The 56,412-nt window shown below is 62.8% G+C and carries 55 protein-coding genes, 2 pseudogenes and 1 riboswitch (1 of these 58 only partly in view); of the genes and pseudogenes, 23 read left to right on the top strand and 34 right to left on the bottom strand.

From position 1 onward, the window contains the following. The 4 genes from X756_RS148395 to X756_RS148410 form a co-directional block, all read left to right on the top strand. Window positions 1-670 carry the 3' portion of a maleylacetate reductase gene (locus X756_RS148395; RefSeq protein WP_023730355.1) on the top strand. The gene continues 392 nt to the left of window position 1, outside the view, so 670 of the gene's 1,062 nt are visible here — the last part of the coding sequence; its start codon lies off the left edge, out of view; its stop codon occupies window positions 668-670. Window positions 671-972: 302 nt separating this feature from the next. Next, on the top strand, window positions 973-1,854 hold the full coding sequence (locus X756_RS148400; protein ID WP_031195142.1) for a zinc ABC transporter substrate-binding protein: 882 nt from the start codon (window positions 973-975) through the stop codon (window positions 1,852-1,854). Between the two features lie 26 nt (window positions 1,855-1,880). Further along, on the top strand, window positions 1,881-2,675 hold the full coding sequence (locus X756_RS148405) for an ABC transporter ATP-binding protein (RefSeq protein ID WP_023688992.1): 795 nt from the start codon (window positions 1,881-1,883) through the stop codon (window positions 2,673-2,675). Next, window positions 2,659-3,486: a metal ABC transporter permease gene (locus tag X756_RS148410; RefSeq protein WP_196814115.1), complete on the top strand. Its 828-nt coding sequence runs from the start codon at window positions 2,659-2,661 to the stop codon at window positions 3,484-3,486. The genes X756_RS148405 and X756_RS148410 overlap by 17 nt, the downstream gene beginning before the upstream one ends. A gap of 716 nt (window positions 3,487-4,202) precedes the next feature. Here X756_RS148410 and X756_RS148415 read toward each other — a convergent pair. Next, complete coding sequence (locus X756_RS148415) at window positions 4,203-4,556, bottom strand: cupin domain-containing protein (protein ID WP_023672492.1); 354 nt, start codon at window positions 4,554-4,556, stop codon at window positions 4,203-4,205. 540 nt (window positions 4,557-5,096) lie between these two features. Here X756_RS148415 and X756_RS148420 point away from each other — a divergent pair. Then, entirely contained in the window at window positions 5,097-7,052 is a 1,956-nt protein-coding gene (locus X756_RS148420) for an acyltransferase family protein (protein ID WP_023727022.1), read from the top strand. A 50-nt stretch (window positions 7,053-7,102) separates the two neighbouring features. Here the strand turns inward: X756_RS148420 and X756_RS148425 are convergent, their stop codons facing one another. Continuing rightward, entirely contained in the window at window positions 7,103-8,095 is a 993-nt protein-coding gene (locus X756_RS148425; RefSeq protein ID WP_023730353.1) for an HNH endonuclease signature motif containing protein, read from the bottom strand. A gap of 243 nt (window positions 8,096-8,338) precedes the next feature. Between X756_RS148425 and X756_RS148430 the strand changes: the two genes are divergently transcribed. Beyond that, window positions 8,339-9,613, top strand: a complete 1,275-nt coding sequence (locus X756_RS148430; RefSeq protein ID WP_023730352.1) for a DUF763 domain-containing protein — start codon at window positions 8,339-8,341, stop codon at window positions 9,611-9,613. 147 nt (window positions 9,614-9,760) lie between these two features. Further along, window positions 9,761-10,528, top strand: coding sequence for a hypothetical protein (locus X756_RS01000000165665; protein ID WP_156941388.1), 768 nt, complete (start codon window positions 9,761-9,763; stop codon window positions 10,526-10,528). 57 nt (window positions 10,529-10,585) lie between these two features. On the opposite strand, the gene X756_RS148435 is transcribed toward X756_RS01000000165665, so the two are convergent. Beyond that, window positions 10,586-11,470 carry an NmrA family NAD(P)-binding protein gene (locus X756_RS148435; RefSeq protein ID WP_023730350.1) on the bottom strand — a complete coding sequence of 295 codons (885 nt, stop codon included), beginning with the start codon at window positions 11,468-11,470 and terminating at the stop codon, window positions 10,586-10,588. Window positions 11,471-11,673: 203 nt separating this feature from the next. On the opposite strand from X756_RS148435, the gene X756_RS148440 reads away from it, so the two are divergent. Beyond that, window positions 11,674-11,982, top strand: a complete 309-nt coding sequence (locus tag X756_RS148440; protein ID WP_023693854.1) for a hypothetical protein — start codon at window positions 11,674-11,676, stop codon at window positions 11,980-11,982. A gap of 65 nt (window positions 11,983-12,047) precedes the next feature. Here the strand turns inward: X756_RS148440 and X756_RS148445 are convergent, their stop codons facing one another. The 3 genes from X756_RS148445 to X756_RS148455 form a co-directional block, all read right to left on the bottom strand. After that, the gene (locus X756_RS148445; protein ID WP_023730349.1) at window positions 12,048-12,647 is read right to left on the bottom strand and encodes a DUF6456 domain-containing protein; all 600 of its coding nucleotides are present in this window, start codon (window positions 12,645-12,647) and stop codon (window positions 12,048-12,050) included. Between the two features lie 272 nt (window positions 12,648-12,919). Beyond that, window positions 12,920-13,612: a GcrA cell cycle regulator gene (locus tag X756_RS148450; RefSeq protein ID WP_023693856.1), complete on the bottom strand. Its 693-nt coding sequence runs from the start codon at window positions 13,610-13,612 to the stop codon at window positions 12,920-12,922. 86 nt (window positions 13,613-13,698) lie between these two features. Next, window positions 13,699-14,073: a hypothetical protein gene (locus tag X756_RS148455; RefSeq protein ID WP_023689007.1), complete on the bottom strand. Its 375-nt coding sequence runs from the start codon at window positions 14,071-14,073 to the stop codon at window positions 13,699-13,701. Between the two features lie 80 nt (window positions 14,074-14,153). Here X756_RS148455 and X756_RS148460 point away from each other — a divergent pair, with 80 nt between their 5' ends. Next, window positions 14,154-14,816, top strand: a complete 663-nt coding sequence (locus X756_RS148460) for a S24 family peptidase (protein WP_023672482.1) — start codon at window positions 14,154-14,156, stop codon at window positions 14,814-14,816. Between the two features lie 172 nt (window positions 14,817-14,988). Here the strand turns inward: X756_RS148460 and X756_RS148465 are convergent, their stop codons facing one another. The 4 genes from X756_RS148465 to X756_RS148480 form a co-directional block, all read right to left on the bottom strand. Further along, window positions 14,989-15,996 carry an ABC transporter substrate-binding protein gene (locus X756_RS148465; protein WP_023730348.1) on the bottom strand — a complete coding sequence of 336 codons (1,008 nt, stop codon included), beginning with the start codon at window positions 15,994-15,996 and terminating at the stop codon, window positions 14,989-14,991. Next, a complete protein-coding gene (locus X756_RS148470; RefSeq protein WP_023730347.1) occupies window positions 15,993-16,775 on the bottom strand; it encodes an ABC transporter ATP-binding protein in 783 nt (260 codons plus the stop codon). Before X756_RS148470 ends, X756_RS148465 begins: the two co-directional genes overlap by 4 nt. Continuing rightward, window positions 16,772-17,614, bottom strand: a complete 843-nt coding sequence (locus X756_RS148475; protein WP_023730346.1) for an ABC transporter permease — start codon at window positions 17,612-17,614, stop codon at window positions 16,772-16,774. The genes X756_RS148470 and X756_RS148475 overlap by 4 nt, the downstream gene beginning before the upstream one ends. Before the next feature lie 255 nt (window positions 17,615-17,869). Then, window positions 17,870-18,478, bottom strand: coding sequence for a YkoF family thiamine/hydroxymethylpyrimidine-binding protein (locus X756_RS148480; RefSeq protein WP_023730345.1), 609 nt, complete (start codon window positions 18,476-18,478; stop codon window positions 17,870-17,872). Continuing rightward, window positions 18,469-18,581: riboswitch (TPP riboswitch) on the bottom strand. Its footprint overlaps the gene before it by 10 nt. A 211-nt stretch (window positions 18,582-18,792) precedes the next feature. On the opposite strand from X756_RS148480, the pseudogene X756_RS148485 reads away from it, so the two are divergent. Next, a pseudogene (locus X756_RS148485) lies at window positions 18,793-19,182 on the top strand (GSU2403 family nucleotidyltransferase fold protein); the annotation flags it as partial. A gap of 265 nt (window positions 19,183-19,447) precedes the next feature. Continuing rightward, the gene (locus X756_RS148490; RefSeq protein ID WP_023684826.1) at window positions 19,448-19,699 is read left to right on the top strand and encodes a hypothetical protein; all 252 of its coding nucleotides are present in this window, start codon (window positions 19,448-19,450) and stop codon (window positions 19,697-19,699) included. A 154-nt stretch (window positions 19,700-19,853) separates the two neighbouring features. Here X756_RS148490 and X756_RS148495 read toward each other — a convergent pair whose 3' ends face one another. From X756_RS148495 to X756_RS148510, 4 genes are all read right to left on the bottom strand, one after another. Continuing rightward, complete coding sequence (locus X756_RS148495; protein WP_023684825.1) at window positions 19,854-20,093, bottom strand: DUF2934 domain-containing protein; 240 nt, start codon at window positions 20,091-20,093, stop codon at window positions 19,854-19,856. Window positions 20,094-20,186: 93 nt separating this feature from the next. Next, the gene (locus X756_RS148500) at window positions 20,187-20,402 is read right to left on the bottom strand and encodes a hypothetical protein (RefSeq protein WP_023670360.1); all 216 of its coding nucleotides are present in this window, start codon (window positions 20,400-20,402) and stop codon (window positions 20,187-20,189) included. A 97-nt stretch (window positions 20,403-20,499) separates the two neighbouring features. Continuing rightward, window positions 20,500-20,829, bottom strand: a complete 330-nt coding sequence (locus X756_RS148505) for a DUF1236 domain-containing protein (protein ID WP_023730343.1) — start codon at window positions 20,827-20,829, stop codon at window positions 20,500-20,502. Between the two features lie 341 nt (window positions 20,830-21,170). Then, the gene (locus tag X756_RS148510; RefSeq protein WP_023730342.1) at window positions 21,171-21,473 is read right to left on the bottom strand and encodes a hypothetical protein; all 303 of its coding nucleotides are present in this window, start codon (window positions 21,471-21,473) and stop codon (window positions 21,171-21,173) included. Between the two features lie 161 nt (window positions 21,474-21,634). Between X756_RS148510 and X756_RS0134660 the strand changes: the two genes are divergently transcribed. The 3 genes and pseudogenes from X756_RS0134660 (at window position 21,635) to X756_RS1000000169395 (ending at window position 22,332) form a co-directional block, all read left to right on the top strand. Continuing rightward, window positions 21,635-21,961, top strand: coding sequence for a hypothetical protein (locus X756_RS0134660; RefSeq protein WP_023730341.1), 327 nt, complete (start codon window positions 21,635-21,637; stop codon window positions 21,959-21,961). Window positions 21,962-21,974: 13 nt separating this feature from the next. Next, window positions 21,975-22,055, top strand: a pseudogene (locus X756_RS1000000170570) (PRC-barrel domain containing protein); the annotation flags it as partial. A gap of 46 nt (window positions 22,056-22,101) precedes the next feature. Continuing rightward, window positions 22,102-22,332: a hypothetical protein gene (locus X756_RS1000000169395; RefSeq protein ID WP_023702926.1), complete on the top strand. Its 231-nt coding sequence runs from the start codon at window positions 22,102-22,104 to the stop codon at window positions 22,330-22,332. A gap of 20 nt (window positions 22,333-22,352) precedes the next feature. Here X756_RS1000000169395 and X756_RS148515 read toward each other — a convergent pair whose 3' ends face one another. The 3 genes from X756_RS148515 to X756_RS148525 form a co-directional block, all read right to left on the bottom strand. Next, window positions 22,353-22,574 (bottom strand): hypothetical protein, encoded by a 222-nt coding sequence (locus X756_RS148515; RefSeq protein WP_023693867.1) that lies wholly within the window; start codon window positions 22,572-22,574, stop codon window positions 22,353-22,355. 266 nt (window positions 22,575-22,840) lie between these two features. Next, window positions 22,841-23,248: a hypothetical protein gene (locus X756_RS148520; RefSeq protein ID WP_023695509.1), complete on the bottom strand. Its 408-nt coding sequence runs from the start codon at window positions 23,246-23,248 to the stop codon at window positions 22,841-22,843. 153 nt (window positions 23,249-23,401) lie between these two features. Further along, entirely contained in the window at window positions 23,402-23,638 is a 237-nt protein-coding gene (locus X756_RS148525; RefSeq protein WP_023670353.1) for a hypothetical protein, read from the bottom strand. 233 nt (window positions 23,639-23,871) lie between these two features. Here X756_RS148525 and X756_RS148530 point away from each other — a divergent pair, with 233 nt between their 5' ends. The 3 genes from X756_RS148530 (at window position 23,872) to X756_RS1000000167660 (ending at window position 25,729) form a co-directional block, all read left to right on the top strand. Continuing rightward, complete coding sequence (locus X756_RS148530; RefSeq protein WP_023730340.1) at window positions 23,872-25,188, top strand: hypothetical protein; 1,317 nt, start codon at window positions 23,872-23,874, stop codon at window positions 25,186-25,188. A gap of 285 nt (window positions 25,189-25,473) precedes the next feature. Next, window positions 25,474-25,572 carry a hypothetical protein gene (locus tag X756_RS1000000167665; protein WP_023670351.1) on the top strand — a complete coding sequence of 33 codons (99 nt, stop codon included), beginning with the start codon at window positions 25,474-25,476 and terminating at the stop codon, window positions 25,570-25,572. 58 nt (window positions 25,573-25,630) lie between these two features. Continuing rightward, window positions 25,631-25,729, top strand: a complete 99-nt coding sequence (locus X756_RS1000000167660; RefSeq protein ID WP_023670350.1) for a hypothetical protein — start codon at window positions 25,631-25,633, stop codon at window positions 25,727-25,729. 191 nt (window positions 25,730-25,920) lie between these two features. On the opposite strand, the gene X756_RS148535 is transcribed toward X756_RS1000000167660, so the two are convergent. The 15 genes from X756_RS148535 to X756_RS148600 all read right to left on the bottom strand — a co-directional run bounded on the left by X756_RS148535 (window position 25,921) and on the right by X756_RS148600 (window position 45,292). Continuing rightward, window positions 25,921-27,096, bottom strand: coding sequence for a hypothetical protein (locus tag X756_RS148535; RefSeq protein WP_023730339.1), 1,176 nt, complete (start codon window positions 27,094-27,096; stop codon window positions 25,921-25,923). A 145-nt stretch (window positions 27,097-27,241) separates the two neighbouring features. Further along, window positions 27,242-28,123, bottom strand: a complete 882-nt coding sequence (locus X756_RS148540) for a DMT family transporter (RefSeq protein ID WP_023730338.1) — start codon at window positions 28,121-28,123, stop codon at window positions 27,242-27,244. A gap of 584 nt (window positions 28,124-28,707) precedes the next feature. Next, window positions 28,708-29,289, bottom strand: coding sequence for a dihydrofolate reductase family protein (locus tag X756_RS148545; RefSeq protein WP_023730337.1), 582 nt, complete (start codon window positions 29,287-29,289; stop codon window positions 28,708-28,710). Between the two features lie 165 nt (window positions 29,290-29,454). Then, entirely contained in the window at window positions 29,455-29,991 is a 537-nt protein-coding gene (locus tag X756_RS148550; protein ID WP_023684811.1) for an SRPBCC family protein, read from the bottom strand. Further along, complete coding sequence (locus X756_RS12400) at window positions 29,988-30,434, bottom strand: metalloregulator ArsR/SmtB family transcription factor (protein WP_023730336.1); 447 nt, start codon at window positions 30,432-30,434, stop codon at window positions 29,988-29,990. Before X756_RS12400 ends, X756_RS148550 begins: the two co-directional genes overlap by 4 nt. Window positions 30,435-30,771: 337 nt before the next feature. Further along, window positions 30,772-31,044 carry a cell division topological specificity factor MinE gene (gene minE / locus X756_RS148555; protein WP_023684809.1) on the bottom strand — a complete coding sequence of 91 codons (273 nt, stop codon included), beginning with the start codon at window positions 31,042-31,044 and terminating at the stop codon, window positions 30,772-30,774. Continuing rightward, entirely contained in the window at window positions 31,041-31,856 is an 816-nt protein-coding gene (gene minD, locus X756_RS148560; RefSeq protein ID WP_023670342.1) for a septum site-determining protein MinD, read from the bottom strand. Before minD ends, minE begins: the two co-directional genes overlap by 4 nt. Before the next feature lie 49 nt (window positions 31,857-31,905). After that, window positions 31,906-32,736 (bottom strand): septum site-determining protein MinC, encoded by an 831-nt coding sequence (gene minC, locus X756_RS148565; protein WP_023730335.1) that lies wholly within the window; start codon window positions 32,734-32,736, stop codon window positions 31,906-31,908. 162 nt (window positions 32,737-32,898) lie between these two features. Then, complete coding sequence (locus X756_RS148570; protein ID WP_031238773.1) at window positions 32,899-34,761, bottom strand: hypothetical protein; 1,863 nt, start codon at window positions 34,759-34,761, stop codon at window positions 32,899-32,901. Continuing rightward, the gene (locus tag X756_RS148575; RefSeq protein ID WP_198020034.1) at window positions 34,751-37,180 is read right to left on the bottom strand and encodes an ATP-binding protein; all 2,430 of its coding nucleotides are present in this window, start codon (window positions 37,178-37,180) and stop codon (window positions 34,751-34,753) included. The genes X756_RS148570 and X756_RS148575 overlap by 11 nt, the downstream gene beginning before the upstream one ends. A gap of 65 nt (window positions 37,181-37,245) precedes the next feature. Further along, complete coding sequence (locus X756_RS148580) at window positions 37,246-38,631, bottom strand: hypothetical protein (RefSeq protein ID WP_156941387.1); 1,386 nt, start codon at window positions 38,629-38,631, stop codon at window positions 37,246-37,248. 408 nt (window positions 38,632-39,039) lie between these two features. Further along, window positions 39,040-39,348, bottom strand: a complete 309-nt coding sequence (locus tag X756_RS148585) for a DUF2934 domain-containing protein (RefSeq protein WP_023730331.1) — start codon at window positions 39,346-39,348, stop codon at window positions 39,040-39,042. 87 nt (window positions 39,349-39,435) lie between these two features. After that, window positions 39,436-40,026: a BA14K family protein gene (locus tag X756_RS148590; protein ID WP_023730330.1), complete on the bottom strand. Its 591-nt coding sequence runs from the start codon at window positions 40,024-40,026 to the stop codon at window positions 39,436-39,438. Window positions 40,027-40,216: 190 nt separating this feature from the next. Beyond that, the gene (gene metH, locus X756_RS148595) at window positions 40,217-44,023 is read right to left on the bottom strand and encodes a methionine synthase (RefSeq protein ID WP_023730329.1); all 3,807 of its coding nucleotides are present in this window, start codon (window positions 44,021-44,023) and stop codon (window positions 40,217-40,219) included. 147 nt (window positions 44,024-44,170) lie between these two features. Beyond that, window positions 44,171-45,292: a KamA family radical SAM protein gene (locus X756_RS148600; RefSeq protein WP_031238769.1), complete on the bottom strand. Its 1,122-nt coding sequence runs from the start codon at window positions 45,290-45,292 to the stop codon at window positions 44,171-44,173. Window positions 45,293-45,493: 201 nt separating this feature from the next. Between X756_RS148600 and X756_RS148605 the strand changes: the two genes are divergently transcribed. The 3 genes from X756_RS148605 (at window position 45,494) to X756_RS148615 (ending at window position 51,163) form a co-directional block, all read left to right on the top strand. Beyond that, window positions 45,494-47,140 carry an acyl-CoA synthetase gene (locus tag X756_RS148605; protein ID WP_023730327.1) on the top strand — a complete coding sequence of 549 codons (1,647 nt, stop codon included), beginning with the start codon at window positions 45,494-45,496 and terminating at the stop codon, window positions 47,138-47,140. Window positions 47,141-47,385: 245 nt separating this feature from the next. Continuing rightward, window positions 47,386-48,279, top strand: coding sequence for a hypothetical protein (locus X756_RS148610; protein ID WP_023730326.1), 894 nt, complete (start codon window positions 47,386-47,388; stop codon window positions 48,277-48,279). A 262-nt stretch (window positions 48,280-48,541) separates the two neighbouring features. Beyond that, window positions 48,542-51,163: an EAL domain-containing protein gene (locus X756_RS148615; protein WP_031238768.1), complete on the top strand. Its 2,622-nt coding sequence runs from the start codon at window positions 48,542-48,544 to the stop codon at window positions 51,161-51,163. A gap of 45 nt (window positions 51,164-51,208) precedes the next feature. Here X756_RS148615 and X756_RS148620 read toward each other — a convergent pair whose 3' ends face one another. Next, window positions 51,209-52,831: an ABC-F family ATP-binding cassette domain-containing protein gene (locus X756_RS148620; protein ID WP_023730324.1), complete on the bottom strand. Its 1,623-nt coding sequence runs from the start codon at window positions 52,829-52,831 to the stop codon at window positions 51,209-51,211. Window positions 52,832-53,096: 265 nt separating this feature from the next. Here X756_RS148620 and X756_RS0134640 point away from each other — a divergent pair, with 265 nt between their 5' ends. Genes X756_RS0134640 through X756_RS148630 form a run of 3 tightly spaced genes read left to right on the top strand, consistent with a single transcriptional unit; the run spans window position 53,097 to window position 55,411 of the window. Next, entirely contained in the window at window positions 53,097-53,528 is a 432-nt protein-coding gene (locus X756_RS0134640; RefSeq protein WP_031238765.1) for a hypothetical protein, read from the top strand. 39 nt (window positions 53,529-53,567) lie between these two features. Then, a complete protein-coding gene (locus X756_RS1000000169390; RefSeq protein WP_198020033.1) occupies window positions 53,568-54,473 on the top strand; it encodes a hypothetical protein in 906 nt (301 codons plus the stop codon). Continuing rightward, window positions 54,470-55,411: a sugar ABC transporter substrate-binding protein gene (locus X756_RS148630; protein WP_196813740.1), complete on the top strand. Its 942-nt coding sequence runs from the start codon at window positions 54,470-54,472 to the stop codon at window positions 55,409-55,411. Before X756_RS1000000169390 ends, X756_RS148630 begins: the two co-directional genes overlap by 4 nt. A 33-nt stretch (window positions 55,412-55,444) precedes the next feature. Here the strand turns inward: X756_RS148630 and X756_RS148635 are convergent, their stop codons facing one another. After that, entirely contained in the window at window positions 55,445-56,188 is a 744-nt protein-coding gene (locus X756_RS148635) for a 2OG-Fe(II) oxygenase (protein WP_023730320.1), read from the bottom strand. Window positions 56,189-56,412: the final 224 nt, after the last annotated feature.

The following is a 56,412-nucleotide window of genomic DNA, read 5'->3' as shown; positions in this document are numbered from 1 at the left end:
GACCGAGAACGGCGAAAAAACCACAATGCGTGACGCAAGGATCCTGCCGGAAGTGGTGATCTACGATCCAGAGCTGACCGTCGGCCTGCCGATAGCGATGAGCGTCGCGTCAGGACTCAACGCCATGGCGCACGCGGCCGAAGCGCTTTACGCGCAGGATCGCAATCCGATTTCCACCCTGATGGCGAAAGAAGGATTGCGCGCCATGAAGGCGGCGCTGCCGGTGTTGACCAAGGAGCCTGGAAATATCGATGCACGCGGCGATGCGCTTTACGGCGCCTGGCTGTGCGGTACGGTGCTCGGCGCCGTCGGCATGGCGCTGCATCACAAGATCTGTCACACGCTGGGCGGCTCTTTCGACATGCCGCATGCCGAGACGCATGCGGTGATGTTGCCGCACACGATCGGCTTCAACGCCGTCGCGGTGCCCGACTTGTTGAAGCCGGTCGCCGACTTGTTTGGCGGCAGCGCCGGTAGCGGTCTCCACGATTTCGCCAGGGCGGTCGGCGCGCCCCTTACATTGAAAGAACTCGGCCTCATGCAGGCCGATCTCGACCGCGCCGCTGAGATCGCGACCAGGAACCCATACTGGAATCCGCGGCCTTTCGACCGCGCCGCAATCCGCGCCCTGTTGCAGGACGCGTGGGAGGGAAGGCGTCCGCAAAACTGACGGCAACAAGCAAGGAACTTACCCGCCGCGAATTCATCAGGATACCGCCACGACCGGTGTGCTCGCGGCGGCCTCGCGGTGCCGGCGATCGCCTGCCCTTTCGCATATAGCCGACAGGCATGAGTGGCTCCGCCTGATCGGCGCAGGCCGCTCACGGTTTTGTGCGCGTGAAAAACTGCGCGGCTCGAAAAGCCCATTGACATCAGCCGTATTTTCGACGCAAACGTTATATTGTTACTGTTATACAGTTACACAGCCCGCCTCTCCGGCGACATACATTTCAGACTGCAAGGAGACCACGGATGCGTCGCATTCCCTTTCTCGCCGCGCTGCTCGTCGCGGTGCCGCTTTTGACCGGCACGGCTGCCCGCGCCGAAGACAAGCTGACCATCGTGGCGGCCGAGAATTTCTATGGCGACCTTGCCCGCCAGATCGGCGGCAGCAACGTCACCGTCACCAGCATCCTGGCCAATCCCGATGACGATCCGCATCTGTTCGAGACCAGCCCGTCGACGGCGCGCACCATCGCCGACGCCAAGATCGTCATCTACAACGGCGCCGACTACGATCCGTGGATGGACAAGCTGCTGTCGGCCTCGACAGCCAAGGATCGCACGACCATCGTCGCCGCCGACCTGATCGGCAAGAAGTCGGGCGACAACCCGCATCTGTGGTACGACCCGGCGACGCTGCCGGCCATCGCCAAGGCGCTGAGCGCCGACCTTGCCAAGCGCGATCCGGCCAATGCCGTGTATTATGAGGCGAACCTGAAGGCATTCCAGACCTCGCTCGAGGCCATTGACAAGGAAATCACCGACGTCAAGAACACCTATGCCGGCACCGAGGTGACGGCTACCGAGCCGGTCTTCGGCTACATGGCGGAAGCGCTCGGTCTCAAGATGCTGAACTACGATTTCCAGGTGGCCTTGATGAACGATGCGGAGCCGAGCGCCACGCAGGTGGCGGCGTTCGAAAACAGCCTGAAGGACGGCTCGGCCAAGATCCTGTTCTACAATTCGCAGGTGACCGACGAGGCAACGACAAGGCTGCTCGACATCGCCAAGCAGAACAAGGTCACGGTCATCGGCGTCACCGAGACGGAACCGGCGGGCCAGACGATCCAGACCTGGTTGGGCGGCCAGATCGACGCGGTCCAGAAGGCGCTCGCCGCCCGCACACAATGAATGTGACTGCGAATGAATGTGACTAAATGAACGCAATCGAATTCGACAAGGTCACGCTGACCTATGGGGGACGCCGGGTTTTATCCGACGTCTCCTTTTCTCTACCGCAAGGCGCCTTTGTCGGCCTGCTCGGCGCCAATGGCGCCGGCAAGACGACGATGCTGCGCGCCATTCTCGGCCTGATCAAACCGGCCGGCGGCGCCATTTCGGTGCTTGGCAAATCGCCGACGCGCGGCAACGCCGACATCGGCTATATGCCGCAGGCGCGGCGCGCGCTTGGCGATGTCGGCGTCAGCGGCCTCGACTTCGTGCTGAGTGCCGCCGGCGGGCATCGCTGGGGCTGGCCCGTCGCATCGGCTGCCGAGAAGGAGGCGGCGTGGAAGGCACTTGAAGAGGTGGGCGCCGGCAGCCTCGCGCGCCGTCCCTTGGGCGAGCTTTCCGGTGGCGAGCGCCAGCGCATCCTGATCGCGCAATCCTTGATCGGCAATCCGCAACTGCTGCTGCTCGACGAGCCGCTGATCAGCCTCGATGCAGGCCATCAGCGCGCGATCATCGACCTGGTGCATCAGATCGGCGAGCGGCTCGGCATTGCCGTGCTGTTCTGCTCGCACGAGATCAACCCGCTGCTGCGCGCCGTCGACCGCGTGCTCTATCTCGGCAACCGCAAGGCGGCGATCGGCTCCGTCGACGAGGTCATCAGCGGTCCGGTGCTGTCGAAACTCTACGGCACGCATATCAATGTGGTGCGGGTTGCCGGCCGCATCTTCGTCATGGCCGACGATGTCGAACTGGAGAGCGGGGCGCATGTCCACGATCTTTGACTATGAATTCATGCGCAACGCCTTCTATGCCTGCACCATCGTCGGCATCGTTTCGGGCGCGGTCGGCTATTTCCTCGTGCTCCGGGGCCAGACCTTCGCCGGTCATGCGCTCTCCCATGTCGGCTTTCCCGGCGCCACCGGCGCCGGCCTGATCGGGCTGTCGCCGTTTCTCGGCCTCACCGTGTTTACCGTCGCCGCCGGCATCGGCATCGGCCTGCTCGGCGAACGCGCGCATCGCGACGTCGCCATCGGCATCGTTTTGACGCTGTCGCTCGGCTTGGGCTTGCTGTTTCTGCATTTCTACACCGCCTTCGCCTCGCAGGCGACCAACGTGCTGTTCGGCAATGTGCTGGGCATCAGCCTGCGCACCGTTATCGTGCTTGCGGTGCTGGCGGTGGCGATCCTTGTCGCGCTTTTGCTGATCGCGCGGCCGCTGCTGTTCGCCAGCCTGCAGCCGGAACTCGCCGAAGCGCGCGGCGTGCCGCTCACTCTTGTCTCGACCCTGTTCATGGTGCTGGTCGCCGTCGCCACGTCCGAGGCGGTGCAGATCGTCGGCGTGCTGCTCGTCTTCGCGCTGATGGTGGCGCCTGCAGCCACCGCGCTCAGGCTTACCAGCGGCGTCGGAGCCGGCGTGCTGGCGTCCATCGCGCTTGCCGTGATCATCGCCTGGATCAGCCTGACGCTCGCCTTCCTGACCGACTGGCCGACGAGCTTCTGGATCACGGCGCTGGGCGCGGCGGCCTATGTCGTCAGCGGCATGGTCCGGCGCCCGTCGGTCCGAGAGACTCAGAGCGCCGACGCAGGCCCCTGAGGCTTGCCCTCCGGCGGGTCGATCGGGCCGGCTGGAGTGCAAAACTGACGTGAGGGAAATACACCCAAAAAAAGTCAGGTTTACAAACCGGCTCCTGAAACGTTTCAGCCGCGAAAGACAAATTCATCCAATCGCCTAGATCGCGACCTCTGTCGCGCCAAAGGGCCGCTCCGGAGCGGCCGGAACACCCGGAAAACCGCCATTTCAAGTGCATTTTGTAGCGGCGAATGGCTTGCGCGAGGCCGGTTGGAAGCTGGCCGGGAGGTGCAAAGGCGACCCCCCGCGGCCATCGCGGGCGGCGTTGACAGACCGCGGTGCTGCATGCGTATAGCAAGCCATGGGTCACGCCCATGGCCGTGGCGGTTGAGACGGGGCTGGGGGGTTTCGTAACAACAGCATTGACGGCCCGGCGCCGGACGGGCGGCATGCACTCTCGAAGTGCGCCGCTCGCTCTTGGCTGACGCGCCGGCGACCCGGCAGCAGTCCTGGCCTGCGTTATCTCGACCAGGCTCCGCAGAACGCCATCGTCTCAGCTTTTCGATCCGCATCGGTTCGAAGCGAACGAGGTGACGCCCTCTTAACCGATATTCGCTTCGCTACGTCCCCCTCCCCCTGCTGGGCGAGGGGGACGCTGGCGATGAACCGCGCCGGCCGAGGTGTATCGGCACCGATCAGGCACTCCTGACGACGCGATCAATCAAGCCTGACGACGTCGATCAAGCAAGCTTGACGACGAAGTGCTTGGTTACCGGCTCGATGATCTGCCAGGTGCCCTTGAAATCGGCTTCGACCACGAACGCATCGCCCGGACCGACCTCGACCGGCGTGCCGCCATCGGGCGTGATGATGATGCGGCCGGCGATCATGTGCACGAACTCATAGTCGGTGTAGGTGGCGTGATAAGTGCCGGGCGAGGCCCGCCAGGTGCCCGACAGCACCTTGCCATCGGCGGTGGTGTGCTGCACGGCGGTCTGCATGGTCGGCCGGCCCGCGACAACGATCCAGCCCGGCAAGTCGCCGCCCTCGGCATGCTCGACAGCGCCGAATTTGAAAATGGTGGTGTTGGTCATGGGAGGCTCCGTTTGAATTGCATGGCTGCCGGTTGGATAGCCGATTGCGTGTGACGGGGGCAACGCAAGGGCCGACGTGTGGCGTCGGAGATTGGCGAACGCGCGCGCTAATCTCCCCCCTCGAGGGGGAGATGTCGCCGAAGGCGACAGAGGGGGTCGGTTCGACTGGACGCGGCGCCCTGCACCAGACNATCTCCCCCCTCGAGGGGGAGATGTCGCCGAAGGCGACAGAGGGGGTCGGTTCGACTGGACGCGGCGCCCTGCACCAGACGGAAGTTGGCGCTTCACGCGAGACGACCCCCTCTGGCCGCTTCGCGGCCATCTCCCCCTCAAGGGGGGAGATTGGCAGTTCATCTCCTCCAATGTTGCACTGCGTTAGATTTGTTGCATTGCGATATCGACCCATAGGGCGGAGTCTTGGTCCGACTGTCAACGGTTGCAGCGCCGTGTCCCGTTGGGCGCAAAGCTGCCGCACGTATGATCCCGGCGCGATCGTTACTCGCCGAGGCGGGGTCATGCACCAGCACGAGGTGGCAAATCGTGTCAGCATCGTTCCGGCCCGATATCGAAGGACTGCGTGCCTTGGCGGTGGCAGGCGTGATCGCCTTTCATTTCGGCTTCACCGGCCTGCCCGGCGGCTTCACCGGCGTCGACATCTTCTTCGTCATCTCGGGCTATCTGATCACAAAACACCTGCTTGCCGAAATCACCGAGACCGGGCGGCTCAACCTGTGGCGGTTCTATGCCAGGCGCGCTCGGCGGCTGTTGCCGGCGTCGCTGTTCGTCATCCTCGCCACACTGGTGGCCGGCGCCTTCATCCTGTCGCCGGAGGAACAATCGCTCTATTCCAAAGGCGCCATGTTCGCCTCGGCCTACATGATCAATCTGTGGCTGATCCGCTGGTCGTTCGATTATTTCGCCGCCGATGCGGCCAGCAACCCGTTTGTCCATTTCTGGTCGCTGTCGGTGGAGGAGCAGTTCTATGTCGCCTGGCCGGCGCTGCTTGTGCTGGCTGCATGGCTGCGCCCCGGCAAGCGCGGCGCGATCCTGGTGATCGGCATTGCCGGCCTCGTCTCGTTCGCCGTCTGCGCGTGGCTCACCACGGTCTCGCAGCCCTGGGCCTTCTATTTCTCGCCGCTACGCGCCTGGGAGTTCGCCGCCGGCGGACTGGCCAGCATGGTGCCGCAGCAAGTCTGGCAAAACCGCCCGCGGCTCGCCACGCCGCTGGCGTGGCTCGGCCTAGCGCTGATTGCCGGCGCCTATCTTTCCTTCAGCGACGAAACGCCCTTCCCGGGTTTCCTCGCCCTGGTGCCGGTGGCCGGCACCGTGCTGTTGCTGCTGGCAGGAGCGGCGCACGCGCAGCAGGAGAGCGCTAAGAAAAGCCCGATCGAGGCACTGGCGCTGGCGCCGCTGCAATGGGTCGGCAAACTCTCCTACTCGCTCTATCTCTGGCACTGGCCGGTGATCGTGTATGCCACGATGCTGACGCCGGAACTTTCGCCGCTGCAGCGGCTCGGCTGCTTGGCGCTGACGCTGGCGCTGTCGGGGTTCACCTATCATGTCATCGAAAACCCGATCCGCCGCAATGGCTGGCTGATGGCCAGTGCGGCGCGGGCGCTGGTGCCGGCCGTCCTCCTGACCGGCACCGGCGTCGCAGCCGCCTACGCCAATGCCAGGCTTGCCGTCCACGATCTGGACCCTGAGCAGCGCAGCATTGCCGCCAGCGCCGCGCAGCCGTCCACGGCGCGCGCGGCCGGCTGTATTCTCTCCTTTGAGACGGTGACGCCAAAGGCCTGCGTGTTCGGCAACAAGGACGCCGGGCGCTCGATTGCGCTGTTCGGCGATTCGCATGCCGACCACTGGTCGACGCCGCTGATCGAGGCGGCGGCCAAGAACAATTATCGCCTCGTCACCTATCTCAAATCGTCCTGCCGTGCCTCGCGGGTGACGACCTGGAACTGGCGGCTGAAGCGCGACTACACCGAATGCGACCAGTGGCGGGAGCAATCGGTCAAGGACATTATCGCGTTGCACCCGCACATGGTGGTGATCTCGGAATTCTCGATCGGCAATGTGATGAAGGAATCGCCCGAGGAACTGAAGCACGCCGATTGGAACGAGGAGTGGAAGGCCGGCCTGCGCTGGACGCTGGCGGCATTCAGCCGGGCCGGGATCAAGGTCGCGGTAATCCGGGACGTTCCCTACAATGGAAGCTATGCCGACAAATGCGTGGCGCGGGCGCTGTGGCGCGGGCAGGTGCCTGAAGTCTGCGACACGCCGAGGGACGCGGCGGCGAACGACGACATCGCCGCGGCCGAGCGCGACGTCGTGCGCAGCGTGCCCGGCGCCACCTATGTCGACCTGACCAGCCAGTTCTGCGACGCCCAAACCTGCCACGTGTTCATCAACGGCCAACTCGCCTTCCGCGACCGGCACCACCTGGCGACGCCATTTGCTGAATCACTGGAGCCGGTCTTGGAGAAGGCGGTGTTTTAGGGGGCGGCGAGGTAGGGGGACCTGACGGCTGACCGCTCAGTTGATGGGAGCTATGCCACAAACACATCCTCTCGATGGTGAGCGAGGTAAGCCTGCTGCGGCGGGGTGAAGGTGCTAGTGCGCCAGACGGCGGGGGCTTCGGCAAAGCCGAAACTCTGCATCACCAATTGCTCGAAACCGAGCCGCCGCAAATCAGTCTTGTCGACGCGCTGGGATATGGGGACCTGCCCGCTATCTTCAAAACTGATGAAGCCACGGTCAAAGAGGTGGTCGGCATCAGGCGTGAGGAGCAGCCCGTTCATGCCGTCCAAGCGCTCCTGCGCGGAAGCGCATAGGCGCCAAGGCTTGATGTGGCTTGCAATCAGCAACGAGGGATTGGTGACCCCTGTGAGTCGGCACGAGCGCTCCATGGCTTCGACATTGGAACGAAATTTACCTTGGCCGCGACGAGCTTGAATGACGCTCGTCTTTACAGTGTCCTCGAGTTGGAGGTCGTCTCGGATACGGCGCTCAACGACGTCCTCTAAAACTTCATTGACGACTTCGAAAGTGAGACTGTTTGCGCCACCACGCCTCAGAGCTTCGCGGTCGAAAGCTGTACCCGCGACAATGGTGTGAAACACCTCTTGCGATACGCTCGCGAGATAGGCGTTTTGACGGCCTGATCCGGAGTTTGGGTCGATGGGCGAGTATCGGGGAGGCAGAAGCGGACCCAATTCGCCAATTATGTCCGACGGGCGCACCGTCGGCAGGAGCGGCGCCCAATACACCGGGAGAAGCCAACCTTCCTCGTTCCAATTGGCTCCAGTGTTCTTGAACTCCGGTGGTTTCGGTGCTGTGAATGCAAACTCCGCTACCCGACCAATATAGCGCACGGCTTGACCGAAAAAAGACAACACGAGGTCACCAGGTGTCGCCCGACGCATATTTTTGTAGAACTCGCTGCGTGCCCCATTCTTCTGAGTTTTGGGCGACCAGAGATATTGCCCGTCGATCTCTTGGCGGGCGGTCTGACTGTGATTTACCCACCAGAATTGCGACATCGTTTTGGTTTTAATAGTTGCCGTCGGCTGGATAAGCTCTATTCGAGACCTGTCTCGCCTTCAAGCAGGGAGCCGACCTTATTGCCAGGTGCGACAGGCGGCGTAACTGCATCTTTCGGCGAGACACCAAGAAGAGCGTAGGGCGACGATAGTCGCCGCCCCCACCCCGCTTGCAAATCGCCCCCCAAATGCCATCTACATCACAGGCGCACCGCCGGTGCGCGGCATCCACGGAGCATTCACTTGACGCAGCGAAGCGGCAGTGCGGACTTGCCGCTGCATGGCGGGCGGGTTCCGAAATGGCTGGGCGATCGCATGACGCGGCTGGGCGCGGTGCTGTGCGAGGCGATCATCCATCACTATGGCCGCGACGAGCTGTTGCGGCGGCTGGCGCATCCGTTCTGGTTCCAGTCCTTCGGCGCCGTCATGGGCATGGACTGGCACTCCTCGGGCATCACCACCTCGGTCGTCGGCGCGCTGAAGCGCGGGCTGAACCCGATGTCGCGCGAACTCGGCATCCATGTCTGCGGCGGGCGCGGCGCGCATTCGCGCAAGACGCCGCAGGAGCTGATGGCGATCGGCGAGCGCGTCGGCATCGATGGTGCGGCGCTTGCCACCGCCAGCCGCCTGGTCGCCAAGGTGGACAGTGCGGCCGTGCAGGACGGTTTCGACCTCTATCTGCACGGCTTCATCGTCACCGACGACAGCCGCTGGGTGGTGGTGCAGCAAGGCATGAACGGCGACAGCCGCCAGGCGCGGCGCTATCACTGGCTGTCCGAAGGACTGACAAGCTTCGTCGACCAGCCGCATGCGGCGATCGAGGGCGAGCGGCAGGGCGAGATCGTCAACCTGACCGACCATCGCGCCGCGCCGTCACGTAGCGGCCAGATCGACCTGTTGAAGACCATGAGCCCGGAGCGGATCCTCGACGAGCTTGCCGTGCTGGAGCCGCCGCCGAAAGCAGCGCCTGCGAAACCGGCGGCGCAGCCGACGCTGCCCAATCTGGTGATGCCGGCGCGTCATGACGTGCGCGAGAGCGACATCGTCATGCACCGGCTGCACGGCAACATTTCTGCCGCCATCGAAAGCGGGCCGGCCGGTTTTCCCGAGCTGCTGCTGGTGCCCGGCGTCGGCGCGCGCACGGTGCGGGCGCTGGCCATGGTGGCGGAAGTGGTGCATGGCGCGCCCTGCCGCTTCTCCGATCCGGCGCGCTTCTCGCTCGCCCATGGCGGCAAGGACCGCCACCCCTTCCCGGTGCCGCTGAAAGTCTATGACGAGACGATCGCGGTGCTGAAATCGGCCGTCGGCAAGGCCAAGCTCGGCCGCGAGGAAGAGCTCGGCGCGCTGAAGCGGCTGGATGGCGAGTCGCGTCGGCTGGAGCGCTACGTCACCGGGCCGAGCCTGAAGGAAATCGTCGCCGGCGAGTTCGATCAGTCGCATCTGCTGGGAGGGCGCAGTGTGTTCGGGTGGGAGGGGGCGGCGGAAAGCGACGACGGTTCAGACAGGGGCCGCCAGTAGCGGCCTGTCCATCATGCAGAGATAGTGCGCGGCCCATAGAAACACGTGCTCGGCTTGTTTTGATAATGCTTGCAAAGACCCATTTCTCAAGTGATGCTCTGCCAGGCGAGGCTCGGCATGAAGACATTCGCATGGACGTTGGTTTTCGTGCTGCTGGCGATTGGCGGCGCGATCGCCCAAACGACGCCTGAGCCTGCCATACTGGCATATACACCGCCGATGCACTTCGTCGTTGTACGCAACAGCACGCCAGGATGCGAGCCGACATGCCCGGAATGGATTTCGGCGGAAGGTCACATCGTGGCCGGCACGCCAGCTTTGCTGAAGGCTTTGCTGAAAAAACTCGGCCCCCGCAAATTGCCTTTGGCGTTGAATTCCCCGGGCGGCGAGACCGATGCGGCGATGGCGCTTGGCCATATGATCCGCGCCAGCGGGCTCGACACGATGGTTGGCAAGACGGAGTTCTCCGAATGCGCGCCAGACACAAAAGCCTGCGGGCCGGGCGACCTCCGCTTCGTCGTCGCCAACCCCGTCGGCGCAGTCTGTTCGTCAGCTTGTACGATGGTTCTTGCGGGCGGCGTACGGCGCCTGGCAGACAGCCGCGCCTTTGTCGGCATTCACCGGATCATGCTGCCGACCGCCAAGAAAATCCACGGCAAGAAGACCATCGTCCTCGTTCCGATACCCAAATGGTATGAACGCAAGGTCGACAGCTATTTCACCGAGATGAAAGCAGGTTCGTGGATCGTATCGGCCATGCAAAAAACACCCGACGACAGCATACGATACCTCGTGACATACGAATTTTTGGACCTGAATCTGATAACCGAAACCGGTCACGGCGACACGCGCACCTCCATCGATATCTGCAAGACCACGCCGCCGGCCGGCAACTGCCGAACGGTCAGGCAATAGGAATAGCGGGCCACGTAGGTCGTCGAAGCGCCTGTTTCTCAACAGCAACCCTTCACTTTACGCGGCACCCTTCAACAGGTCTTCCGGCCGCCCCTCGACGAGCGCAGCAATATAGCTTTCCAGGCTGGTCGTGCCGCGCTCCGGGTTTTCCGGCTCCGCCGGCTTGTCCAGCGTGGCCCCGGTCATGCGGGTGTAGGACTCGGCCGCCGCTTTGGAGAAGCCGAGTTTTTCGTAGGTTTCTGTCCAGCGCTCGCGCGGCACCGTGACCACGCGCACGTTTTTGCGCAACGCCGCACTGAAGGCTGCGGCGACATCGGCGGCTGAGTAGCGCCGAGGGCCCTCGATATAGTGCGTGCCGGTCTTGTCCGTCGGCTCCAGCAGACGTCTCGCCGCGGCCTCGCCGAGATCCTGCGGCGCCACCATCGGCAGCTCGAAATCCGCCGGGAAGAAGGAGGTGATGACGCCGTCGCGCCGCGCCGTCTCCAGGGCCTGATCCCAGTTGCTCATGTAATAGGCGGCGCGGTTGATGCTTGCCGGAATGGCCTGGGCCTTCAGCTTCTGCTCGAGGCCGTAAAGGACGGTGAGATCGCCGACACCCTCGCCGGCCTGCGCGCCGTAGGTCGATTCCGCCACCAGCTTTTCGAGGCCGGAGCCCTCCAGCGCCGCCGCAATGGCGCCAACCGTCTTGCGCTCCTCGGCGTCGGTGTCGGTCGATGGATCGGCCGGCGGGTTGAGCAGAAACGCCCGCTTGCCGCGCCGCAAGACTTCACGCAGCGCCTCGACATCGAGCACATCGGCAACCGCGGCCTCCGCGCCCTGTTCAACCAACCATGCGGCCTTCGACTCGTCGCGCGTCACCACCGTGACATCCTCGCCCTGCCGCAACAGCGCCATTGCCGCCGCCGAGCCGACATGGCCGGTACCTCCAAGAATGACATGCATGGTCTCGTCCTTCCCTTGCTGATTCATGCCGGATTAATGGCTGGGGCGGCGAAGGGTTCAAAAATCGGGGGACGATGCTGACAGGAGGTGACGCTGACTTTCCTCGCAATGCACGGCGCAGGGGTCGTTCGCATCTTGCAAAATTATGGAACGAGGTCGTGCCCAGCGAGTTATATTAGCGCAACCTTGAATAGGAGGCAGCTATGAGAAAGCTCCTGCTCGCTTCGGCTATCGCTATCACTGCGGCGGCGGCGATGATCGCCCCGGCGAATGCCGGCGGGCGCGTCGTGATCGGCATCGGCAACGGCTACTATGACGATGACTACAATGACAGCTATGGCGACTATTACGATCGCTACGCTCCTCGCCCCTACTACCAGTATGATGCCTACGACAACGGCTTCAGGTACCACAGGTATCACAGGCACCATCGCCATTGCCGTATAGAGTTGGTCAAGCATTGGCGCCATCATCACAGGATCGTCGAGGAAATTCGCGTTTGCGAACGGTGATCCGATAGGGTGAAACCGGTCGGCCGGCATCTGCCGGCCGGCCGCTTCCTGCGCGGCTGCCGGCCTTATCGCGGCTTCCGCATCAGCATCATCCCGTAACCCACGGCCAAAAGGTCGAGCCCGACCTTCAACAGCTTCACCACCACATCTCGTCCCTCGCCGGTGCGTTCGGCGAGCGCCTTCACCGACTGGCCTTCGAGGCAGATTTTGCGAACCACCTCCGCCACTTCCCAGTGGGCCATGGCGGCGATGGCATGGGTGTGGGCGCGGCCGGCGTTGAGCACGCGGTCGGGGATGCCGCCATTGATGCGGCCGCCGTCAATGCGCTCTTCCCACGGCATCGGCCGCAGCCCGTCACGCGAGGCGCGCTCGAAATCGTCGCGAAACCGCTGGCCGGCCTCACGCTGCTGGCGGGTCAGCGAGGTGATGCCGACCAGCGGATCGACATTGCGCACCCGCACGATGCCGCCGGTCGCGGTGTAGCCGTCATTGGAGACCTCGTAGACGCGCCGCGCCTCTTCGGTGCCGACGCTCAACCGCTTGCGGCCGAAGCGATCGTCCTTCAGCGCGAAATCATGGCCGATCTCGCGGCGGATGCGCACCTGCTCGGCTTCGCCCGCAGGCAATTTCGGCGGTTTGGCTTTCTGCGCGGTTTTTTTGCTCATCGGGGGATCCTTGTGGGATTGGGTTGTTGAGCCGGAAGGTTGGCGTTCCTTCGCGCCCCCCTCTGCCCTGCCGGGCATCTCCCCCACTTGGGGGGAGATCGGATGTCGCGTCGGCTTTCGCCAATCACCACCGCCGTTGGAAGGCAGTGCGGGCGAGCTGCCAATCTCCCCCCGCGTTGGGGAGATGTCCGGCAGGACAGAGGGGGGCGCTGTCCCGCCGGCTTTCGATCATTGGTGGGGTCGTCCGGAGGCGAGGAACGGAGCCCAGCCGCTCACACCACCTCCGCCACAGGTCGGTGGAAACGCGTCTGATGATATTCGCAGTAGCTTTTCAGCGCCCTTGTGCGCAGGCCGCAGCACAGCATCTCGAGCCCCGGCCGACTGCCAGGAGCATCGTTGTCGGGGTCTTCCTCCAGCGTCAGGTCGAGCGGCGCGCGGCAGCGGTCGAACAGGCAGTCGATGAAGCGCATGGCGGCGACATGCGGCTGACGCCCGAGCGAGGCAGGGCGCGGCGCCGGCACATTGAAGCGGTAGATTTCGCCGTCCACCACCAGCCGTCCTTCGCCCGGGATCGAGGGCGCCGGACGGGCTGGCAACAGAGGCCTGGCCGATGGCTGACGGCTCGGTTTGGCTGCCGGTTTGACCGGCGCGGCCTGCTTCGAAACTCCTACTTCCCTTACGAGCTTGCTTGGCTGCGCCGGCGGATTCCTCTTGGCGGTATTCTCGTTTGCCGCAGTCTTCCCCGTCGCATTCTTCCTCGGTCGGCCGCCGGACCTGCCGCCTCTGGGGTTGGCGAAGCCGATGGTCTTCAACGCGCTGTTGCGGTGGACGATGCCGATGATGGCATTGCGCGAGACCGGACTGCCGCGCAGCGCCGTGAAGCGCACGGCGATCCCTGTGGCCGACAGGCCATCCCTCAGCCAGACGGCGATCTCCTGCAATTCGGTGTCGGTATAGGCAGTCATGTCGGTATCCATTGATTGCGCGCGCAAAGGCCGAGCGCCGGCCCCGAGGGCCCACGGGAAAAAATCAGAGCGGATGGTCGGTGCGGTCAGCCGATACTGGCGGCCGGCAGCGAGCCGGCGAGATGCCGCAAGGCGGCTTCGGCGGCCGCTTTGGTGAGGGCGGAAACCGCCCTGCCCGTCAGCCGGTCGAACAGGATGACGGTGCCATCTTCCGTGCGGATGCAGGAAATACCCTGCCCGCCGGAGACAGCCCTTGGCGCACCGGCGGCGCCATGGGCTGAAGAGGTGGCCGGAGCCGGGAGAGGAGCGGCTCCGGCCGTTCCGGTCGATCGGGGGGACGACGGTTCGACCGGATCCGGGGCAGAAGCCCCGGTTTGCGTCCGGACCGGGGAGGAGGACAGCCCGGACGATGGGAGAAAGCTGAGGATGTCTGCGGAAACGCTTGCGATTTGTTCGATCATGCGCTAAGCGTACGATATGTACGAAACGTACGCAAGCGAAATCGTACATATTGGACGATAAATTTCAGGCAATTTGTACGATGCAGGAACCGAGGCACAGATTGCAGCAGGCGCGGGCGGAGGCGGGCTATGCCTCGCCGAGCGACGCTGCGCGGGCATTGCGCGACATCAACAAGAACACGCTGATCAGTCACGAGAACGGTAACCGGCCGCTGTCGCGCAAGGCGGCGGAGAAATACGGCCGCCTGTTCGGCGTCGATCCCGGCTGGCTCTTGTTCAACGGTGACGGCGGCAGCCTTGCGGGGGGCCATTTCGGCTTTGACGAGTCGGGCCGGCAGATCCCGATGCCGTCGCTGGCCACCGTCGATGTGCCCATCGTCTCATGGATCAGCGCCGGCGAACTCGGCAGCCAGGACATGGTGGTCAATCTCAGCGACTATCCGACCATCCCCACCACCGATCTGGAGCAGGGCCAATGGATTGCGCTGCGCGTCGACGGCCCGTCGATGAACAAGATCTCGCCACCGGATTCGATCATCTTCGTCAACCTCAGGGACAAGCGGCTGGTGACCAATGGCTGCTACGTCATTTCGGACGAATCCGGCCAGGCCACCTACAAGCGTTACCGCCCCAACGAGAACCCGCCCTTCCAGCCGGCCTCCTACATGGACATCCCGCCGCCGGCGCTGGAAGGCGCCATCACCATCATCGGCCGGGTGAAGCGCTCGATGATCGATATGTGAGGGAGAAGGCGGTGAGGCGCAATCTCCCGCCTCGAGGGGGAGATGGCCGGCAGGCCAGAGGGGGTCGCCGCGCGTAAGGCGCTGACGTCCTCTGCCCGCGATAGGAAGTCGCGTCAGGACGTACCGACCCCCTCTGTCGCCTTCGGCGACATCTCCCCCTTGAGGGGGGAGATTACGCGCCCAAAAACTCGTTCGTGAAATACGCTCCAAAATCCGGCTTCTCCTTCAGAACCTTGCCATCGCCATCGAGCAATATGCCGGCCCTGAAGAGGTAGGTTCCGATCGCCTCGATCTTGGCCTTGTCGACGGTGCCGATGACGCCGGCATGGCTTCTGAGGAAGTGCCCGTCGACGAGCATCTTCAGCGAAGCGTGGATCAGCGCCGGGTCGGTCAGCGCGTCCTTGTTGGACGCGATCAGCAGGTCGCCAGCCTCCTGCGGGTGATCGCAGGCAAACTGGTAGCCGCGCCGCGTTGCTTCGACGAAGGCCGATGCGGCCTTCGGGTTTGCCTGGAGATATGCATTGCTGGAGGCGATCAAGGTGGTGTGCTCGTCGGGCACGCCGTAGTCGGCGTAGCGGAAGCCGCGCTGCCTGACGCCTTTCAGCTCCGCATCGACGCCTTCCCAGGTCGAGACCTCCACCGTGAAGTCGACCGAGCCGTTGGCCAGCGCCTCATAGGCCGAGGTGCCTAATGTCACCGTCTCGAAAACGCCCTTGCCGCCATCGTGGCGGATGATGGTCGAGATCAGAGTGTTTTCCCAGGCGCTGCCGAAGCCGCCATAGGTCAGACCGTCGAGATTCCTGGGACTCTTGATCTCGCCGCGATCCGCGTTGAAGACCAACCGGCCGGTCTCCTGCTGGACCACGGCGTAGACCGCCTTAAGATCGGCGCCGGCAGCCCGCTGGGTAAACAGGCCGACGCCGGCAATGCCGAAATCGGCGATGCGGTTGGCGACCAGCGTGCCGGCGCCAGTATCGCCATAGGGCAGGATCTCAACATCGAGCCCGGCCTCGTTGTAGAATCCTTTGTCGCGGGCAACGAACAGGCCGACATGGTTGGTGTTGACCGTCCAGTCGAGCGCGACGGTGATTTTTTGCGCAGCCGCATGAGCGCGCGAGGCCAGCGGCAATCCGGCGGCCAGCGTCAGCAGCAAAGCCTGCCGGCGTGTGAATTCGGTCATGAAAAACTCCTTTGAGCGGTCTGCGGGAACGAGGGCCGGTCAGTCCCGGGATTGAGCAGCGTGTCGAGGATGTCGGCTTCGAGCGCGGCGGCCTGGCGCGCGGCATCGCTGCCGGTGGTGCGCGGGCGCGGCAGCGGCACGGCAATCTCGCCGATGATGCGGGCCGGCCGCGCCGACATCAGATAGATGCGATCGGAGAGATAGACGGCTTCGCGCACGTCATGGGTGATCAGCAGCGCCGTCCAGCGTTGGCGCTGCCACATGCCTTCCAGCCAGCGCTGCATACCCGCGCGGGTCAGTGCATCCAGCGCGCCAAAGGGCTCGTCGAGCAGCAGCATGTCGCGCTGCTGCACCACGGTGCGCAAAAGGGCGGCGCGCTGGCGCATGCCGCCGGAAAGCTCGGCCGGCCAGGCGCGCTCGAAACCGGCAAGGCCGAACTCAGCGAACAACGGCGCGACGCGTTCGCGCGCCGCCTTGCGGCCAAGACCCTGCACTTCCAGCCCCAGCGTCACATTGTCGATGACGCGCCGCCACGGCATCAGCGAGTCGCGCTGCGGCATGAAGGCGAAGGGGCTGCCCTGCAATGGCGCGCCGTCGAAGCGCATGTCGCCCTCACCTTTCAGCGCGCCAGTCAGCAACTGGAACAGCGTCGACTTGCCGGCGCCGGAAGGGCCGAGGATGGAGACGAACTCGCCGGCCGCGACATGAAGCGAAATGCCGGCGAGCACCTCAAGCGCGCCGAAGTTCTTCCTGATGTCCCGGAGTTCGAGCCGCGTCATTGACGGTTCTCTTCTGCAGCTTCAACCTTGCCGTCGCGGCTTTCGCTCCCTGCATTCTCCCAAGGCATGGCGAAGCGCTGGACGAGCACGGCAATGCCGAACAGGATCAGCGTGAGCGCGGCGCTGACGGCGACGGCAGCGAGCACCAGATCGGGCCGAAAGTTGTTCTTGGCATTGAGCATGTAGATGCCCAGCCCCTTCGCCGCCCCCGCATATTCGGCGAAGATCGCGCCGACCACGGCGTAGGTGACGGAGATGCGCAGCCCGGCGAAGAAATAGGGCAGCGCCGAAGGCAGGCGCGCCAGCCAGAAGATACGCCAGCGCCCTGCCCCCATGGCGGCGAGCATCTGCGAAATCTCCTTGCTGGTCGCAGCAAAACCTTCGACCAGCGCGACCATCATCGGGAAGAAGGTGACGAGCGCCACAAGCAGGATCTTTGGCATCAGCCCGAAGCCGAACCACAGCACGATGAGCGGCGCGATCGCGACCAGCGGCAAGGTCTGGCTGACGATCAGCAGCGGAAACAGCGCGCGGCGCAGCGGGGCCAAGAAATCGACCAGCGCCGAAAACACGAAGGCAGCGACCAACGAGCAGGCGAAGCCGGCTGATGTGGCGCGGATGGTGGGCAGCGTGTTGTCGGCCAGGGCGGCGCGATGCTCCCAGGCCTGCTGCAGCACGCGCGACGGCGCCGGCAGCATGGTGGGCGCAGCGCCACCATAGCGGGCGTAGAGCTCCCACGCCGCGAGGAGCAGGGCGGAGGCGCAGGCGGCGGGGATGGTCTTGGCGATGGCTGCGGCTAATCTCCCCCCTCGAGGGGGAGATGTCGCCGAAGGCGACAGAGGGGGTCGTCTCGCATAGAGCGCCCACGCCTTGCCGATGCGAAAAGGACGTCGGCGCTCCACGCGCTGGGACCCCCTCTGGCCTGCCGGCCATCTCCTGCTCGAGGGGGGAGATTCGTGGGCATCGCGGTCTTCGCCAATCGCCAATGGCTCCCCTCCTCTTTGTGCTGAGGGGTCAGAGGCATCTCCTCCACGCAATGGGTCAGATAAACCAGCCACGGCAACATCCTCGAGGAACGACGCTTGAGCCGCGGCTCAGACCCCGCTCGGGCTGTTCGCCGAAATCGTGATGTCGAGGGTGACGTGGCCGGCGCCGGGGCCGAAGCGGCAGAAGGCCTCGTTGAGCGTGGCAAACACCGCACCGGCATCGCCGCGCAGTTTGGTGCAGAAGTTCTTTGAGCGTTCAAAGACGCCGGACTGCTTCAGGAAATCGATGCAGCCATAGATCTCGTCCATATGGTCGCCTGTGCCCATCACATAGAGCGAGAACTGCGCCGCCACCGGCTGGCCGGTCGACGGCGTGGCCTGGACAGCGCGGATCGCGGCGATCTTGCGCTCGTCCAGCGGAATGGCGGGGCCGCCGGTCTCGTCGGAGCGGCAGATCGGATCGTCGGGCTCGCCCGGACAGCCGCGCGAGACCGCCGCCGAAAGCACGCAGTGCTTGCCGCTTCTGGCCGCCGCGACGAACAGGTCGCGCATGGCGGGAAACAGCACCTCGGGCGGCCCGACCATAAGCGTCGAGATGTCGTCGGTTTCGATCCGCAGCCGGTCGCGCCACGGATCGAGCGCGCCGAGCGCGCCAAGGATGACGCCGACGAAATCGTCGGTCATGGGATAAAGGGAAATCTGTGCGCCTGAAAACATCGCCCGCCTCGCTCCGCTGGTATTATCCAGATCAGCTTTAGGGTCCGAAGGCTTGCCGCCCTCATCTCAGCCCCGACCATACGGAGCACCCCTGTGGATGAGCGGGTTAAAGCATTGTTCGCGACATTGGGGAAGCCGTTTGTTGAAGGCACTGCGGCAAAGTGTTTTGGGCCAGACGGGCCGGGCGCCCGGGCGTTAACGGACGACTCGTCAGTTCGTTGCGTTATAAGGTTTCCACGAATTTCTTATAACTGCGTTGAAATTCAAGCTGATAAACGTAATTATAAGAAAACGGCAGAGACTCCGCGCAGCCCTTACGGTTTCTGGATCTCCTTATCCGCGACCCCATCCGGACTGCGCTCCTGCATCGCTCGGGCTTGCCTGTGCTGGTCCCCTCGCCCCAGCGCTACGCCATCCACAAGCTGATCGTCGCCTCGCGACTCGGGCCGAGCGCTGGGGCCAAGCGGGAGAAGGATCTCCATCAAGCGCGCCTGCTGACCCAAGCGCTCGAAGCCACGCGTCGCCAGGACGACCTTGCCTTCGCCTTCATGGAAGCGTGGGACAAGGGCGAAAACTGGCGCGAGACGATCCGGCGCGGCCTGAACCTGTTCGACGCCGACACGAGGGAAACAGTCAACACCATCCTGGGAAAATCCCTCCGCGAAATTGGTGCGAGTCCTGAAGGATTCACGATGCGTGATTAGCTGAAGCGACCGCTGCTATATTCATTGTCATCGTCCCAACTGTACGAAATTGGCTTGACGCTCGTTCGTACATAAAGTACGATATCTCTTTTCGCAGAGAGGAATGTCCTTGAGCACAGCGAACCATGTTGCCTTCGCCGATCTCTCTCGTCCTTTGCTGTCACCCCCGTCATTGCCGCCGCCTTTGTTGCCGCCGCCTTTATTGCCGCCCCCTTTGTTGCCCTTGTCATTCGATCAGTGCGAACGCCTCGCCGGGGCCTGGCGAATGGCCAGCCAGGACATCGCCGACGACATCCGCTTCATCCGCCAATATCTGAAAGTCGTTGCCGAGAAGGACGAGAGGCTGTCGACCGGCACCCTTGTTCACAGCCGCGCCTATGTCGAGGCCTGCGCCGGCTGGCTGCCACAGACTGTAACGCGCTATCTGCGCCACCTGCGCCAGATCACTGAATGCGAACTGGCCATGACAGCTGCCGGGATTCGCTTTGCGCTGTCGAGTTATGCCTGGGAGGCATGAGGGCGGCTGTCGCCAAACACAAGGAATTGCGCTGCCCGTCGCAGGCGCAATTCGTCAGGTTGAGAGGCTCGGGCGCGCTGAACGGCGGGCGCCAAGGATGGCCCGGCCAGCGAATTCCGGCCTTGCTTTATTTCGACTGGCCTTATTTCTGGCCTTATTTCGATTTGGCTTTGCCGGACTTTGCGGCGGCAGGCTTCGCGGCCTTTGGCTTGGCGGCTGCCTTGGCGGGCTTGGCGTCAGCTTTCTTCGCCGCCTTTTTGGGCTTGGCGACCGCGCCATCGACTTCAGCCGTGGCCTGCTCCCAGTGTTCCTGATGCGCGCCTTCGGGCCGGCCGGCCTTTTCCCAGATCTCGTGCGCGCGCTGGCGAATGCGGTCCTGTTTGTCGTCCGTCACTTAAGCCTCCGTGGTTGGGGTCCGGTCGGTTGGTCCAGATTCCACGAAAACATTAGCCGAAAATTCGGCCGGCGTCTTGAGTGACGAGACATCTCAGCGCGGGTCGGAAATCACCGCAACGCCGAGCAGCGCCGCTTTCTTGACGATCAGCCCCGCGAGGTCGGCATCCGAACGATCGGTGCCGGTGCGCTCCCGCAGGAGCGCGATCGCTTCCTTCATCGATAACAGCGCCGTGTTGCGCTCGGCCAGCAACTTGTCGCAACACGCCGCAACATTGGCGGAGTTCGGGGTCTCGACATGCGGCAACATGGCAATTCTCCTTTCATCATGTTCGTCATTCGGCCCTGCCGCCCTTTTGGGAGAACGACAGGGCCGTATCACCGATGAATGGTTAGGTTGTCGAGCGTTACTCGACCACCTCGACAATCCTGCGCGTGCTGGGGTCGACCAACACGGTATGATTGTCGACGACGGCGTATCTGTACTGAACGTCGGGAACCTCCTGCAGCTCGACAGTGTCAGGCAAGGCAGTGCCGACATTCAATTCGACGCCGAGCAGATTGACCGAGGCAAGCGGATGTTTCTTTACGTACTGGTGCACGACCGTGCGCTGTTCCGGGGTGATGATCACCTGCTGCTGTGCCGGCTGCGTGACGATCACCTCGTCGGCGGCGGCAATGCCGATACCAGCGATCATGGCGAGCCCGGCGACGGCGGGAATAATGATGGTTTTCATCTTCGTCTCCTGTCGTTGTTGGCGAGCTCCGCCGTGTTCCCGCATGAGGCGAAAACAGCGCAGATCGAGGTGGCGGGCTCCTGGAGGCAAACGCAGCCGGTACGGTCTTGTTCCGCAAGCGGAGACTAAATTGATCGGCTTCCCGGTCATGCCAGCAGAACCCGCACCCGCAAGATTCGCATTGAAGCACAATCCCCTCAGGAGACCTTCGACATGGATGATGCACGGCTCCAATTCCGGTGGCGATTGCGGCCGCGCCGGCATTGATCCGGTGACCGCGTCGCCCGGCCAAGACCGGAACCGACCGCCTTCGTGCCACGCCGTGAAGTTTCAAGCAAAGGTCATTGCTTCGGCGGCTGCGCAGGCACCTCGCCAGGCTTGATCACCGGCGTCTTGCCCTGATCCGGCGGCGGCTGCGTCATACCCTGGTCACCACTGGGCGGCGGCTGCAGCACGCCGCCGCAGGGACCGAGCGTGCTGGTCGATTCGCCGCCGCCATTGGCGACCGGCGGCTTCTGACCATCGTCCTGAGGCTGCGCCTGGCAAGGCGCGGCAGGGCCGTGCTGGTCGCTATTGTCCTGCGCGGCCGCCGGGTCGACCAGCGCCAAGAGCAGCACGCATGGGATGAGGGGGAAAGTCTTCATGGTCCAGCTCCTCTGGATTCATCTCCTTGGCAAAGCAGACTAGTCCTTGGCAAAGCAGACTGGCGGCAATTGGTTCCACTGAAGCTGGAGTGGTTGCTGGAACCTGGCAGCCGGAAGTGAGTTCCACCTTCTCGACGCTAAGCCGCCCAGAGGAGGCAATCATGGAACGAAACAGAAAACCCAATGACGAGGTCGAGGCGCCACCGAGCAAAAACGATGCCCGCGACAGGATCGCCAATGATGAAGTGGAAGCGCCGACGCCGCGCCGGCAGGATTGGGATGCGCTGCGTGGCGCAACGGTCCTGCCCGACGGAGCAGATGAGGAAAGCCTGCCGGACACCACCGGTGTCGAGAAGGAAGGCGAACTGCCCGAGGAGGATGACGACAACCCTTACCAGGACAGTGACGATGCCTTGCCCGACGACGCCGAGGAAGCCGCCATTGGTCACGACCTGGCGAGGCGCGGCGGCCCGTTCGACGACGTGTAAGGCAGCGACCGCGGACTTTCGAGAGGTTTCCCGGGACGTCCACGCCGTCACCAGTTGGACCAAGTATGAGCTGAAGGCGATGCCGGAGCATCGCGATATTTCGAAGGATCCGGCTGGCCGGATCCTTCGTTTAAGGCGCCTTGGCGGTTTGGCTTAGCCCTTGTGGTCAAGGGCTGGACGGCGACAATCTCGGCACCTTCGACAGCCGAGAAGCAGCCGAGAAGCACGAACGCGAAGCCCAATATTTCAAGCGCCGTCGAGGCCGCTCGCCTGAAATCTTCAAAGTGCGCAAGAAATCCCCGCCGCGGGCGGTGCAGACACGCTCCGGCATCGCGGCGCTGCGAACCGGGCCATCGACCGCCGGCACTTGAGTGCCGACGGGCTCTGACCTTCAATTCGACCCGGGATCGCCGAGCGCCTCGGTGACGAAGGACGCCGCGATCAGGTCGTCGGCGTCGAGGCGTAGGGAGCCTTCGACACCTCCCATGATGGCTGCGACCTTCTGGAAGGTCTGCATCTCGTGTTCAGTAACGCTGGCGTCTCGCATCCTGGCTTTCAGATCGGCGATGCGTCGGCCCAGTGAGGCCGACGTTCCGATTTCTCTTTTCGACATGGTGGCCTGCTCCTCCCCCAACCCATGCTGTGGACGTACTCAAGTCTGCCTATATATAAGGCAGCGCGAATACAGTCGCCGCAACGCGCGATATCTGGGAAGGTTCCGGCGCCAAATAGTCACGAAATAATACGTGGTGGGACTCGGGTATGTTAAACGCCGACGCGGCGATAGACACCGCAGCCAGCGGCTGCGGCCATCGGCCTGGCCAACCCGTGTCGCGGGTCGCGAATGCGGGTCGGACTTTGATCGCCGCGCGCGAACAGTCAGCGAGAGGCCGGAACCACGCCGGACACCGAGCGCGCCGTTTCGGGCGAAAACACCACGAAAGCAAAAACCAGAACGGCAGCGGCGATAATGAGCGAGCCGCCGGCGACGATCGGTTCAAGCGCCGGGTTTCCCTGCAGCATCACGTACAGCGCCGGCAGCATGATCACCAAGCCGAGAGTGTAGAGCCCGTAGTGGATCATGGCGACGCGACGCGCCGCCTTTTGCGGATTGAGCGCGTAGTAGCCGCCGAAGATGGCGCTCGTCACCCAACCGAGCAGATTGATATGCGCGTGCGCCGGAAAAGCGGCGTGGTCGCCCGAGATCGCCATCTGCAGGCCGGCCGCAATCCCCAACATCAGGAACAAGATGGCAGTTTTGAAAAAGAGTTCCGAAATCCTCGGCATGTCATTTCTCCCCCTATGCGGTCTGCGACCGCTTGCGTCCTGGAGAATACACCCACGCGCAGAAATTTTCCACGCCGTGCTTATGGGCCATGCCTGCACAGCTTTTTGCACGCTGTTCGACTTTTCTGGCTGCCACAACCCGGCGCCGCCCCGCTACGGCGTCAGCAAGATGTCGGCGCCCGCTCGCTCGTCGAACACCACCGCGCAGCCGCGCCCCAGCGCCACTGCCGACAGCGCGTTGGCCACCGTCTCGTCCGGCGATACGAAATCACCGGTCAGCACTCGCAACTCCTCCACCGCCCTGGCCATTGACACGCAGTGCCCGGCAACGCGATCGCTCGTGCAGGCGTCAATGACGCTGACGAGGTCGATCATCTCGAACTGGCCCATACCGGCCTCCACAAAAACAGCGTCCCGTCGCGGATATGAACGCCGAGGCGAGAGACAATGTTCCGCAGGTCCGATGCCCAGGCGGAGCACTCGACAGCCCGACCTGGAACGGGCCGGCCGGCGACAACCGCTTCGCTTGACAATAGGCCCTGTTTGTTCTCTATTTGTTCGGCAAAAACGCCTCTCACAACAGACGCGGCTAATGCTGCAACGCCGCAAAGGGAACGGTCGGGATGGAGCCCACCATCCTGCATGCGGATCTCGACGCCTTCTACGCCTCGGTCGAGCAGCTGCTCGACCCGGCGCTCAGGGGCAAGCCGATCGCCGTCGGCGGCGGCGTCGTGCTTGCCGCTTCCTACGAAGCCAGGGCTTTCGGCGTGCGCGGCGGCATGCCCGGACGACGCGCGCGCGAGCTTTGCCCCGGACTGATCTTCGTCGGCGGCCATTTCGCCGACTATCAGCGGCTGGGCGACGCCGCCATCAAGGTGCTCGACGATTTCACGCCGCTGGTCGAGCGGATTTCCATCGATGAAGCCTTTGCCGACGTCGCCGGCTGCACGCATCTGTTCGGGCCGCCGGCCGAGATCGCCGCCACGGTGCGTCAGCGCGTCCGGGCAGAGCTCGGCCTGCCGATCTCGATCGGCGTGGCGCGCACCAAGCATCTGGCCAAGATCGCCTCGCAGGTGGCCAAGCCCGACGGGCTGGTGGTGGTCGATCCGGACACCGAACTTGCCTTCCTGCATGATCTGCCGGTCGGGCTGATGTGGGGCGTCGGCCCGGCGACCAGAGCGCGGCTGGCCGAGATCGGCATCGAGACCATCGGCCAGTTGGCAAAGACGCATGGTGGGGCGCTGCGAAGATTGCNGCGGCTGGCCGAGATCGGCATCGAGACCATCGGCCAGTTGGCAAAGACGCATGGTGGGGCGCTGCGAAGATTGCTCGGGCCCGCCGCCGGCGAAAAGCTGGCGTCGCTGGCATGGAACCGCGACCCGCGAAAGCTCGAAACCCACAGGCGGTCGCATTCCGCCGGCGCGCAGTCGGCGCTTGGCAGACGGCCGGCCGAGGCGCGTATCTTCGGACCCGTCCTGCTGCATCTGGCAGACCGGGTCGCCAGCCGGCTCAGGGCGAAATCACGGCCCGGGCGCACGGTGACGGTGCGCGTGCGTTTCGCCGATCTGCGCGCGGTCACACGCTCGCTGACGCTCGATCAGCCGATTTCGGCAACCGCGATGCTGGCCGAAATCGCCGGGGAGCTGGTGCGCGGCGTGCTGGCCGCCAACCCTCGGGAGAAGACCATCTCGCTGCTGGCGATCTCGGTGTCGCAGCTAGAAGAAAGTGCCGAGCTGCAGCTGGAGCTGCCGCTCGGGCTTGCCGATGAAAAGCAGCGGCCCGGCAGCAGGCAAGGCCTGGCGCGCTTTGGCGCCGACCGCGCCATCGACAAGATCCGCCAGCGCTTTGGCAGAGAGGCTGTCGGCTATGGCGCCGTGGCGCTGGAAGCCCGGCGCTCGGTTCCCGATGCCTTCCGCGAACTGGCGGAGAAGGAACTGTGAGTGCGGCGCGACGGCAAGGCCAATGTTTAGGCTGGGCCAGTCCGCGCTGCATTGCCGCTCTGTTTGAGCAGGCCGACCAACCAGGCCAGACCCGCCGCAGTTTCGGACATTTTCCGCACCGCAACCCGGCCACGCCATGCACGCCCAAGAACAACGCTTTGTCGATGAAGGTGGACTTGCAGTTAGTGCATCGGGACCAAGAAAACCCGGGACGGGACGACGGCGCCGCGAAGGTTGACAGTGCCGATCCGTCTGGCATTATCGCGTAAGCTTGGAGGATTCACTATGAAGAAAACCTATTCGAAGCCTGTTCTGGTCAAAAAAGGCAAGCTTTCGCAGGTTACGGCGCTCGCCAATGGAGCGGGTTCCGGCCCGATCGAGTGAGGTCGTTGAGTCGGACTTTCGCCTGATCTGGCGGCCCGCCTTACACTGGAGATGCGGCATGAAGAAGACCTATTCGAAGCCGGTGCTGGTCAAGAAGGGCAAGCTCTCGCAGGTTACAGCCGATAATGGTAACGGCTCCGGGCCGGTCACCATCTAACAGCCGATCATCCGGACGCCTCGTGCCGTCTGGCCGGGAACAGGGCTTTGGGTGCCCGACGTGGAGAGTGGAAATGAAGAAAACCTATCTGAAACCGGTGCTGGTCAAAAAAGGCAAGCTCTCGCAGGTCACCGCGAACGGTGCTTCCAATCCGCGATAAACCCTTTCACCCCGATTGATCGCGACACGCTTCAGCGCACAACCACCAGATCGTCGAGCACGAGCTGCCAATAGTGGCTCGTTGAAAAACGCACGCGCGTCACCGCCGCCAGCATCGGCGCATAGTGGACGGGCGCCAGTGCCGACAGGACGATCGTGTCGCTGGCGATCAGCCGGTCGCCAAGCCAGCTCTCGACCAGTGCGGTTTCGCCTTCGGACTTCAACCATGCCGCTGTCAGCATCACGGAATGGAACCCGAACGGTTTGTCGCTCGACAATTCGGCCGGGTGTCCGCTGCTCGTATAGCAGACATGGTCTCCCGAGATATTGCCGTTGACGTAGCCTTCGCTGCCTTCGGTATGATCGCGCGCCAGTGCGTTCAGGTTGAACCAGGTCAACCCGGCATAACCGGACGGCACCTTGCGCAGGCCGCGCGTCGTGACATCGTCGAAACCGATGGCCTGCAAGGACGCGGCGCTGTCGACAGCCGCGTTCTCGGGCGACAGCAGGCCGAGTTCGGTCGGGTAGGCCGACAAGGCCAGTCGTCGTTCCATGCCACCGCCGGTGATTTCGATCGCGTCGGCGTCATCGGGCAGATCGAGACGGAAGCCAGCCCCAGCACTTAGCGGATGCACTGCCACCTCTTGCCCTTTCGCCATCACCGAGATGCTCGCCGAAGCACCGTCCGCTACGCGGCCGCTGAGCCGGCGTATCGCAAACAGGCCGACCGGCTGCAGCATTGCTTCCGATACCAGCCCGGTGGGCGAGCCCGGCAGCGGCCGGAGGTGCTGCGACTGGACCTCGTTGGCGCTGCTGGAGCGCCAGCCGGGCGGAACCGACACGGTGAAGCGGTAGCTGCCCGGCACATGGATGGGCGCGGCCCGACGTTTCGCCGACGCCAGGAAATTGGCAAAGCCGCCGCGGTTGCTCCGCGCCGCGGCGACGAACCGGCCGTCGCCATCATGCAGTCTGACCATGATGCCGGCCATCGGGCGGTCGCCGAGCCCGTAGCGGCCGTCGCGATCGGCATCGAAATAGACAAAGGTCGAATGATTGAGCTTGCCGTGGTTGCCCGACCAGTCCTGGCGCACGGCGTAGTCGTTGGCCGGATCTTCACGAAGCCGGGCCTTGCGACGCGACCGCGCCAGCCGCCAGGCGAGAGCCGCAACGACAGCGGCGAACCCGACAAGGAGTATTGCCTTGATCACGGACGGCTCAAGCAATGCTGTCGGCCCTGCTCATCTGGATCTCCTGCACATACATCGATCCATATATCGATGCTGCAGGCGCTTGAGCAACCGGACACGGGACCGGCGGACCACGGCATCGGCGTCACATACCCATTTCAGGCAACTATTCCGGCGATGGCACCGGCGGCTTCGTGGTCAGCGCGGCGCCGAAGGCGGCGACGACCACGGCGGCGATGCCCGCGCATTGCAGCGGGCTCAGGGTCTCGTGCAGGAACAGGAAGCCGGCCAGCGCGCCCAGCGCCGGCTCCAGACAAGTCAGCGTGCCGTAGAGCCTGGCCGGCATCCGGGTCAGCGCCACCATCTCCAGCCAGAACGGCAAGGCGCTGGAGAACAGCCCGACCAGCAGCGCGCTGACCAGGATCGCGGGTGCGATCAGGCCGGTACCCGCCTCGGCGAGGCCGAACGGCAGGGCGAGAGCAGCGGCAATGACCAGCCCGTAAGCCGTGGTCTGGCTGCCAAGCTCGGCGCCCGCCTTTTGCGCAAAGACGATGTAGAGCGCCCAGCAGCCGCCGGCGGCCAGCGCCAGCATCACGCCGATCGGGTCGAGTGCACTGCCGGAGTGGATGAAGGGCGACAACAGCAATATGCCGGCAACGGCAAGCACCACCCAGACGAAGTCGGTGGCGCGCCGCGACGACAGCGTCGCCACGAGCAGCGGGCCGGAGAATTCGAGCGCCACCGCGACGCCGAGCGGAATTCTGGCGAGCGCTGCGTAAAACAAAAGGTTCAGCGCCGCGAGGTTGACGCCGTAGGCGATGAGCCAGGGCAGCACGGCGCGCGACGGCCGCACCCGCCACGGCCTCAGCACCGCCGCTAGCATCAGCGCCCCCACGACCAGCCGCAGCGCCGTGGTGCCATTGGCGCCGATCAGCGGAAACAGGCTCTTGGCGAAGGTGGCGCCGATCTGGATCGACACCATGGCGCCAAGCAACGCGCCGATCGGCAAGGCCTTCGCTTCAGCTGCGGCAATCGGCGTCGACGTCAATTCCAGTCCCTCCGCGCGCGACCAGCCGGCCGTAGCGCAGGCCGGAGATAGGGATAAAGGGCCCGGCTGTCGTGTGGCACGAGCGGGCCGTTGATAGGGCAAGGGTGGGAGGCGAACGCCGACGCATTTCCTCTCCCCCGTCGATCGGGGGAGAGGTGTCGAGCAAAGCTCGGCGGAGTGGGGGTCGACCGTTCATCACATCCGCTGATTGCCTGCTTGCAGGCGTTTCGCGCCCGCTTCCGTCGCTCCTGTTTCGCGGCGACCGTGGCTTTCAGGAGCGCCTTCCCCCACTCCGTCGCCGCTTCGCGGCGCCACCTCTCCCCCCTCCGGAGGGAGAGGAAAATGCCAGCTCGCATAAGCTCGCGCCCTTCCTCTCCCCCCTCGATCGGGGGAGAGGTGTCGAGCGTAGCTCGACGGAGTGGGGGTCGACCATTCATCCGCCTGATTGCCTGCTTGCAGGCGTTTCGCGCTCGCTTCCGTCGCTTCTGTTTTGCGGCGACCGTGGGTTTCATGAGCGCCTTCCCCCACTCCGTCGCCGCTTCGCGGCGCCACCTCTCCCCCCTCCGGAGGGAGAGGAAAAGAAGCTAGTTCGCCAGCCCATACACCAGGCTCACACGTCCATCCGAAAGCGCCTCGGCCTTGCGCAGTTCAAGTCTGTGCCGGGCGTGCACCGTGCCGAACAGCGCCTTGCCGTCGCCGGCGAGCAGCGGGTAGATGATGAGCCGCATTTCATCCACTAGCCCCGCCTCGATCAGGCTGGCGGTGATGCTCGCGCCGCCCATGAGGTAGATGTCCTTGCCGGGCTCGCGCTTCAGCGCCGCGATGTCGTCGAGGCTGCGCAGGAAGCGCGTCGAGGCCCAGGCTGACGTCGTCATGGTGTTCGACAGCACATAGTGCGGTGTCTTGGCAGCAAAGCGCGCCCATTCGAGTTCGGCCGGGTCGACCAGTCTGCCGGTCATCGGCAATGGCTGGTCCGGCTCGTTCTGTTGGATCGCGCTCCAGTAGCGCTCGTAGCCGGCATACATGACGCCGCCGAGCAGGCAGGCGTCGATCTCAGGCATCAGGCCATATTCCTCCGACCAGTTGTCGACCCAGTCGGCGAAGCCTTCGGGGCCTTCCATCTTGCCGTCGATGGAGATCTTCATTCCGGTGATCAATTTACGCATGACTTCCTCCTTCGGGCTTGCGGGATGCAAGCACGTTGCCTGGTTTCACTTCCGATGACGCGCCGCTGTGTCTGGCGAAGGCGCGTGTTTCGCCGGCCCTTGCGCCGGCATCCGATGCAAGGGATCGATGGGGCCCGGTCGGACCGGGCGATGCGTTAGGTCAGGTCAGGCCGGCAGGCGCCGGTCGTATTCCGCCACGATACGGCTAAAGCTGTCCCAGAACGGTTCGGGCTTCTCGGCCGCGACGCGGGCAACCAGGAGGTCGAGATGCACGTGCCAGCCTGCGGCATGCATCATCAGGCTCGAGCGGTCCGGCAGGCGGCGGTGGACCAGGGTGAGCAAGACGTCGTCGCCGCGCTGCGCCAATTCGAAGGTGACATTGCCGCTGCCGTTCCAGGTGATGGTGAGCTTGCGCGGCGGATCGCACTCGACGATCTGGTTGTGCATCCGCTGCTCGCCGCCACTGAAGCTGGCCGGCCTGTCGCCGGGCGGGTCGGTCAGTTCGTCATTGCGCCAGACCAGCTCGAAGGAAGAGCCTTCCTCCATCTCCATGTCGCCGGCCGCCAGCCATTGGCGGCGCAGATCGCTCTGCGTCAGATATTCCCAGACGCGCTCCCTGGTTCCGGGCAAAAGCCGTTCGATCCTCAACGTGGCCGGCTGGATCAGCTGGGCGTAGCCGTCGAAGCTGTTCATCTGGTTCATCGGTCGTCTCCCTCGGATGATGTTGGCCTGGATGTGTCTGGCTTGGGTGATTCCGGCTTGGATGGTTCTGGATTTGCCGGTGCCGGCGTTGACGGCGTTGTCGACGTTTTGCGCCCCGCCTCCTCGCGCAAAAGCTGTTCGAGGACATCGAGGCGGCTGTTCCAGAAACGCGCGTATTGGCCGAGCCACTGATAGGCGGTGGCCAGCGGGCGGGCCTCGAGGCGGCAGACATGGGTGCGGCCGCGCACTTCACGCCGGATCAGCCCGGCATGCTCCAGCGCCTTGATGTGCTTGGAGGCGGCGGCCAGCGACATGGCAAAGGGCTGTGCCAACTCGCTCACCGTACGCTCGCCGCCGGCGAGGTCGTTAAGCATGTTCCGGCGCGTGGCGTCGCCAAGGGCGTGAAAAACCTGGTCCATCTGGGGCGTCTCTAATTCAACCATGTAGTTGAATATAGAGGCGAGACTTTAGATAGTCAACTAGTTGGTTGAATGTTTTTTGGGGATTAGCGCAAACGCCCTACCTCCCCCTTGTGGGGAGGTCGGACCGTAGGTCCGGGCGGGGGTGCTTGGCGCAGGCGAGCGCGAGGAGCGCAATCTCCCCCCTCGTGGGGGAGATGTCCGGCAGGACAGAGGGGGGCGCGAAGGATCGCTACCTCTCAGCGAATCCAGATCTTCGGCAAAGCCGTTGCTACATGTAATTGACAGGCCAGCGGGACAGTGCCCCCCTCTGGCCTGCCGGCCATCTCCCCCACAAGGGGGGAGATCAGCAGCTTCAATCTCACCCAGCCATGGCCAGCGGCACTGCGCTCTTGTTGGGGATCTGGATGTCGATCTCCAGCGTCGACATGGTCTCGCCGCGGTCCATCGAGACTTGCAGATAATCCTGGTCGATCTGCACATGCTTGGCGATCACCGCCATGATCTCTTCGCGCAGGATGGAGACGAGATCGGGCTGGCTGCGGTTGCGGCGCTCATAGGCGAGAAGCACTTGCAGCCGTTCGCGCGCCACCGGCGCGCTGGTGCGCCGCTTGAAGATGTCGAGCAGGTTCATGCCGCCCTCCTTCCCAAAAGACGATCGAGGAAGCCCTTGCGTTCGAAGGGCACGATGACCGGCAGCTGTTCGCCCTCGAGCCGCTTGGCCGCGTCGATGTAAGCCTTGGCAGCGGCATTGAGCGGCTCCGACAGCGTCACCGGCGAACCGAGGTTGGAGGCGCGCAGCACATCCTGGCTCTCAGGGATAATGCCGAGCAGCGGCACCGACAGGATCTCCAGCACATCGTCGATCGACAGCATTTCGCCCCGCGCGGCGCGTCCCGCATCGTAGCGCGTGACCAGCACATGCTTGGCGATCTGCTCGCCCTCCTCGGCCCGCAAGGTGCGGGAATCGAGCAGGCCGATGATGCGGTCGGAATCGCGCACCGACGACACTTCCGGATTGGTGACGATGACCGCCTCGTCGGCAAAGCGCATGGCGAGCTGCGCGCCTCGCTCGATGCCGGCCGGGCTGTCGCAGAAGACGTAGTCGAACACCGACCGCAGCTTGCCGATGACCTCGGCCACGCCCTCCTCGGTCAGCGCATCCTTGTCGCGCGTCTGCGAGGCCGGCAGCAGGAACAAAGTCTCGACCCGCTTGTCGCGGATCAGCGCCTGCGACAGCTTTGCCGAGCCCTGGATGACGTTGACGAGGTCGAACACCACGCGCCGTTCGGCGCCCATGATCAAATCGAGGTTGCGCAGTCCGACATCGAAATCGACCAGCGCCACCTTCTTGCCGGTCTTGGCGACCGCCGCCCCCAGAGCCGCGGTAGAGGTCGTCTTGCCGACGCCCCCCTTGCCCGAGGTGACCACCACTACCTTGCCCATCAATAAAGCCTCCGTTGTTGTTCGTTATGTCGTTGTCGGGCGAGACGCATTAGCTGAAAGGGGCGATGCGCAGCATGCCGTTGTCGAGAAATGCCTGCACAGGCTTGCCCCGGACTGACGGGTCCATCTCCTCGGCCGTGCAATACCAGCCATCGACCGAGAGAAGCTCGGCTTCGTTCCTGCGGCAGAAGACACGCGCCGCCGTGTTGCCTTGAGCGCCTGCCGAAGCGCGGCCGCGCAGCGTGCCATAGACATGGATCGAGCCGGTGGCGACGATCTCGGAGCCGGACGCGACCGAGCCCAGCACGATGACATCGCCATGCGGATGGAAGATCAGCTGCCCTGAACGGATCGGCGAGCGGATCATCAGCGTGCCGGCGTCCGGCGCGGCGATTTTGGCGTCTTTCGGCTGTGCCTTGGCATCGCTCGCCGGTTTCAAATCGCCCGCCTTCAAATCGCCGGCCTCTGCCTTGATGTCACCGGCCGCCTTCATGTCGCTCACCGCAGTGGCGTCCTCCGCCCTGCCCGCCTTGCGGCTGGGCTGCAGCAGACCGTCGGTGGTCGCCTCCTTGGCGCCGACCAGCACCGGCGGCAGATGCGCGCCAAGCTCGGCGCCGCCATCAAGCTCGATGGCATAGATGCGGATGCCGCGCTGGCCGAGCAAATCGACCAGCGCTTCGATGGCCACGACATCGGGCTTCAGCACGTTGAGATCGAGCACCACCGGGCGCCCGGCAAAATAGCCCGGCGAATTGCCGACCCAGCGATCGAGGCTCTCCAGCCAAACATCCAAAGGCGCCTCCGGCGTCAGCGTGAAAGCCACGAAGGAGCGGGCGCGAAAGCGAATGGATTTGGCCTCGAGGGGAGCGGCAAAGGTCACAGCGGGCGATTCCTTACTGAGAGGTAAACGCTAGCCGTGGTATGGTTAATGAAAGGTTAACGGGAGGGGTGGATTCGCGGGCAGTGCGTGCCACATCTTAGCGGGTGCCGCCACCTAGTGCGAGCGTTACCGCCCCGCAAGAGGTTGGCAACTGAAGACCAATCAGGCTTTCGAGTAATCGTGTTCGTAGGCATCCCTAGCCAAGAAGCGACTGTATGCGGTGAGTAAGGAAGCTGCCAGCGGATCGCGAATGCGCCCGCACCGTCGGAGAGGATATGCGAAGCCGCCATTGTCGTAGGATCCGTATTTCGCAAATGCCTTCTTTGGCGACCCTCTTGGTATAACGGCGGCCGCCAACAACGTTGCGACTACGTCTTTATGAGCGGTGCGAGCATCCTCAATCTGTCTGGTTATCTTGGAGAAGTGGATTCTTAGCTTCCCATCTCGATTTTCCCAAGCCTTGCTGGGAAGGCTAAGAGCCGGGTCTGGTGCAGCGCTCAATTGGCAACGGCCATCCTTATTCAAGACAGCGAGATCGAGAACGTGAAGATTCGCCGGCGTGGCATCGGCCAGCTGAACCACAGCGGGCTGCGCGCCATTGTGATCGTAGTGGTCCAGCGAAAAACTCAAACTATCTTTTGGGACCGTCTCAGAACCCAACGGTCTTGTGCGAAGAGGCGCCAGAACCGCGACTTTGAAATTCTCTTCCCGTACACGCTCTCCATTGCTGCGGACCATAAGATCACAAGGCTGCGCAATAAGAACCCAAAGCTTCATCCCTTCGCCTTCGCCGACTTCAAAGATGTCACCGTTGCGAAGTGGGTCATTGTATCCGTTGATCAACTGTTCGCTTTCATAAAGCTCTTCCCAGCGGAGTTTGTGGAGACGCTCCTGAGCACTTGTTGAAAGCTCTCTACTAATGTCAGCGATTTCCTTGACCGTCCGAGCCGCAAGAGAAAAATCTCCTACTGCGGCTTGCTGAAGAATATGGACTTTGACTTGATCCTTCTGAATGATCCCATAAAGCCGTATCAAGGTATCTAACTCTGAGACGCCTTCGACCTCCGAGGATTTTACCACCATGTGTTCGAAGTCGAGCGGATCGAGGTCGTAAAAGCGCTCAAGTGCGTCCTTTAGCGCCGTGGCGAAGGCCGACGACGCCAAACTCTTCATTGTCTCACAATAGGTATTTATAAGCGTCCGGTAGACTGCAGCGTAGAATGCTGGAGCATCGTCAAGAGTGGCCTTAGCGATTGGCATGAAGAACCGCAAATCTATCCTTTCTTCCTTTTCCAATCGCCGCCATGAAGCCACTTCTTCACCCATAGCTACTGTGTGAGTGAGCATCCCACAAAACCACCGGGTGCCAAAGCCTGACTTTTCCTTTTCAGCCATGTCCCTGATGATGTCGGAGCCCTTGGCGAATCCGAGGTTTACATCATCGACTTCCAGTTCCTGATCGAAAAGAAATAGTGTTCGACGGTCGTCAGAACACTCCGCAATCAACTCGGCTCGTCGTTCGTGCCACAAATGCGGGGTCAGCAAATTCGCCGTAGCGGTTTTGGGCAGTAAGACTTGTAGGCGTCCCAACGCCTCTCGCTCGGCGGCATCCTCAGTCTGGGTAGCCAATACACCGCGGAGGGCCTTAAGTCCCTCAGCATTGAGTGCGCCTAGGCGAGCATCGACCTGTTCCTGAAGGGCTTCGTTGTCGAGCGCTAGTATAACGCCTGGAAAGAACGGAGCGAGTACGTCATTAGCGGTAGGCTTTGCCGCCAAGACCTTGACGATAGCCCCGACGTCGACCTGAAGCTCAGCCTTGTCGTCGACGAAAACTATCTTGACGATCTTCAGCCGCTCGAAAAGCTGAGCAAGCATGGCGCTGCTTTTATCCGAAGGTGCTTTGTCGGGCTCGTTGACACCCGCATTGCCATCAAGCTCTGGCGACGCAGTTGCCAGTGCGGCGGGCTCCACAACGGCCAACGGTTTTGCGGTGTCAACTTTTAAAGGCTTGGGTTTACTGACCATCGACTATCCCTGACAGATCTAGTTCAAAAATGTATCTGCGGTGGTGTTCATTGCGCTCACTAAGAAGCGAGACGGTACAACCTAGTGACTCTAAGATCTGTGCGCTGATGAATAGGCCGAGCCCTCTACCCTCTTCCTTGGGCTTCAGGGTGACGAAGGGTTCGAAGAGAGCGTCTTCTACCACAGGATCGACGCCCCCAGCATTGTCCCAAATACGCAAGCGAGGGGGCGCATACGAGATAGTCAATTTGGGTTTGAACTCCTTGTCCCGCGATTGAGCCTGCTTGAGCCAATATTCCGAGTTCAGGAGGATATTATCGATGACTTGCGTCAAGCGACCTTTGTTCGTCTTCACTGAAAAATCAACACTATCAGACCGCGTCTCTGTTTGGATGCTGTCGTCAACCCATCTATCTCTGAAGTGTTCGCTGATTTCGTTGACGAGCTTCGACATCCGGAAGGTCTCGATCTTGTCCCGCTGGTAACGAAGGGACGATGAAAGGTGGCCTATCTGCCGGCGCAACGCGGACGCCGCGGAGGTGACTTCCTGGCCAAGCACCAACAGGTCAAGATTTTGAGGCACCGTTTTTCGCGCCCGCGCAACTGCGCTGGACGCCTTTTGCATCAAGCGGTCCGTCTGGTTTTGAACCTCGTGAGAGAGTGCCTCAGCCAGCAATCCTAGGCCCGCCAACTCCGAGAAATCTCGAAGTTGATCGGTCAATACGTCCAGCCTCGGCGATAGGCTGACGACGATATCTGCGAGTTCCTTAGCCTCAGCGGCGTACCTGCTGAGTTCCGTAAATAGAGCCTGAGATGCCTCAAGCGCTTGGTTCGCTTCGGTAAGCAATTCGGCCAACTGTCGCTCCGCGGCACTCGACAAGACAGGCGTCTGCTGAATTCCGGCAGTGACAGTGGCGATTTTTTTCCGTGCGGCGGCGGTGCTGGCTTCGAGTGACTTCGCGGCCCGGCTATAAGTCGCCAAGCGGCGCGCTACGTCTTCGGCATCTGTTATTGCCTTGCGACTGCCTTCGAAGGGTTTGGATCGGGTAGGAAGGTCGGCCTTGTATGTATTGAAGTTCCGCCTGGTCCATTCGTAAAAGCTACCGATTGTCTCGGCGGCGTGAATCATGAGGCGCCGAAAATTTTGGGAATAGGGGTTAGAGACGAAGCCCTCTCGATCTGTCTTTTCCTTTAGGTTCCCGTTTGCGGCTTCGCTGATTGAAACAAAGCCGATAACATTCTGCGGTCTCAATCCGTAGTACGATGTCGCGCTGGTCTGCTGTGCGCTCAGTCGCAGCCAGTCTTCGCCGTTCAGCCCATAGGGCTTGATCGCGAAGCCATCGCGAAACACTTTTATGCCTGCATGGAGTTGAACGATTTCTCGGACTTCCGTCGTGTTCGCCAACCCTCCAAGCTTAGCGCCTACCTCGTCACCACGCAGTAGAAACTCATCTATTTCCGCGTGGAAGGGCCCGGGGTCTGCAATGACCGTGCGGGAGCCACCGGCCGCACTTTGCAGAGTCTCAATGTTGCCGAGTGCCGACAGCGAAAGTCGGTAATTAAATTCCATAAAGTAGTTCGGATCTTCACTGTATTTAAATTCCACGGTCGATTTTCGCTTTTTCAGGTAATCGAAAAAGGCTTTCCCATTGTCTCGGGCTAAAAGTTGTTCGAACGATTCTGAATCCTGATTGCCCCGGAGTTTAATAAGTCGAAATTTGCCGGTGAGATTCAACTGGAGGTCGGAGTAGTCGATAACGAACTTTCCGACCGCTGCGCCCCGGACCTTTGCTGAGACCTGACCCAGATCGATCGGCCGCCCATCGATCCGCAGAGTCACCAAGAAAGGGCGAGCTTCTACGAACGGGGATATGATTTGTGATAGATCAGCAATCAGCTTCACCACTGCGGTACCGCGCCAAACGTCCGCATTTCGTAGCCCGGAGATGGCGAGCATGGTGCCCTTCTTCCGGCTCTGCTTGCCTGCTGTCTCGATCGAAACCGGAACCTCGCTGAGGCTCTTGTCGTCTGTAAATGCGTTCCACGCAAAGGCGACGTGAAGAGTGTCTGGGTTGCCATCCTTACGAGTGTAGAGTTCGAGATTCTGGCCTAGCTTTTGCGTGCTTAGACGCCCCAACCCCTTGTCCCCTAGCGGCGTTCGGCCCTTCGGGGTGGTGAGGCCTGCGGCCTTCATGACCCGCTTTCCTGAAAGCGATATCATCAGCCAGCCACGCTCAATCTCGATCTGGTCCATCCCCATGCCATCGTCATCGATGGTTATGTAGCCGACAGCACCAGGAAATTTGCTCTCTGCACCGGGGGGCGGATCAGTCGTGTTGACCACAACATGGGCGTAGTCGGCGTCTGCATCATAGGCGTTTTTGACTAACTCGACGATCGCTGTAACTTCGTCGGACACCAACTCGTCTCCGAGTTGCCGGACCACGGCAGCGCTAATGTCGAAATGTGGACCGGCCATGCTGGCTACGCCTCGCACTTCCGGACTAGCAGTATTTTCTCTTCTCGCATGGTCGCAGAGCTCGCATTCCGATCCGGCATTCGCTTGTGGTGAATGCGCCGGGTGAGCGTCGTGATCACCTTACAGTTTAGTCCCTCGACCAAGTCGCCGAGCACTAAGTCTGTGGGAACCTGCTGGCCGGCAATATTTCGGTTGCCAACCGTCCAAATCATGTAGCTGTCAGGCTTCATCACGCCGGTGATGCTGTCGAGGCTCGCACCGAAATCTCGATAAAATCTTAGTAGCCGACTCCGCCCGTCCTCAGGCTTGGCTGGCAGCTCATCGGCAAAGCGCTTCAACCGCGGCGAGGCCGCAAGCAGCGCTTCTTCGGTCCAGGCGCCGTCGCTCGAAACACCTCCAAGGCTACGGCGGTCGATCTCTTGCGTGGTTCGAAGGGCTGCGCTATCCGCAGCCGGATCAATATCCTTGAAGTCGATCCAATGCAGCGGCAGATAGGAATGCTGACCATAGGTCACAGTTGTCAGGTTATCGCCATAAGGCGGTGACGTCATGAGGAGGTCGAAAGGGGCCGCATGGCCCCAGTAGTCGACAACCCTCCGTGTGTCTCCGATGCGCACGTCAGTCTTGGCAACATACTTGCTTGATTTGATCTGTTTCGCCTCAGCAAGCTTCCGTCGAAATGTGGAGAAGCTCGCAGCATTTTCGCGCGCCAAACCGCGGAAAACAGCGATTGGCGACAGCTTCCGCTTTGCGGTCTCAGCTGCCGGTCGGGCGTGAAGCTTGTATGTGGACGTCCGATCATTACTCGTCAATCTGATGGTTTCGGCCAGCGTCACCCACAGGAAGCGCCGGACCCAGAGGCTCTCACACTTTTGGATCGCTCGCCTTATCCTAGACAGTTCGATGGCGACGTCAGCCTGAAACCATTTCTCGCGGTTAGGCATCGACGTCTCGATGGTCTCGCGGCGATCCGCCTCAGCCCTCTTTGCGACTACCTCACTAATCGCGCCGATCGTGAACTCCACTGACCGTGCGGTTCGAACTCGACTGATAAGGACGGCAAGCGGGTTGATGTCGTTCCCATATACATTCAGCCCAAAATGCATACCGCTTACGAGCGATGTGCCAGATCCGAGGAACGGATCATAGACAGACTGGATGTCGGGACGTGCCTCTAGAACCGCTCCGAGTAGCCTGCGCTGGACGATCGGCACCATCATCGCGGGATACTGGAATATGCAATGGGCACTGTCACTTCGGTCCCGCTCTTTTGAGGACCAAAAGTCAGGATCTGCGCCTTTGGAGTTGAGTAGCTTCAGAAGTTGCGCATCAACTTCTGAAGGAGTTTGGATCAATTGTCGGCCAAGATCGCGTCGCGCAATCAAATTCATTAAGCGCTCGTCCTAAGCCGGTGGGGCATTCCTAAGTAGTTGTAAGATGAGCCAAGAACCCAGGACATCCGTGCCGAAGCCCTGCCCTCCGGTCACCATCCCCATGAATATGATAGCCTCACTCGATGATTCCGTAAAGCCGCTACCGCCGAACAAATACACGCTAATAATCGATCAAAGCAGGGTTTTAGAGTTCCTTGTCAGTCCTTTGCACTGATTGCCCCGAATATCCCGTTCCCAATGCATCGTAAAATACTGCGCCTGGCGCTCGTGCTTTCCGCACCTCACAGTTGTCCAAACGTGCCGTGATTCCGCCGCTTGCCGGTCTCTTCGTCCTTCTTGTGTGAAAAAAGGTGGTATTTTGCGTGTTGCAGTTTCTAGATCGTCTCGCTCTTCCTCATCAGAATTTCACCCGCCGCCTCCCCTTGCCCCCCGCGCAGCCTGCTCAACCGCCGCCCTGTCCGTACCAAGCCGGTCAATCAGCTCCTGTGCCTCGTCGCCCGATATGCCGGTGCGCACGGCGAGTTCCTCGACGGTCAGGACGTCGGTGCTGGCGATCTCGCGCGGCAGGGCGTCGTCTGCGGTCAGCGGCAGGGCGGCTTCGCGGTCGATCTCGGCCTCGGCCCGGTGCCAGTGATGCTCGGGGTCGCCAGTGCCTTCGCGCTCCCAGATCTGGTAGGCGCGCTGCTGTATCTTGTGATGCCGGTCGTCTTCCATGGTGGTTCCTCCCCTGGGCTTTGAGGACGATCCGAACGACCCCAGAAATCGCGCGGTCGCAATCGTTCGCGGCGCCCTTCGCGCTGGCTATTCGCATTGCCGTCTCGGCCCGCCGGAATATGGCTGGTAGCTGTTGTCTTCCGGACGGTAGGAGCGATAGCGGCTGAAGCAGGAGGCGACATGGTCCGGTTCGCCGCCGGCAGCCGCGTAGGCGCCCGCGCCCTCGACGTAGCTTGCCTCTCGCGGCGCGACGCGGTCGGCGGCGAGATAGGGCGATACGCAGGTGCGCTGCTGTCCGCTATAGGACATGTAGCTGTTGTCGTCGGGATCGTAGGAGCGGTATCGGCTGGCGCACCAGGCGAGATGCGGCGGCGGCAGTTCGGTCCGCGCGATGGCGCCGGTGACTGTGGGATCGGGCTGCTGCCTGGCCGGGTCCTGGGCTGGCTCCTTGGCTGCGATGTCGGCAGGCGCGGGCTGCTCGGGCGGCACACGTTCGAAGTCCTGCGCCGTCTTGTCCACCGGCCGCGCTTTCCGGGTCCACAGTTCCGCCACGCTGACGGTGGGCCTTGCCTCCCGCACAGGCTTGGCGGCAAGCAGCCAGGCTGCGAAAACCAGCCCGCTGCCGAACACCGCAAGGGTCAGCACGAAGCCGCCGACCAGTCCCAAAATCGCTTTCACTCGACACTCCTTGTGTCCCTGCCAATAAAATGCGGGACATCACGGCTTGTTCCAGAAAAGCAGGCGCGAGGGACCTAAGTCTGACCTACCGACAACCGCCAGCTCGCCGAGAACCGGGTGCGGCGCGATTTTTTTCGACGGTGAAAAATCAAGGGAGCGGTCGAGCAGCCATTGGGCCACGTCGCAGCCGCTATTCCGCCGCCTCGGCATAGTGCTGAGGGACATAGTTGAGGATCGGGCCGAGCCAGCGCTCGACATCGGCCTGCGGCATGGCTTTGCGGCGGGCATAGTCCTCGACCTGGTCGCGCTCGACTTTGGCGACGCCGAAATAATAGCTTTCGGGATGGGCGAGATAGATGCCGGAGACCGAGGAGCCCGGCCACATCGCATAGCTCTCGGTCAGGCTGACGCCGACATTGCGCTCGCCGTCGAGCAGCCGGAACAAGGTCGCCTTCTCGGTATGATCGGGCTGCGCGGGATAGCCGGGCGCCGGGCGGATGCCGCGATAGGGCTCGCCGACCAGTTCGTCGGGCGCCAGCGTCTCGTCGGCGGCGTAACCCCAGAATTCCTTGCGCACCTTCTCGTGCATGCGCTCGGCGAAAGCTTCGGCGAAACGGTCGGCCAGCGCCTTGACCATGATCGAGGAATAATCGTCATTGGCGCGCTCGAAGCGCTCGGCGATCGCCACCTCCTCGATCCCCGCGGTGACGATGAAGCCGCCGATATAGTCCGGCTTGCCGCTGTCGGCCGGCGCGACGAAATCCGACAGCGCGACATTGGCCTTGCCGTCGCGCTTGGTCAGTTGCTGGCGCAGCGTGAAGAAGGTTGCCAGTTCCTGCGAGCGTGCCTCATCCGTGAACAGCCTGATGTCGTCGCCGACGGCGTTCGCCGGCCAGAAGCCGATGACGGCGCGCGGCGCGAACCATTTTTCGGCGATGATTTTCTCCAGCATCGCCTGCGCATCCTCGAACAGCTGGCGCGCGGCGGGTCCCTGCTTCTCGTCCTCAAGGATCTTGGGGTAACGCCCCTTCAACTCCCAGGTCTGGAAGAACGGCGTCCAGTCGATGTAGCGCGCGAGCTCCGTCAGGTCCCAGTTGCCGAAAACCTTGACGCCGGTGAAGGACGGCTTCGGCGGCTCATAGGTCGACCAGTCGACCTTGTGCGCATTGGCCCTGGCCTTGGCCAGCGGCAGCCGCTGCTTGTCGGCCTCGGAGCGGGCATGCGCGTCGGCGACCTTTTTGTACTCGGCCCGCACTGTGTCGACGTAGCCGCCCTTGGTCTCGTTCGACAGCAAGGATGACACGACGCCGACGGCGCGACTGGCGTCATTGACATAGACCGTCTGTCCCTTGGAATAGCGCGGGTGGATCTTCACCGCCGTGTGCACGCGGCTGGTCGTGGCGCCGCCGATCAGCAGCGGAATGTCAAACCCTTCACGCTCCATCTCGGCGGCCATGTGCACCATCTCGTCCAGCGACGGGGTGATCAGGCCGGACAGGCCGATGATGTCGACATTTTGCTCGCGAGCCGTCTGCAGGATCTTCGCCGCCGGCACCATGACGCCGAGATCGATGATCTCGTAATTGTTGCAGGCCAGAACGACGCCGACGATGTTCTTGCCGATGTCGTGGACATCGCCCTTTACAGTCGCCATCAGGATTTTGCCGGCTGTCTGGCGCTCGCCATTGTCGATGCCATTGGCGGCGTTGGCCAGTTTTTCGGCCTCCATGTGCGGCAGCAATCCGGCCACCGCCTGCTTCATCACGCGCGCCGACTTCACCACTTGCGGCAGAAACATCTTTCCCGCGCCGAACAGATCGCCGACGACATTCATGCCGGCCATCAGCGGGCCTTCGATGACATGCAGAGGCCGCTCGGCCGCAAGCCGCGCCTCTTCGGTGTCGGCGTCGATGAATTCGGTGATGCCGTTGACCAGCGCATGGGAAATCCGCTGCTCGACTGTCCAGTCGCGCCAGGCGAGATCGCGCTCCCTGGCGTCCTTGCCGGCCGTGCCCTTGAAACGCTCGGCGATCTCCAGCATGCGTTCGGTGGCGGTGCCGCCGGCCCTGGGCGCGCGGTTGAGCACGACGTCCTGGCACGCTTCGCGCAGCTCCGGCTCGATCGTGTCGTAGACGGCGAGCTGGCCGGCATTGACGATGCCCATATCCATGCCGCGCTGGATGGCGTGGTAGAGGAACACGGCGTGCATCGCCTCGCGCACGGGCTCGTTGCCGCGAAACGAGAAGGACAGGTTCGAGACGCCGCCCGAGATATGCACATGCGGCAGCGTGGCGGTGATCTCGCCGGCGGCCTCGATGAAGTCGACGCCGTAATTGTCGTGCTCCTCTATGCCGGTGGCGACCGCGAAGACATTGGGGTCGAAGACGATGTCTTCGGGCGGGAAACCCGCCTGTTCGGTGAGCAGCTTGTAGGCGCGGGTGCAGATCTCGACCTTGCGCGCCTTGGTGTCGGCCTGGCCGGCCTCGTCGAAGGCCATGACGACCACCGCCGCGCCGTAGGCGCGCACCAGCTTCGCATGATGCAGAAAGGCTTCCTCGCCTTCCTTCATCGAGATGGAGTTGACCAGTGGCTTGCCCTGCACGCATTTCAGCCCGGCCTCGATGATCTCCCATTTCGAGGAGTCCACCATCACCGGAACACGGGCGATGTCGGGTTCGGCGGCGATCAAATTGAGGAACTCGACCATCGCCTTTTTCGAATCGATCAGGCCTTCATCCATGTTGATGTCGATGATCTGTGCGCCATTGGCGACCTGGTCGCGCGCCACGTCGAGCGCCGGAACATAGTCGCCCGCCGTGATCAGCTTTCGGAACCTGGCCGAGCCGGTGACGTTGGTGCGTTCGCCGACATTGACGAAGGGAATCTCATCAGTCAGCGTGAACGGCTCCAGCCCGGACAGGCGCATCTTGCGCTCGATCTCGGGGATGGCGCGTGGCGGATATTTCTTGACAGCCTCGGCGATGGCGCGGATGTGGTCCGGCGTCGAGCCACAGCAGCCGCCGACGACGTTGACGAGCCCTTCCCGCGCAAAATCCTCGATCTGCGCGGCCATGAAGTCCGGGCTCTCGTCATAGCGGCCGAATTCATTGGGCAGGCCGGCATTCGGATAGGCGCAGACGAAGGTGTCGGCGGCGCCTGAAATTTCGGCCAGATGCGCGCGCATCGCATTGGCGCCGAGCGCGCAGTTGAGGCCGATGGTGAAGGGGCTCGCATGGCGCACCGAATGCCAGAAGGCGGTCGGCGTCTGGCCCGACAGGGTGCGGCCGGAGAGATCGGTGATGGTGCCGGAAATCATCACCGGCAGGTGCACCTCTTTCTCGAAGATCTCGTTGCAGGCGAAGATTGCCGCCTTGGCGTTCAGCGTGTCGAAGATGGTTTCAATGAGAATGATGTCGGCGCCGCCGGCGATCAGGCCGCGCAGCTGCTCGCCATAGGCCAGGCGCAATTCATCGAAGGTCACGGCGCGATAGCCGGGATTGTTGACGTCGGGCGACATCGAGGCGGTGCGGTTGGTTGGCCCGAGCGCGCCGGCGACGAAGCGCCGCTTGCCGTCTTCCTGCTCGGCGCGAATGGCGGCGCGCCGCACCAGCCGCGCGCCGTCGCGGTTCAGCGCGTAGACGGCATCCTCCATGCCGTAATCGGCCTGGGCGATCGAGGTCGAGGAGAAGGTGTTGGTCTCGAGGATATCGGCGCCAGCGATGGCGTATTGATAATGTATCTCCTCGATCGCCTTCGGCTGCGTCAGGATCAAGAGGTCGTTGTTGCCCTGCTGGTGGCAGGCGCAGCCGGCAAAAGCCTCGCCACGGAAATGCTCCTCGTCGAAACCGAGACCCTGGATCTGCGTGCCCATGGCGCCGTCGAGGATGAGGATGCGCTCGCGTGCCGCTGCCGTCAGCGCCGCAAGCACTTCGGACCCATCGGGTCTGGCCGCGACGGGGCCGAACAATGCGTCCAGCGATGCAGAATTCTGCGACATTTTTTATCCTTGAGGCGACAACCATCACATAAGGATATCTTTATGTCAACATACGGAATGCAGGCGAACGCGTCGTGGCGATAGTTTGGTGCGATCGGTCGTTCTGATCGACAATGTGGGGCGGTCATTGGCGCCGCTGCGCCGTGCCTACACCACCACCTCCCGATATACCCTCACCTCGCCATCCTGGCCGCGGATGCGCCAGTCCTGCCCTTCCCGTCCCTCGACATGGCATGGCCCGAGCGGCACCTTGCCGCCGCCTTCCGGCAGGTCCAGCACATAGATCGGATTGCAGATGCCCGACAGGCGGGCGCGCAGCGCGCCGGCCAGCGCCTGTCCCTGCGCAATCGTGGTGCGCCTGTGCGCCATGCCGCGCGCGAGGTCGCCATGGTGCAGGTAATAGGGTTTGACGCCGAGCCGGTACATCAGTTCGCGGCAGAGTTCCTCCAGCACCTCGACCGTATCGTTGACGCCCTTGAGCAGGACACTCTGGTTGAGCAGCACGAAGCCTGCCTGGCGCATGACGCGACAGGCCAATTCGGTGGCCGGCGTGATCTCCCGCGCATGGTTGAAATGGGTGACGATTGTGACCATCAGCCGGCCCTGCAAGGCGCCAACCAGCCCCGACGTGATGCGCGCCGGCAGCACGACAGGCACGCGCGTGTGGATACGCAGCAGCCTGACATGCGCGATCGCCTCGATGCGGGCGCGGATTTCAGCCAGCGCCTTGTCGGGCAGCGAAAGCGGATCGCCGCCGGTCAGGATCACTTCGCGGATTTCGGTATGGGCTTCGATATAGGCAAAGGCGTCTTCGAGCGCCTCGCGCGTATAGCCGCGGCCGATCGAGGTCAGAGACTCCTTGCGGAAGCAGAAGCGGCAATAGACCGCGCATTGGTAGGTCGCAAACAACAGCACGCGGTCGGCGTGGCGGTGCGTCAGTCGCGGCACCGGACTGAAGGCATGGTCGGCGATCGGATCGTCGAGCTCGCCTTCCGTTTCCGTCAGCTCATCCGGCGATGGAATGATTTGCGCGCGGATCGGGTCGGCGGGATCGTTCCAGTCGATCAGGTCGAGATAGGTTTTGGGGGCACGCACCTTGTGGTGTACGGCCGCCTCCTGCGCCGCCGCGCGCTCGGCGGGTGACAGCGGCAGCGAGGCGAGATCGCGGACGTGGCGCACGCCCGCGCGGATGTCGTTTTGCCAGGCGGTGTCGGCATCGCGTCCTTCGTCGGCGATGGCCGCGTCATCGAAAGTTGAGTCTGGGGTCATTGGGGCCTCGGGGCAATTCTGGCGGTGCTATCGGCCGGATGGACGGTTCGGTCAACAGCAGTGGCTCGGCGCGGATTGTCGCTGCGCTGCGATCCTTCGCATCCCCCGACTATCGCCGTAATCGACCAGCGCAGCAATTTCAGGCAATCTCACCGATAAGGCGCTCCAAGGGGAGATGGGCGCCGCCTAGGGAGGATCGCCATGAGCAAAATGCCGCGTTATGAGGATGCCGTTCAGCGCTTTCGCATCGAAGATGAGATCGCGCGGTTGTATGGCAACCCTGGAACCGGCCTCAATGCCTATGTCGAATGCTGCGGCCGCTACACCGGAGAAGACCGGCTGGCGCTGCGCGCGATCTCGGCCGGCGGCGAGCTTCGCGAATTCAGCTTCGACGATCTCGCCGACATGTCGGGGCGCGCCGCCAATGTGCTCAAGGCCGCCGGCGTCGGTGCCGGCGATGTCGTCGCCGGCATGCTGCCGCGCGTCCCCGAACTGGTGGCGCTGATCCTCGGGACGTGGCGCATCGGCGCGGTCTACCAGCCGCTGTTCACCGCCTTCGGTCCGAAAGCCATCGAGCACCGCCTCGGCTATAGCGGCGCCAGGATCGTGGTGACCAACCCGGCCGATCGCGGTAAGCTCGACGAGGTCGAGACATCAGCGCAAATCGCCACCATTCTTGGCAATGGCGATGTGCTGCCTGCAGGCGACATCGATTTCCGCGCCGCGCTTGCCGCCGCCTCGCCCGACTGCCAGCCGGTGATGCGCAAGGGCGACGACTTGTTCATGATGATGTCGACGTCGGGAACGACCGGCCTGCCCAAGGGCGTGCCGGTGCCGCTCCGCGCCCTGCTCGCCTTCGGCGCCTATATGCGTGACGCGATCGGCTTGCTGCCCGACGACATCTTCTGGAACATCGCCGACCCCGGCTGGGCCTACGGCCTCTATTACGCCATCACCGGCCCGTTGCAGCTCGGCATCGCCACGACCTTCCATGAAGGCGCCTTCAACGCCAAGAGCACTTACGACATCATCGAGCGGCTCGGCGTCACCAGCCTTGCCGGCTCGCCGACCGCCTATCGCCTGCTGATGGCGGAAGGCGCGGAAGCTGCGGCCCGCGTCAAAGGCAGACTGCGCGTGGTGAGCAGCGCCGGCGAGCCGCTCAACCCGGAAGTCATCCGCTGGTTCGACGCAAATCTCGCCGCGCCCATTCACGACCATTACGGCCAGACCGAGAACGGCATGATGGTCAACAACCATCATGGGCTCTCGCATGTCGTTCGCGCGGGCTCGGCCGGCTTCGCCATGCCCGGATATCGCATGGTGGTACTGGACGAGGCCGGCAACGAGCTCGGCCCCAACCAGCCCGGCATCCTCGCCGTCGACATCGCGAAGTCGCCGCTGCGCTGGTTCGACGGCTATCACCAAGCCGAGACGCCGGCGATCAGGGGCGGCTACTACCGCACGGGCGACACGGTGGAGTACGAGCCGGACGGTTCGGTCTCCTTCATCGGCCGCGCCGACGATGTCATCACTTCGGCCGGCTACCGCATCGGCCCGTTCGACGTCGAAAGCGCGCTGATCGAGCATCCGGCGGTCAACGAGGCGGCCGTGGTCGGCGTACCCGATCCGCAGCGCACAGAGATCGTCAAGGCCTTCGTCGTGCTGGTGCCGGCTTACAAGGGCAACCCCGACCTCGCCGAAGAGCTTGCCCAGCACGTCAAGAAACGGCTGTCGGCGCACGCCTACCCGCGCGAGGTCGAATTCGTCACCGAGCTGCCGAAGACGCCGAGCGGCAAGATTCAGCGGTTTTTGCTGAGGAAGGCGGAGGTGGAGAAGCGCAAAGGGTGATGTAGGCGCCAATCTCCCCCCTCGAGAGGGAGATGTCGCCGAAGGCGACAGAGGGGGTCGTTGCGCGTGAAGCGCTAACGTCGTCTCGCGCTGCAAAAGGAGTCAGCGCTTCACGCGCGGCGACCCCCTTTGGCCTGCCGGCCATCTCCCCCTCATGTGGGGAGATCTGCAGCTCCAACGCCGTCTTTTTTCAGCCCAATGTTGTCATGTATCCTTGGAATCGAACGTAGAGCAGGGTTTATATCATGCGGTGGGTCTGGACGTTTCTGTTTGCGCTGGTGAGCAGCGTGGCTTTCACGGCCTCGCCGGAGGACGACTATGTGGCCGCGCGTGACAAGGCGATTGCTGATATCGCGGCGCTGAACAGTGCGAACGCGGCAATCGAGACCATCGACGCTGAGAACGAGAAGGCGCTGGCCGACCTCCAGCAGCGTCTTGCCGGCATCATCGGTCCGTTGGCGGTCAAGGACTTTCCCCCAACCGGCACAATCAATATCGAAAGCCTCAGCGACTCCGATATCGGCTATGGCATGCTCGATGGACTGCGATACACCAAGGACGACGACGGGCCTAGCCTGGTGGCAACGACGCGAGGGCTGCTGGAGCGCTGGCTCCAGTCCAGAACCGCCGAGACCGACGAGAGTTTCAAACTGCCCGCCGGCATCGATGAGGCGCTTAAGCTCGATGCCTTCTATACCCAGGCGATCAACAGCGACGCCGCCTTCGAGGGAACGCTCGACTTTCCATTGAAGAAACCAGAAGGCGCCGACATCGCCTTCGCACGGCTCGGCGGCTGGACGCAGGACGTCGGGCCGATCTATGAGCAGGAAGTCATCGTTACGCTCGTCAAAGGCAACAGCGTGAGAATTATCGCAGCGCCGGCAGCCCCTGCAGTTCCGAAGATCGCCGCCTGCGACCCCGTGTGGGCTGCTGCGGACGCCGCCGCGCAGAAATTCCAGGAGGCCTACCAGGCGTCGGACCTGAAGGACGAAAAAGCGTTCGAGTCCTCCAACGCCGCCTGGGACAAGGGCGACAGCGACTACCGGGCCTGCATGGCGCAGCGCCTGCCGGCTGACCCGGCTTTCCCGGCGCTGCTCGCCCAGGCGCAGGCGCTGGCCGATCAAATGGCTGGGAAGTAAGCCTCCCGCAAGGGCCCGCGCGGCAAGATCAAGCGGCTTGTTGCAATCTGAGGCGAATATGACTCCGCCGCTGGGTTGCAGAACGCTGCAACCTGGCGTCCTACTTTCGGACACTCATTCAGATTTCGGCTGGACCCTGGCAGCCAAAAGCTTACCGTTTGTTCTCGGATTCGTCTCGAAGCTCAAACTTAAGCTTTAGCTACTATGGTCGACCGAAGGACTACTGTCCTGGAAAGGTCTTCGGATCGAGTTGGCAGGTGCAATGCTCAATTCCGGCCGGTTGAAACGGGCCGTTTTTTCTTCCGCCAACTTGCCGGCGGCGATTGCCTTTGTCGTGCTTCTCGTCTGCGCCCTGGTTGCCGACCAGAGGAACAGAGAGGTCTCCGATCAGCTGGCGCGCGCCGACGTCCTGGCCAAGGTCAACATCATACGCGCCAAGCTCGAAGGCAACATAGGCGGCAATCTCCAGCTGGTTCAGGGTCTCGTTTCGACAATCGTTACCGAGCCCTATATGGGCCAGCAAAGATTTGCGGCACTCGCCCGTAATTTGTTCGAGCAAAAATCGCAGTTGCGCGATATTGCCGGCGCCCCCGACCTCGTCATCGCGCTGATATATCCGCTGGAAGGCAATGAAAAAGCCATCGGGCTGGACTACCGCAAGAGCGATACGCAACGCATGGCCGCGCTTCGCGCCCGTGACCAGCGCGCGCTGGTGCTCGCCGGGCCGGTCAAACTGGCGCAAGGCGGACGTGGCTTCATCGGCCGTATCCCGGTCTTCGTGCCGACGGCGGGTGGCGGCGACCGTTTCTGGGGTATCGTCTCGGCCGTGATCGATGTCGATCGGCTCTACGCTGCCAGCGGACTGACCGACCCTGATCTGGATATCGATGTGGCGCTTATCGGCAAGGATGCGCTCGGCGGCGGCGGGGAACTGTTCTTCGGCGGCGATAATGTCGTGTCCGGCAATCCGGTGATGGCAGAGGTGCAATTGCCTTCAGGCTCCTGGCAAATTTCAGCCATACCGAAGGGCGGCTGGCCGACCGCTCCGAAAAATGAGTGGCTGTTGCGTCTGCTCATGGCGCTTGCCGGCGCGCTGGTGGTGCTGCCGATCCTCGTGGCAGGACGTCTTTTCGGTGAGCGGCAGAAAAGTGACGCCGAGTTGAGGCGCCTGTCCCGGCGGCTGGAGTTGGCGTTGGAAGCCTCTGCTATAGGCGTGTGGGAGCACGATACCGTCAGCAACGAACTCGTATGGGACGACCGCATCAACGAAATCTATGGCAAACCCGGCGGCGGCAAGTCCCGTAGCTATGACGACTGGGCCTTGGCGATTCATCCCGAAGACTTCGAACGGGCTAAAGCAGATTTCGATTCGGCTGTTGCAACACAAGGCCCCTACTCTTCGCAGTATCGGCTCCTGCGGCCGGACGGCACCATTCGCCATGTGCGCACCCGCGCCAGTTTCTTCCGGGACATCGACGGCACGCCAAAAATGATCGGCGCCGAATGGGATGTGACAGGCGACGTGCTGCTCAACGAGAATCTCGTGCGTGAACGTCGCCTTTCAGAATCGAAAAATGCCGAACTGAACCTGGCCAAAGCCCGCATCGAGCATGTCGCGATGCATGATTCGCTGACCGGTCTGCCCAACCGTCGGTATCTGGACGAGATGCTTGCCGAAAACCGCGAAGCCGACGGCCGCGCGGCGTTGCTGCATCTCGACCTTGACCGGTTCAAGCAGATCAACGACACGCTCGGCCATGCAGCGGGCGATGCATTGCTGGTGCATGCTTCGAAAGTCATCAAGGCCAGCGTCGGCAGTGCCGATTTCGTTGCGCGCATCGGCGGCGACGAGTTTGTCGTGCTGAGCCATGGACGCGACGACAAGGAACTCGCCGCGCTGGCCGACCACATTATCGATGCGATGCGCCAGCCGGTCGACTATCTGGGTCACCAGTGCCGGTTCGGCGTCAGCATCGGCATTGCGGCCAATAGCGGCGTCGATGCAAGGCAGTTGCTTGTCAATGCCGATCTAGCGCTGTACCGGGCGAAAGGCCGCGGCCGCAACCGCTACGAGTTTTTCAACGAAGAGCTGCAGAGCGAGATCGTGCGGACCAAGCAGACCGCCGACGAGATTCTGGGCGGGCTCGAGCGGAACGAATTCATCGTCTACTATCAGCCGCAGTTCGACGCCAAGACGCTGGAGATCGTCGGCGTCGAGGCGCTGTCGCGTTGGGATCACCCGCAACGCGGCATGCTGACCCCCGACGCCTACATCAAGGTGGCTGAAGAACTCAATGTCGTGGCGCTTATCGACCGCACCGTCCTGGAGCAGGCGCTCGATAATTTCGAGCGTTGGTCGCGCAGCCACCTCAACATCCCGCGCGTCTCGGTCAACGTTTCCGCACGGCGCCTGGAAGACAGGGACCTGATCAAGGGTTTGCGCAAGCTTCCCATCAAGGAAGGGACCGTGTCGTTCGAACTGGTGGAGTCGATTTTCCTCGACGAAAACGACGAGCTGGTCAGCTGGAACATCGAACACATCAAGGGGCTTGGCATCGACGTCGAGATCGACGATTTCGGCACCGGGCATGCCTCGATCGTCTCGCTGTTGAAGTTGCGGCCCCGTCGCCTCAAGATCGACCGCCAACTGGTCACCCCCATCACCAGCTCAACCGCACAGCGGCAGCTTGTGTCGTCCATCATCGACATCGGCAAGTCGCTCGGGATCGAAGTGATCGCCGAGGGCGTCGAGACGATGGAGCACGCGCGCATCCTGAAAGAGCTTGGCTGCGACATCCTGCAAGGCTTCCTGTTCGGCTACCCGATGGATGCCAAAGCCTTCAAGGCCTTCGCGCAGTCGCGCAAATGGCTGGCGGCGAGCTGACAAATCCTGGCTTTGCTGGACGCAAATGCGGACGCAGGACCTGCGTCAGATCCGCAGCCCCGGCGCCTCGTGCCCGGTCCTCTCCACATATTCGGTATAGCCGCCGCCATAGGTGTGGATGCCTTCTGGCGTCAGTTCCAGCACGCGGTTGGAGAGTGCGGCCAGGAAATGGCGGTCGTGCGAGACGAACAGCATGGTGCCTTCGTATTGCGATAGCGCCGTGATCAGCATCTCCTTTGTGGCGATGTCCAAATGGTTGGTCGGCTCGTCCAGCACCAGCAGGTTGGGCGGGTCGAACAGCATCAGCGCCATTACCAGGCGCGCCTTTTCGCCGCCCGACAGCACCCGGCATTTCTTCTCGATCTCGTCGCCGGAAAAGCCGAAGCAGCCGGCGAGTGCCCTGAGCGGCGCCTGGCCGGCTTGCGGAAACGCGTCCTCCAGCGTCTGGAACACGGTGCGTTCGCCCTCCAGCACCTCCATGGCGTGCTGGGCGAAATAGCCCATTTTCACACTCGGCCCCCGAGCAACTGTGCCGGCATCCGGGTCAGACGCGCCGGCAACCAGCTTCAGCAGCGTCGACTTGCCGGCGCCGTTGACGCCCATGATGCACCAGCGCTCGCGGCGGCGGACCTGGAAATCCAGCCCCTCATAGATCGAGCGGCTGCCATAGCCCTTGTGGACGTTCTTCAGCGTCACGACATCCTCGCCGCAGCGCGGCGCCGGCTGAAAATCGAAATTCACGATCTGACGGCGCTTGGGCGGCTCGACACGATCGATCTTGTCGAGCTTCTTCACCCGGCTCTGCACCTGGGCGGCGTGTGACGCCCGCGCCTTGAAGCGCTCGATAAAAGCGATCTCCTTGGCCAGCATGACCTGCTGGCGCTCGAACTGCGCCTGCTGCTGCTTGTCGGCGATCGCCCGCTGCTGCTGGTAGAATTCGTAATTGCCGGAATAGGCGGTGAGCGAACCGGCGTCGATCTCGACCACCTTGTTGACGATGCGGTTCATGAACTCGCGGTCGTGCGAGGTCATCAGCAGCGCGCCCTCATAACCCTTCAGGAACTGCTCCAGCCAGATCAGGCTTTCGAGATCGAGATGGTTCGACGGCTCGTCGAGCAGCATCACGTCGGGCCGCATCAACAGGATGCGGGCCAGCGCGACGCGCATCTTCCAGCCGCCGGACAGCTTGCCGACATCGCCGTCCATCATTTCCTGGGAAAAGCCGAGGCCGTCGAGCACTTCGCGGGCGCGGCCATCCAGCGCATAGCCGTCGAGTTCCTCGAAACGGTGCTGCGCCTCGCCATATTTCTCGATGATCTCGTCCATCCGGTCGGCCTGGTCGGGATCGGCCATGGCCGCCTCGAGTTCTGCCATTTCGGCCGCCACGTCGCTGACCGGCCCGGCGCCGTTCATCACTTCGGCCACAGCACTGTGGCCGGCCATGTCGCCGACATCCTGGCTGAAATAGCCGATGGTGACGCCGCGATCGACCTGGACCTGGCCCTCATCAGGCTGCTCCTGGCCGGTAATCATGCGAAACAGCGTCGTCTTGCCGGCGCCGTTCGGGCCGACAAGGCCGACCTTCTCGCCCTTCTGTAGCGAGGCCGAGGCCTCGATGAAGACAAGCTGGCGGCCGTTCTGCTTGCCGATATTTTCGAGACGGATCATGGAGGAGTCCGGGTCAATGCGCTGAATTGGCGGGAGTTGCCCGAGCGCTTACCCGAATGAGGGCAATGAGGGAAGCGGGCAAATTGTCCGCGTAGAACGAACTGTTCCACAAGGGCAGGTCGACACCTGTCAACTCACAGCCGAAAAGTACTGTCTGCTGCGTAGCACAAGCAGGAGCAGCGATGATTGCGCCCACCCAGATTGACCTTGCGTCAATTCCTTGCGACACTGCCATTATACTGGGCGCAATGCTTGCGGGGGCATCATGTCCGAACAGGGTCAAGGTGGGAATCAGGCACCTGCGCATGGTCTGGCGGGAGGCATATACGGATTCCTGCAGGAAGCTATCAAGGCTGTACCGGCCGTGCGCTATGCGTTGGGTGTCGGCGGCATCGCCGCCGTCATCGCGATCGTAGCGTCCTTCCTCGACCTCCGCATCGCGCTGGTTGGCATTCCGATCTTGTTCGTGTTCATGATCATCCTCGTGGTGTTTGCGCGCCTGGCAAAGAGCGCACCCGGACTGCGCTGGGCAATGTCCGCACTGGTCTGGTTTTCGGTGCTGCTGCTGATTTTCGCGACGGCACTGTTTGCGCTCACCTTCTTCGTGCGGACCGACATCCTTCATGGCTGGGGCCTCAACAGCTTCTACGAACTGTTCGGTTGGCAGCCCGACAGCGCGTCGCCTCCGAAGCCCTGAAATCGTCAACTGCCTTCGATTGTCAACATGAGGAGCTGGATGGCCGACGAGATTGCAGGCGGCGGTGTAGCACCGGCTAGTCAAACCCTCTGGGCTAGGTTCAGAAATTGGGTGTGGCAGGCAATCGAAGATGTGCCGGCCCTGCGCTATGCGCTACTCGCCTGCACCATCGCCGCAGTCATCGCCTTCGCCGCCGCCTTCCTCGACGCCAGGATCGCTTTGGTGGGCATTCCGATCCTGCTCGTCCTCATGGTCGCGCTCTTTCTTTTCGATCGCCTGACATATGCCATAGGGATCCACTGGGCCGCTTCCGTTCTGATGTGGAGTGGCGTGATCCTCATGATGGTTGCCATCCCCGCCTTTGCCGTTACGTTCTTCGTCCGCCCCGACATACTGCATGGCTGGGGCTTCAACAGTTTCTACGAGATGTTCGGCATAGAGCCGAGCGACACGGTGAAGAAACGCAATGCCGGCCAGTACATCGCCGCCTTCGACGACGCGGTAGGCGGCGCGGCGGCACCGGAAGCGGTGGCGGCGGCGATCGAACGAACGGCGGCCTTCTGGCGCCAACCAGAACAGCGGGAGATCTTGCGCAAGTATCGCTGCAGCGATCCCGCGAGCAAGATCATCTTCGAGAAATCGGCTGAGTTTGTGCTGGCCGATATCTCGTTGATGAAGGACGTGGACACGGTGACGCGCTACTACGACTCGGTCGCGCGCTGCGTGCTGCGCGGCGAGTGCGACCCGGCCGAGGTATGCGGTTATTTCTACCAGCAGATGGACGACTTCCAGCGCCAGTACACGCGCTACTTCCACGAAATCCGCATTCTCGAGGGCCGCGACTCAATCGCCAATGTACGCACGCTGCTGTTCAAAGCGTGCCAGAAACGGGACACATCGCCAGCCAGCCCGGAAGAGCTGAAATGCGAGGAGACTCCACAATGAGACCGATGGCGACGCTGCTCGCATGGATGGTGCTGATGCTTTTCCTGTGCCAGCCGGGCCTGGCGCAGGACAAACGCCAGTATCTGGTGCTGGTCACCTCGTCCTCACCGGTGCTGGCGGAGCGCTTCCGCGCCGGCTGCGAGGCCGTTGCCGAGGAATTGAAGATCGCCTGCAATGTTGTGAGCGCCCTCCCCGGGCCACCGGAGGGCATCGCCGCAATCGAGTCATTCATCTCCAAAGGCGGCTCGGGCATCGTGCTGCAGGTCTACGGCGGCGACCTGGCCTATGTCGAGGTGCTTAAGAAGGCGAGGGACATGGGCGTGCCGACGGTGATTGCCAGCACCAGCCTGATCGAAGCCGCCTCCCCCCTCGCCGAAGTGGCGATCTCAATCGTCGGCGTCGATGCCGAGACCTTCGTCAGCAAGATCAGCGATGCGATCAAAGCAGATGGTGCCAAGGACGCGGCCTTCTGCCTGCTCGGCTTCGAACAGACGCCCTCACCGCTCAAGCTTGCCTACGGCGCCCTGACGCAAAAGCTCGAAGCGGCTGGCGCCAAGCGATCCGACGCCTGCCCCGAGGCCCTCGCCTTCCAGGGCTCCTTCGAGCAAACGCTGTTTTCAGGAGTCCAGAAGCTGCTCGCCGAACAGGATGTGCGCTTCGTCATCCTGCCGTTCCGGGCCGACTCAAGCTACATCGACGGGCTGAAACAGATAGCCGCCGAGGCCGGCCGCAGCACCGTCTTCGTGTCAGCATGGGCGAGCCCGTTCGAGCTCAGCCGGACGGGAACGCTGACGCTTTACAAAGCCCAACAGGGAGAAAGGGTCGAGCCGTCGCAGCCCATCCAGCCTACCATCCAGATCAGCACCGGTGCCTTTTGCGAAAGTTGCGACTGCAAGACGGACACCGAGTGCAAGGAATCCTGCGCAGAGTGCAACTGAACTGCACCCTCCATTTGGAAGGATAAGGCGCCGCTACTTCGCATCGTGGAAAATGATCCCCACCGTATGCCGCTTGCCTGAACGCAGGCGGCTGACGCCGTGCCGGAGATTGACGCGGTAATGCCCTTTCGTGCCCTGCACCGGGCGATTGTGGACCGCAAAAATCACCGCGTCGCCTTGGGTCAGCGGCACCACTTCGGCACGGCTTTGCATGCGCGGGCGCTGTTCGGTCAGCACGAACTCGCCGCCGGCGAAATCCTCACCCGGCTGCGACAAGAGGATCGCCACCTGCAGCGGAAAAGCAAGATCGCCATGGAGGTCCTGGTGCAGGCAGTTGAAGTCGCCGGGGCCATATTGCAGGAGAAGCGGCGTCGGCCGTGTCTGACCCTGCTTGTGACAAAGCTCGAGGAAGGCGGCGTGGTCGGCTGGATAGCGCTGCGCCACGCCCATGCGCTCGTTCCAGTCATTGGCGACGCTGGCCAGCCTTGGGTAGAGCGCGGTGCGCAGGCCGCCGACCAGGTCCGGCAGCGGATAGCGGAAGTAGCGATACTCGCCCTTGCCGAAGCCGTGGCGTGCCATCACCACATGACTGCGGAAATGTTCTTCATGCGGATAGAGCGCGGCTATCTCGGCGCACTCCTCGGGTGAAAGCAGCGCCGGCATGACGGTGCTGCCATGGCTATTCAGGTCGCCGACCAAAGCACTCCAGTCCTGCGCTGCGACGCGCGCTTCGGCCGAGTGGGCTGCACGTTTGGTGGTTAGGGAATGGATGGTCATGGATGCCTCCTTTGCTTGCGATCAAAGTGGGGCGAATGAGTGGTGCGTACCACCCGATTCCTGCGGAGGTGGCGGAGCTGCCAATCTCCCCCACGAGGGCATAGGCGCTAAGATAGCTTTGGCATGGACTGAAACTTGCGCTTTCGTGGTGGTTCGCGCCAGCGATATCGCAAGGCATGGAGATTTTGGCGCAGGGCCGCCAAGGAAGGTTGAGTAAAGATGGT

Origin of the sequence: Mesorhizobium sp. LNJC405B00 (assembly GCF_000502615.1) — a bacterium.
Taxonomy (GTDB): domain Bacteria; phylum Pseudomonadota; class Alphaproteobacteria; order Rhizobiales; family Rhizobiaceae; genus Mesorhizobium.
The sequence above is the reverse complement of the archived record's forward strand: the minus strand, read 5'-3'. Positions and strand labels throughout refer to the sequence as shown.

Bases quoted from the DNA above. Each gene is read 5' to 3' on its own strand.
- X756_RS148400 (WP_031195142.1), top strand. From the start codon at position 973: ATGCGTCGCATTCCCTTTCTCGCCGCGCTGCTCGTCGCGGTGCCGCTT.
- X756_RS148450 (WP_023693856.1), bottom strand. From the start codon at position 13,612: ATGACTGCCTATACCGACACCGAATTGCAGGAGATCGCCGTCTGGCTG.
- X756_RS148520 (WP_023695509.1), bottom strand. From the start codon at position 23,248: ATGCCGAGGATTTCGGAACTCTTTTTCAAAACTGCCATCTTGTTCCTG.
- X756_RS148425 (WP_023730353.1), bottom strand. From the start codon at position 8,095: ATGTCGCAATTCTGGTGGGTAAATCACAGTCAGACCGCCCGCCAAGAG.
- X756_RS148610 (WP_023730326.1), top strand. From the start codon at position 47,386: ATGCGGTGGGTCTGGACGTTTCTGTTTGCGCTGGTGAGCAGCGTGGCT.
- X756_RS148415 (WP_023672492.1), bottom strand. From the start codon at position 4,556: ATGACCAACACCACCATTTTCAAATTCGGCGCTGTCGAGCATGCCGAG.
- X756_RS148580 (WP_156941387.1), bottom strand. From the start codon at position 38,631: ATGAATTTGATTGCGCGACGCGATCTTGGCCGACAATTGATCCAAACT.
- X756_RS1000000169390 (WP_198020033.1), top strand. From the start codon at position 53,568: ATGGCCGACGAGATTGCAGGCGGCGGTGTAGCACCGGCTAGTCAAACC.
- X756_RS148435 (WP_023730350.1), bottom strand. From the start codon at position 11,470: ATGCATGTCATTCTTGGAGGTACCGGCCATGTCGGCTCGGCGGCGGCA.
- minD (WP_023670342.1), bottom strand. From the start codon at position 31,856: ATGGGCAAGGTAGTGGTGGTCACCTCGGGCAAGGGGGGCGTCGGCAAG.
- X756_RS148545 (WP_023730337.1), bottom strand. From the start codon at position 29,289: ATGCGTAAATTGATCACCGGAATGAAGATCTCCATCGACGGCAAGATG.
- X756_RS0134640 (WP_031238765.1), top strand. From the start codon at position 53,097: ATGTCCGAACAGGGTCAAGGTGGGAATCAGGCACCTGCGCATGGTCTG.
- X756_RS148480 (WP_023730345.1), bottom strand. From the start codon at position 18,478: ATGTTTTCAGGCGCACAGATTTCCCTTTATCCCATGACCGACGATTTC.
- X756_RS148410 (WP_196814115.1), top strand. From the start codon at position 2,659: ATGTCCACGATCTTTGACTATGAATTCATGCGCAACGCCTTCTATGCC.
- metH (WP_023730329.1), bottom strand. From the start codon at position 44,023: ATGTCGCAGAATTCTGCATCGCTGGACGCATTGTTCGGCCCCGTCGCG.
- X756_RS148465 (WP_023730348.1), bottom strand. From the start codon at position 15,996: ATGACCGAATTCACACGCCGGCAGGCTTTGCTGCTGACGCTGGCCGCC.
- X756_RS148630 (WP_196813740.1), top strand. From the start codon at position 54,470: ATGAGACCGATGGCGACGCTGCTCGCATGGATGGTGCTGATGCTTTTC.
- X756_RS148585 (WP_023730331.1), bottom strand. From the start codon at position 39,348: ATGGAAGACGACCGGCATCACAAGATACAGCAGCGCGCCTACCAGATC.
- X756_RS148500 (WP_023670360.1), bottom strand. From the start codon at position 20,402: ATGTTGCCGCATGTCGAGACCCCGAACTCCGCCAATGTTGCGGCGTGT.
- X756_RS148440 (WP_023693854.1), top strand. From the start codon at position 11,674: ATGAGAAAGCTCCTGCTCGCTTCGGCTATCGCTATCACTGCGGCGGCG.
- X756_RS148510 (WP_023730342.1), bottom strand. From the start codon at position 21,473: ATGAAGACTTTCCCCCTCATCCCATGCGTGCTGCTCTTGGCGCTGGTC.
- minE (WP_023684809.1), bottom strand. From the start codon at position 31,044: ATGAACCTGCTCGACATCTTCAAGCGGCGCACCAGCGCGCCGGTGGCG.
- X756_RS12400 (WP_023730336.1), bottom strand. From the start codon at position 30,434: ATGGTTGAATTAGAGACGCCCCAGATGGACCAGGTTTTTCACGCCCTT.
- X756_RS148515 (WP_023693867.1), bottom strand. From the start codon at position 22,574: ATGTCGAAAAGAGAAATCGGAACGTCGGCCTCACTGGGCCGACGCATC.
- X756_RS148490 (WP_023684826.1), top strand. From the start codon at position 19,448: ATGGCCAGCCAGGACATCGCCGACGACATCCGCTTCATCCGCCAATAT.
- X756_RS148455 (WP_023689007.1), bottom strand. From the start codon at position 14,073: ATGATCGAACAAATCGCAAGCGTTTCCGCAGACATCCTCAGCTTTCTC.
- X756_RS148615 (WP_031238768.1), top strand. From the start codon at position 48,542: ATGCTCAATTCCGGCCGGTTGAAACGGGCCGTTTTTTCTTCCGCCAAC.
- X756_RS148405 (WP_023688992.1), top strand. From the start codon at position 1,881: ATGAACGCAATCGAATTCGACAAGGTCACGCTGACCTATGGGGGACGC.
- X756_RS148550 (WP_023684811.1), bottom strand. From the start codon at position 29,991: ATGAACCAGATGAACAGCTTCGACGGCTACGCCCAGCTGATCCAGCCG.
- X756_RS148620 (WP_023730324.1), bottom strand. From the start codon at position 52,831: ATGATCCGTCTCGAAAATATCGGCAAGCAGAACGGCCGCCAGCTTGTC.
- X756_RS148525 (WP_023670353.1), bottom strand. From the start codon at position 23,638: ATGGGCCAGTTCGAGATGATCGACCTCGTCAGCGTCATTGACGCCTGC.
- X756_RS148600 (WP_031238769.1), bottom strand. From the start codon at position 45,292: ATGACCCCAGACTCAACTTTCGATGACGCGGCCATCGCCGACGAAGGA.
- X756_RS148635 (WP_023730320.1), bottom strand. From the start codon at position 56,188: ATGACCATCCATTCCCTAACCACCAAACGTGCAGCCCACTCGGCCGAA.
- X756_RS1000000167665 (WP_023670351.1), top strand. From the start codon at position 25,474: ATGAAGAAAACCTATTCGAAGCCTGTTCTGGTCAAAAAAGGCAAGCTT.
- X756_RS148445 (WP_023730349.1), bottom strand. From the start codon at position 12,647: ATGAGCAAAAAAACCGCGCAGAAAGCCAAACCGCCGAAATTGCCTGCG.
- X756_RS1000000167660 (WP_023670350.1), top strand. From the start codon at position 25,631: ATGAAGAAGACCTATTCGAAGCCGGTGCTGGTCAAGAAGGGCAAGCTC.
- X756_RS148470 (WP_023730347.1), bottom strand. From the start codon at position 16,775: ATGACGCGGCTCGAACTCCGGGACATCAGGAAGAACTTCGGCGCGCTT.
- X756_RS148505 (WP_023730343.1), bottom strand. From the start codon at position 20,829: ATGAAAACCATCATTATTCCCGCCGTCGCCGGGCTCGCCATGATCGCT.
- X756_RS0134660 (WP_023730341.1), top strand. From the start codon at position 21,635: ATGGAACGAAACAGAAAACCCAATGACGAGGTCGAGGCGCCACCGAGC.
- X756_RS148605 (WP_023730327.1), top strand. From the start codon at position 45,494: ATGAGCAAAATGCCGCGTTATGAGGATGCCGTTCAGCGCTTTCGCATC.
- X756_RS148570 (WP_031238773.1), bottom strand. From the start codon at position 34,761: ATGGTCAGTAAACCCAAGCCTTTAAAAGTTGACACCGCAAAACCGTTG.
- X756_RS148460 (WP_023672482.1), top strand. From the start codon at position 14,154: ATGCAGGAACCGAGGCACAGATTGCAGCAGGCGCGGGCGGAGGCGGGC.